This is a genomic window from Aurantimonas manganoxydans SI85-9A1 (assembly GCF_000153465.1).
GTDB lineage: Bacteria > Pseudomonadota > Alphaproteobacteria > Rhizobiales > Rhizobiaceae > Aurantimonas > Aurantimonas manganoxydans.
Genome location: NZ_CH672387.1, coordinates 1 through 53,655 on the forward strand (window position 1 = coordinate 1; position 53,655 = coordinate 53,655).

59 protein-coding genes and 1 tRNA gene (1 of these 60 only partly in view) are annotated in these 53,655 nt (G+C 67.7%); 28 read left to right on the forward strand and 32 right to left on the reverse strand.

The window, feature by feature from the left end; genetic code table 11:
* Positions 1-112: 112 nt before the first annotated feature.
* Together SI859A1_RS00285 and SI859A1_RS20630 are read left to right on the forward strand one after the other, a co-directional pair.
* Complete coding sequence (locus SI859A1_RS00285) at positions 113-1,312, forward strand: IS256 family transposase (RefSeq protein WP_009207891.1); 1,200 nt, start codon at positions 113-115, stop codon at positions 1,310-1,312.
* A gap of 50 nt (positions 1,313-1,362) precedes the next feature.
* Positions 1,363-1,497, forward strand: a complete 135-nt coding sequence (locus SI859A1_RS20630) for a YjiS-like domain-containing protein (protein WP_081451295.1) — start codon at positions 1,363-1,365, stop codon at positions 1,495-1,497.
* Positions 1,498-1,611: 114 nt separating this feature from the next.
* On the opposite strand, the gene SI859A1_RS00290 is transcribed toward SI859A1_RS20630, so the two are convergent.
* A complete protein-coding gene (locus SI859A1_RS00290; RefSeq protein WP_040324882.1) occupies positions 1,612-1,929 on the reverse strand; it encodes a DUF167 family protein in 318 nt (105 codons plus the stop codon).
* Positions 1,930-1,950: 21 nt separating this feature from the next.
* Positions 1,951-2,253, reverse strand: coding sequence for a YggT family protein (locus SI859A1_RS00295; protein ID WP_009207892.1), 303 nt, complete (start codon positions 2,251-2,253; stop codon positions 1,951-1,953).
* Between the two features lie 176 nt (positions 2,254-2,429).
* On the opposite strand from SI859A1_RS00295, the gene SI859A1_RS00300 reads away from it, so the two are divergent.
* Together SI859A1_RS00300 and SI859A1_RS00305 are read left to right on the forward strand one after the other, a co-directional pair.
* Positions 2,430-2,505, forward strand: a tRNA-Ala gene (locus tag SI859A1_RS00300).
* Between the two features lie 139 nt (positions 2,506-2,644).
* Positions 2,645-3,868 (forward strand): MFS transporter, encoded by a 1,224-nt coding sequence (locus SI859A1_RS00305; protein WP_040326087.1) that lies wholly within the window; start codon positions 2,645-2,647, stop codon positions 3,866-3,868.
* Between the two features lie 19 nt (positions 3,869-3,887).
* Here the strand turns inward: SI859A1_RS00305 and SI859A1_RS00310 are convergent, their stop codons facing one another.
* Positions 3,888-4,586, reverse strand: coding sequence for an HAD family hydrolase (locus SI859A1_RS00310; protein ID WP_009207894.1), 699 nt, complete (start codon positions 4,584-4,586; stop codon positions 3,888-3,890).
* Positions 4,587-4,685: 99 nt separating this feature from the next.
* Positions 4,686-5,696, reverse strand: a complete 1,011-nt coding sequence (locus SI859A1_RS00315) for an LLM class flavin-dependent oxidoreductase (protein ID WP_009207895.1) — start codon at positions 5,694-5,696, stop codon at positions 4,686-4,688.
* Positions 5,697-5,863: 167 nt separating this feature from the next.
* On the opposite strand from SI859A1_RS00315, the gene SI859A1_RS00320 reads away from it, so the two are divergent.
* Positions 5,864-7,657, forward strand: coding sequence for an L-lactate permease (locus tag SI859A1_RS00320; RefSeq protein ID WP_009207896.1), 1,794 nt, complete (start codon positions 5,864-5,866; stop codon positions 7,655-7,657).
* Between the two features lie 93 nt (positions 7,658-7,750).
* On the opposite strand, the gene SI859A1_RS00325 is transcribed toward SI859A1_RS00320, so the two are convergent.
* Positions 7,751-8,971: an argininosuccinate synthase gene (locus SI859A1_RS00325; RefSeq protein ID WP_009207897.1), complete on the reverse strand. Its 1,221-nt coding sequence runs from the start codon at positions 8,969-8,971 to the stop codon at positions 7,751-7,753.
* 194 nt (positions 8,972-9,165) lie between these two features.
* Here SI859A1_RS00325 and SI859A1_RS00330 point away from each other — a divergent pair, with 194 nt between their 5' ends.
* Together SI859A1_RS00330 and SI859A1_RS00335 are read left to right on the forward strand one after the other, a co-directional pair.
* Entirely contained in the window at positions 9,166-9,810 is a 645-nt protein-coding gene (locus SI859A1_RS00330; RefSeq protein WP_040324885.1) for a LysE family translocator, read from the forward strand.
* Position 9,811: 1 nt separating this feature from the next.
* On the forward strand, positions 9,812-10,258 hold the full coding sequence (locus SI859A1_RS00335) for an EamA family transporter (protein WP_009207899.1): 447 nt from the start codon (positions 9,812-9,814) through the stop codon (positions 10,256-10,258).
* Positions 10,259-10,268: 10 nt separating this feature from the next.
* On the opposite strand, the gene SI859A1_RS00340 is transcribed toward SI859A1_RS00335, so the two are convergent.
* The 7 genes from SI859A1_RS00340 to thpR all read right to left on the reverse strand — a co-directional run bounded on the left by SI859A1_RS00340 (position 10,269) and on the right by thpR (position 15,148).
* Positions 10,269-10,928: a glutathione S-transferase family protein gene (locus SI859A1_RS00340; protein ID WP_009207900.1), complete on the reverse strand. Its 660-nt coding sequence runs from the start codon at positions 10,926-10,928 to the stop codon at positions 10,269-10,271.
* Between the two features lie 81 nt (positions 10,929-11,009).
* The gene (locus SI859A1_RS00345) at positions 11,010-11,231 is read right to left on the reverse strand and encodes a BrnA antitoxin family protein (protein WP_040324887.1); all 222 of its coding nucleotides are present in this window, start codon (positions 11,229-11,231) and stop codon (positions 11,010-11,012) included.
* Between the two features lie 5 nt (positions 11,232-11,236).
* Positions 11,237-11,692, reverse strand: coding sequence for a hypothetical protein (locus tag SI859A1_RS00350; RefSeq protein ID WP_009207901.1), 456 nt, complete (start codon positions 11,690-11,692; stop codon positions 11,237-11,239).
* Positions 11,693-11,797: 105 nt separating this feature from the next.
* Complete coding sequence (gene rlmN / locus SI859A1_RS00355; protein ID WP_009207902.1) at positions 11,798-13,039, reverse strand: dual-specificity RNA methyltransferase RlmN; 1,242 nt, start codon at positions 13,037-13,039, stop codon at positions 11,798-11,800.
* 189 nt (positions 13,040-13,228) lie between these two features.
* Complete coding sequence (locus SI859A1_RS00360) at positions 13,229-13,735, reverse strand: invasion associated locus B family protein (protein WP_009207903.1); 507 nt, start codon at positions 13,733-13,735, stop codon at positions 13,229-13,231.
* A 355-nt stretch (positions 13,736-14,090) separates the two neighbouring features.
* Positions 14,091-14,471: a YkvA family protein gene (locus SI859A1_RS00365; protein WP_009207904.1), complete on the reverse strand. Its 381-nt coding sequence runs from the start codon at positions 14,469-14,471 to the stop codon at positions 14,091-14,093.
* 83 nt (positions 14,472-14,554) lie between these two features.
* Entirely contained in the window at positions 14,555-15,148 is a 594-nt protein-coding gene (gene thpR / locus SI859A1_RS00370; RefSeq protein WP_009207905.1) for an RNA 2',3'-cyclic phosphodiesterase, read from the reverse strand.
* Between the two features lie 178 nt (positions 15,149-15,326).
* Here thpR and SI859A1_RS20075 point away from each other — a divergent pair, with 178 nt between their 5' ends.
* Positions 15,327-16,016 (forward strand): GNAT family N-acetyltransferase, encoded by a 690-nt coding sequence (locus SI859A1_RS20075; protein ID WP_050767377.1) that lies wholly within the window; start codon positions 15,327-15,329, stop codon positions 16,014-16,016.
* Here the strand turns inward: SI859A1_RS20075 and SI859A1_RS00380 are convergent.
* Complete coding sequence (locus tag SI859A1_RS00380; RefSeq protein ID WP_040324890.1) at positions 15,991-16,671, reverse strand: arylesterase; 681 nt, start codon at positions 16,669-16,671, stop codon at positions 15,991-15,993. The genes SI859A1_RS20075 and SI859A1_RS00380 overlap by 26 nt on opposite strands.
* 64 nt (positions 16,672-16,735) lie before the next feature.
* Between SI859A1_RS00380 and SI859A1_RS00385 the strand changes: the two genes are divergently transcribed.
* From SI859A1_RS00385 to SI859A1_RS00400, 4 genes are all read left to right on the forward strand, one after another.
* Positions 16,736-17,461, forward strand: a complete 726-nt coding sequence (locus SI859A1_RS00385; protein WP_009207908.1) for an ABC transporter ATP-binding protein — start codon at positions 16,736-16,738, stop codon at positions 17,459-17,461.
* Positions 17,458-20,055 (forward strand): ABC transporter permease, encoded by a 2,598-nt coding sequence (locus SI859A1_RS00390; RefSeq protein WP_009207909.1) that lies wholly within the window; start codon positions 17,458-17,460, stop codon positions 20,053-20,055. The genes SI859A1_RS00385 and SI859A1_RS00390 overlap by 4 nt, the downstream gene beginning before the upstream one ends.
* Before the next feature lie 240 nt (positions 20,056-20,295).
* Positions 20,296-21,054 (forward strand): Bax inhibitor-1/YccA family protein, encoded by a 759-nt coding sequence (locus tag SI859A1_RS00395; protein ID WP_040324892.1) that lies wholly within the window; start codon positions 20,296-20,298, stop codon positions 21,052-21,054.
* 202 nt (positions 21,055-21,256) lie between these two features.
* The gene (locus tag SI859A1_RS00400; RefSeq protein WP_009207911.1) at positions 21,257-21,805 is read left to right on the forward strand and encodes a GNAT family N-acetyltransferase; all 549 of its coding nucleotides are present in this window, start codon (positions 21,257-21,259) and stop codon (positions 21,803-21,805) included.
* A gap of 10 nt (positions 21,806-21,815) precedes the next feature.
* On the opposite strand, the gene SI859A1_RS00405 is transcribed toward SI859A1_RS00400, so the two are convergent.
* The 3 genes from SI859A1_RS00405 to acnA all read right to left on the reverse strand — a co-directional run bounded on the left by SI859A1_RS00405 (position 21,816) and on the right by acnA (position 26,104).
* A complete protein-coding gene (locus tag SI859A1_RS00405; protein ID WP_009207912.1) occupies positions 21,816-22,280 on the reverse strand; it encodes a DUF2794 domain-containing protein in 465 nt (154 codons plus the stop codon).
* Between the two features lie 57 nt (positions 22,281-22,337).
* On the reverse strand, positions 22,338-23,105 hold the full coding sequence (locus SI859A1_RS00410; RefSeq protein WP_050767378.1) for a DUF1223 domain-containing protein: 768 nt from the start codon (positions 23,103-23,105) through the stop codon (positions 22,338-22,340).
* Positions 23,106-23,344: 239 nt separating this feature from the next.
* The gene (gene acnA, locus SI859A1_RS00415) at positions 23,345-26,104 is read right to left on the reverse strand and encodes an aconitate hydratase AcnA (protein ID WP_009207914.1); all 2,760 of its coding nucleotides are present in this window, start codon (positions 26,102-26,104) and stop codon (positions 23,345-23,347) included.
* 375 nt (positions 26,105-26,479) lie between these two features.
* Between acnA and ccmA the strand changes: the two genes are divergently transcribed.
* From ccmA to SI859A1_RS00445, 6 genes are all read left to right on the forward strand, one after another.
* Entirely contained in the window at positions 26,480-27,193 is a 714-nt protein-coding gene (gene ccmA / locus SI859A1_RS00420) for a heme ABC exporter ATP-binding protein CcmA (protein WP_009207915.1), read from the forward strand.
* Entirely contained in the window at positions 27,190-27,849 is a 660-nt protein-coding gene (ccmB, locus tag SI859A1_RS00425; RefSeq protein ID WP_009207916.1) for a heme exporter protein CcmB, read from the forward strand. The genes ccmA and ccmB overlap by 4 nt, the downstream gene beginning before the upstream one ends.
* A 78-nt stretch (positions 27,850-27,927) precedes the next feature.
* The gene (locus tag SI859A1_RS00430; RefSeq protein ID WP_009207917.1) at positions 27,928-28,686 is read left to right on the forward strand and encodes a heme ABC transporter permease; all 759 of its coding nucleotides are present in this window, start codon (positions 27,928-27,930) and stop codon (positions 28,684-28,686) included.
* Between the two features lie 10 nt (positions 28,687-28,696).
* Positions 28,697-28,888 carry a heme exporter protein CcmD gene (gene ccmD, locus SI859A1_RS00435; RefSeq protein WP_040324899.1) on the forward strand — a complete coding sequence of 64 codons (192 nt, stop codon included), beginning with the start codon at positions 28,697-28,699 and terminating at the stop codon, positions 28,886-28,888.
* Positions 28,885-29,544, forward strand: coding sequence for a DsbE family thiol:disulfide interchange protein (locus SI859A1_RS00440; protein WP_009207918.1), 660 nt, complete (start codon positions 28,885-28,887; stop codon positions 29,542-29,544). Before ccmD ends, SI859A1_RS00440 begins: the two co-directional genes overlap by 4 nt.
* A gap of 84 nt (positions 29,545-29,628) precedes the next feature.
* On the forward strand, positions 29,629-30,192 hold the full coding sequence (locus tag SI859A1_RS00445; RefSeq protein ID WP_040326093.1) for an NUDIX hydrolase: 564 nt from the start codon (positions 29,629-29,631) through the stop codon (positions 30,190-30,192).
* Between the two features lie 38 nt (positions 30,193-30,230).
* Here the strand turns inward: SI859A1_RS00445 and SI859A1_RS00450 are convergent, their stop codons facing one another.
* From SI859A1_RS00450 to SI859A1_RS00490, 8 genes are all read right to left on the reverse strand, one after another.
* Entirely contained in the window at positions 30,231-31,034 is an 804-nt protein-coding gene (locus SI859A1_RS00450) for a tellurite resistance TerB family protein (protein WP_202797855.1), read from the reverse strand.
* Positions 31,035-31,083: 49 nt separating this feature from the next.
* A complete protein-coding gene (locus SI859A1_RS00455) occupies positions 31,084-31,746 on the reverse strand; it encodes a septation protein A (protein ID WP_009207920.1) in 663 nt (220 codons plus the stop codon).
* 84 nt (positions 31,747-31,830) lie between these two features.
* Complete coding sequence (gene ftsY, locus SI859A1_RS00460; RefSeq protein ID WP_085931379.1) at positions 31,831-33,216, reverse strand: signal recognition particle-docking protein FtsY; 1,386 nt, start codon at positions 33,214-33,216, stop codon at positions 31,831-31,833.
* 83 nt (positions 33,217-33,299) lie between these two features.
* Complete coding sequence (locus tag SI859A1_RS21130; protein WP_040324903.1) at positions 33,300-33,590, reverse strand: hypothetical protein; 291 nt, start codon at positions 33,588-33,590, stop codon at positions 33,300-33,302.
* Positions 33,591-33,593: 3 nt separating this feature from the next.
* Positions 33,594-34,916, reverse strand: a complete 1,323-nt coding sequence (gene mtaB, locus SI859A1_RS00475; RefSeq protein WP_009207922.1) for a tRNA (N(6)-L-threonylcarbamoyladenosine(37)-C(2))-methylthiotransferase MtaB — start codon at positions 34,914-34,916, stop codon at positions 33,594-33,596.
* On the reverse strand, positions 34,916-35,830 hold the full coding sequence (gene dapF, locus SI859A1_RS00480) for a diaminopimelate epimerase (RefSeq protein ID WP_009207923.1): 915 nt from the start codon (positions 35,828-35,830) through the stop codon (positions 34,916-34,918). The genes mtaB and dapF overlap by 1 nt, the downstream gene beginning before the upstream one ends.
* 46 nt (positions 35,831-35,876) lie before the next feature.
* Positions 35,877-37,031, reverse strand: a complete 1,155-nt coding sequence (locus SI859A1_RS00485) for an NADH:flavin oxidoreductase/NADH oxidase (RefSeq protein WP_009207924.1) — start codon at positions 37,029-37,031, stop codon at positions 35,877-35,879.
* 184 nt (positions 37,032-37,215) lie between these two features.
* Entirely contained in the window at positions 37,216-37,506 is a 291-nt protein-coding gene (locus tag SI859A1_RS00490; RefSeq protein WP_244400835.1) for a hypothetical protein, read from the reverse strand.
* A gap of 531 nt (positions 37,507-38,037) precedes the next feature.
* Here SI859A1_RS00490 and ffh point away from each other — a divergent pair.
* The 6 genes from ffh (at position 38,038) to trmD (ending at position 43,572) form a co-directional block, all read left to right on the forward strand.
* Positions 38,038-39,591 (forward strand): signal recognition particle protein, encoded by a 1,554-nt coding sequence (gene ffh, locus SI859A1_RS00495; protein WP_009207925.1) that lies wholly within the window; start codon positions 38,038-38,040, stop codon positions 39,589-39,591.
* Between the two features lie 86 nt (positions 39,592-39,677).
* Positions 39,678-40,100 carry a 30S ribosomal protein S16 gene (rpsP, locus tag SI859A1_RS00500; protein WP_009207926.1) on the forward strand — a complete coding sequence of 141 codons (423 nt, stop codon included), beginning with the start codon at positions 39,678-39,680 and terminating at the stop codon, positions 40,098-40,100.
* A 121-nt stretch (positions 40,101-40,221) separates the two neighbouring features.
* Complete coding sequence (locus SI859A1_RS00505) at positions 40,222-41,733, forward strand: sensor domain-containing diguanylate cyclase (protein WP_050767380.1); 1,512 nt, start codon at positions 40,222-40,224, stop codon at positions 41,731-41,733.
* A 144-nt stretch (positions 41,734-41,877) separates the two neighbouring features.
* Positions 41,878-42,462 carry a ribosome maturation factor RimM gene (gene rimM, locus SI859A1_RS00510; RefSeq protein WP_009207928.1) on the forward strand — a complete coding sequence of 195 codons (585 nt, stop codon included), beginning with the start codon at positions 41,878-41,880 and terminating at the stop codon, positions 42,460-42,462.
* Between the two features lie 107 nt (positions 42,463-42,569).
* Positions 42,570-42,872, forward strand: coding sequence for a putative quinol monooxygenase (locus SI859A1_RS00515; RefSeq protein ID WP_040324905.1), 303 nt, complete (start codon positions 42,570-42,572; stop codon positions 42,870-42,872).
* A gap of 7 nt (positions 42,873-42,879) precedes the next feature.
* On the forward strand, positions 42,880-43,572 hold the full coding sequence (trmD, locus tag SI859A1_RS00520) for a tRNA (guanosine(37)-N1)-methyltransferase TrmD (protein WP_009207929.1): 693 nt from the start codon (positions 42,880-42,882) through the stop codon (positions 43,570-43,572).
* A 39-nt stretch (positions 43,573-43,611) separates the two neighbouring features.
* Here trmD and sdhA read toward each other — a convergent pair whose 3' ends face one another.
* From sdhA to leuC, 5 genes are all read right to left on the reverse strand, one after another.
* Positions 43,612-45,465 carry a succinate dehydrogenase flavoprotein subunit gene (sdhA, locus tag SI859A1_RS00525; RefSeq protein WP_009207930.1) on the reverse strand — a complete coding sequence of 618 codons (1,854 nt, stop codon included), beginning with the start codon at positions 45,463-45,465 and terminating at the stop codon, positions 43,612-43,614.
* A gap of 2 nt (positions 45,466-45,467) precedes the next feature.
* Positions 45,468-45,848 carry a succinate dehydrogenase, hydrophobic membrane anchor protein gene (gene sdhD, locus SI859A1_RS00530; protein WP_009207931.1) on the reverse strand — a complete coding sequence of 127 codons (381 nt, stop codon included), beginning with the start codon at positions 45,846-45,848 and terminating at the stop codon, positions 45,468-45,470.
* Positions 45,849-45,862: 14 nt separating this feature from the next.
* Positions 45,863-46,255: a succinate dehydrogenase, cytochrome b556 subunit gene (sdhC, locus tag SI859A1_RS00535; RefSeq protein WP_009207932.1), complete on the reverse strand. Its 393-nt coding sequence runs from the start codon at positions 46,253-46,255 to the stop codon at positions 45,863-45,865.
* A 216-nt stretch (positions 46,256-46,471) separates the two neighbouring features.
* Entirely contained in the window at positions 46,472-46,951 is a 480-nt protein-coding gene (locus tag SI859A1_RS00540; protein WP_009207933.1) for a GNAT family N-acetyltransferase, read from the reverse strand.
* Positions 46,952-47,105: 154 nt separating this feature from the next.
* Positions 47,106-48,521 carry a 3-isopropylmalate dehydratase large subunit gene (leuC, locus tag SI859A1_RS00545; protein ID WP_040324908.1) on the reverse strand — a complete coding sequence of 472 codons (1,416 nt, stop codon included), beginning with the start codon at positions 48,519-48,521 and terminating at the stop codon, positions 47,106-47,108.
* Between the two features lie 403 nt (positions 48,522-48,924).
* Here leuC and SI859A1_RS00550 point away from each other — a divergent pair, with 403 nt between their 5' ends.
* Positions 48,925-49,461: a DUF421 domain-containing protein gene (locus SI859A1_RS00550; protein ID WP_009207935.1), complete on the forward strand. Its 537-nt coding sequence runs from the start codon at positions 48,925-48,927 to the stop codon at positions 49,459-49,461.
* A gap of 6 nt (positions 49,462-49,467) precedes the next feature.
* On the opposite strand, the gene SI859A1_RS00555 is transcribed toward SI859A1_RS00550, so the two are convergent.
* Positions 49,468-50,247, reverse strand: coding sequence for a transcriptional regulator (locus SI859A1_RS00555; RefSeq protein ID WP_202797856.1), 780 nt, complete (start codon positions 50,245-50,247; stop codon positions 49,468-49,470).
* Positions 50,248-50,539: 292 nt separating this feature from the next.
* Between SI859A1_RS00555 and SI859A1_RS00560 the strand changes: the two genes are divergently transcribed.
* A complete protein-coding gene (locus SI859A1_RS00560) occupies positions 50,540-50,773 on the forward strand; it encodes a DUF2061 domain-containing protein (RefSeq protein WP_202797857.1) in 234 nt (77 codons plus the stop codon).
* An 89-nt stretch (positions 50,774-50,862) separates the two neighbouring features.
* Here the strand turns inward: SI859A1_RS00560 and rplS are convergent, their stop codons facing one another.
* Positions 50,863-51,324 (reverse strand): 50S ribosomal protein L19, encoded by a 462-nt coding sequence (gene rplS / locus SI859A1_RS00565; protein WP_009207938.1) that lies wholly within the window; start codon positions 51,322-51,324, stop codon positions 50,863-50,865.
* Positions 51,325-51,641: 317 nt separating this feature from the next.
* On the opposite strand from rplS, the gene SI859A1_RS00570 reads away from it, so the two are divergent.
* Both SI859A1_RS00570 and SI859A1_RS00575 read left to right on the forward strand, forming a co-directional pair.
* Positions 51,642-52,397, forward strand: a complete 756-nt coding sequence (locus tag SI859A1_RS00570) for a sulfite exporter TauE/SafE family protein (protein WP_009207939.1) — start codon at positions 51,642-51,644, stop codon at positions 52,395-52,397.
* Positions 52,398-52,527: 130 nt separating this feature from the next.
* Complete coding sequence (locus SI859A1_RS00575) at positions 52,528-53,208, forward strand: hypothetical protein (RefSeq protein WP_009207940.1); 681 nt, start codon at positions 52,528-52,530, stop codon at positions 53,206-53,208.
* Positions 53,209-53,286: 78 nt separating this feature from the next.
* Here the strand turns inward: SI859A1_RS00575 and kduD are convergent, their stop codons facing one another.
* On the reverse strand, positions 53,287-53,655 hold the final stretch of the coding sequence (gene kduD, locus SI859A1_RS00580) for a 2-dehydro-3-deoxy-D-gluconate 5-dehydrogenase KduD (protein ID WP_009207941.1). The gene runs 393 nt beyond the window's last position; 369 of the gene's 762 nt are visible here — the last part of the coding sequence; its start codon lies beyond the right edge, outside the window; the stop codon is at positions 53,287-53,289.

The following is a 53,655-nucleotide window of genomic DNA, read 5'->3' on the forward strand; positions in this document are numbered from 1 at the left end:
TCTCGTCCGCGCCTTTCATCGCGCTGTAGGACGAGATTGGCGGCGCGGTGGTCACCAGCGGTTTCCGGTTAGGCTTGGGTTGCGAGACCTAACTGCAACCGGAGATCCCCTGATGACCAATGACATGATGGGCCTGCGCAGCCTTCTGGAGAAGACCCCTGATGCCGATCTGCTGCGCGAGATGATCGGCTTTGCCGCCGAGCGGCTGATGGAACTGGAGGTCGGTGCCGCGACTGGCGCCGGCTATGGCGAGAAGAGTGCCGAGCGCCTCGCCCAGCGCAATGGCTACCGCGACAGGGACTGGCAGACGAGAGCCGGCACAGTCGAGTTGCGCATCCCAAAGCTGCGCAGGGGCAGCTACTTTCCCGGCTTTCTGGAGCCGCGGCGCATGGCCGAGAAGGCCCTGACGGCCGTCATTCAAGAGGCCTATGTCCAGGGCATCTCGACGCGCTCGGTCGACGACCTGGTCAAGGCGATGGGCATGACCGGCATCTCCAAGAGCCAGGTGTCGAGGCTGTGTGAAGAGATCGACGGCAAGGTAAAAGCCTTTCTGGAGCGGCCGATCGAAGGCGACTGGCCCTATCTCTGGATCGACGCCACCTACCTCAAGGTCCGCCGCGGCGGCCGCATCGTCTCGGTTGCCGTGATCATCGCCGTCGGCGTCAACGCCGATGGCCGGCGTGAGGTTCTCGGCATGGAGATCGGCACCTCGGAAGCCGAGCCGATCTGGACCGAGTTCCTGAGAAAGCTGACCCGACGCGGCCTTCGCGGCGTGAAGCTCGTCGTGTCCGACGCTCACGAGGGCATCAAAGCCGCGGTCACCAAGGTGCTAACGGCGACATGGCAGCGCTGCCGCGTGCACTTCATGCGCAACGTCCTGGCCCATGCTGGCAAGAGCGGCCGTCGTGTCGTCTCCGCCTTCATCGCCACCGCCTTTGCCCAAGAGACGCCAGAGGCCGCCAGCCAGCAATGGCGCTCCGTCGCCGACCAGATCCGGCCAAAGGTGCCGAAGCTCGCTGCCATCCTCGACGAGGCCGAGCCCGACGTGCTGGCCTACATGACCTTCCCTAGGGAGCATCGGGCCAAATTGCACAGCACGAATCCGATCGAGCGGCTGAACGGCGAGATCAAGCGGCGCACCGACGTCGTCGGCATCTTTCCCAACGATGAGGCCATCCAGCGCCTCGTCGGCGCGCTGCTGCTCGAGCAAAATGATGAGTGGGCGGTTCAGCGGGCCAGGTACATGACACTGGAATCCGTCGCTCCCCTGAGCGATGATCCGTTCGTTAGCCTGCCAGCCGTGGCACGCTGATCAATCCGGCTTGGCCGGAACCGCACGGCCATCGCCGTCAGCTACACCACATGGTGGGACACTATCCCTACCGCAACCATCGCAACCAGATCCGCCAGCTGGAAATGATGGACGACCGCGAGCTCGCCGACATCGGCGTCGGCAGGTCGCAGATCACTCAGGCCGTCCGCTTCGGCCGTCTCTGAGACTTGAGGCCGCGGCGCAGGACGCCGCGATCGGGCATCGATCCGCTCTGCCCCACATGAATGCATGCCACGCCGCCTTCGACTAAGTTCGGGCGGCGTTTTGGTGTCTAAAGGTCAGTTCAGGGCGTTCAGCGCCGTCGCGAGGCGCTCGGCGTCGCCGGTGAGGCGCAGGGTCTTGACCCGCGACGTGTGGCCCGCGACCAGCGTGACCGACGATTTCGGAACGCCGATCGTCTTCGCCAGGAGCTTGAGAAGCGCGGCATTGGCCTTGCCGTCCTCGGGGACGGCCCGCACCCGGGCCTTCAGGAATGCCCGTCCCGCCGCATCCGTCACGCTGCCCTCGATCCGGTCTGCGGCGGATTTCGGCGTCAGGCGGATGTCGACGAGGACGGCATCCTCGCCGTCAGGCCGCCAGAAGCGCGCTTCCGTCACCGGGTCGGACGGAGCGATCGCTCAGATGCCGGCGCTGTAGATCGCCGGATTGATATAGACCGCGATCAGATACTGCAGGAACATGATGGCGAACAGGACGACCAGCGGCGACAGGTCGATGCCGCCGAGATCCGGCAGGACCCGGCGGATGCGGCGATAGACCGGCTCGGTCATCTGCCACAGGAAGCGGCCGACGGAGTCGACGAAGGGATTGCCGGGATTGACGATGTTGAAGGCATAGAGCCACGACAACACGGCCGACGCGATCACGATCCACCAGTACAGATTGAGTGCCTGATAGAGGACGTAGGTGACTGCAAGCATCAAATCGGGCCCTTTGCGATAACGGTTTCGGATGTAGCCATCGCCTTGCCGATACGCAAGCCGCGCCCGCTTCGCAGCCTGCGCGACCGGCCCGGTCCGGTCGCGCCGGGGCCGCCAAGCAAGGGGCGTTGACAGGGCCGGCGCCGCGGCACTAAATGCCGGTCGAAATGGTGGACGGGGCTGTAGCTCAGTTGGGAGAGCGCGTCGTTCGCAATGACGAGGTCAGCGGTTCGATCCCGCTCAGCTCCACCAGCCATCATTTCCTTCCAGGACATCGCGCAGTCATGGTCCGCCTTGCCCGGTTGGTGCGGGCCGGATCGTTGCAGGTGCATGGGTGACACAGGACAGTGAGACCGCTTCCGCCGCGCCGGGTGTTCCCGACACGAGCGCCATTCCGGTCGAGGATCGCTTCGCCGCCTTCCGCAATCCGCGGTTCCTGCGCTACTGGCTGTCGCGCTTCTTCTCGACCTTCGCCATCCAGATCGTCGTCGTCTCCGTCGGCTGGCAGATCTACGACCTGACCCGCAATCCGCTGGATCTGGGGATCGTCGGCCTCTGCCAGTTCCTGCCGGCGCTCGTTCTGGTGCTGGTCACCGGGGCTGCCGCCGACCGATATTCGCGGCGGATGATCATGGCGGTGGCGATCCTCGTCGAGGCGCTCGGCGCCCTCGGGCTGCTGCTCCTGACCTGGCACGGCCTCGCCACGCCCTATCCGGTCTTCGCGATCCTTGTCGGCTTCGGCATCGCCCGCGCCTTCTTCGGTCCCGCCTCGCAGTCGCTGGTCGTCAATCTCGTGACGAAGCGCGAACTTGCCAACGCGATTGCCTGGAACTCCTCCTCCTGGCAGATCGCGGCGATCGTCGGCCCGGTCGCCGGCGGGCTGCTCTACGGCGTCTCGCCCGTCGCCGCCTACGGCACCGGCCTGACGCTGTTCGTTGCGGCTGCGGTTCTCGTCCTGTCGATCGCAGCGCCGGCCCAGAAGCGGTCCAGCGAACCGGCGAGCTTCGAGACCATCGTCGCCGGCTTTCGCTTCATCTGGTCGGAGAAGGTGGTGCTCGGCGCGATCTCGCTCGATCTCTTCGCCGTGCTGCTCGGCGGCGCCGTGGCGCTGATGCCCGTCTATGCGCGGGACGTCCTGCATGTCGGCCCCTGGGGGCTCGGACTCCTTCGGGCAGCGCCCGGCATCGGCGCAGTGTCGATGGCGGTATGGCTCACGGCCCATCCGATCAAGACCCATGCCGGCGTCAAGATGTTCGTCTTCGTCGGCCTGTTCGGCGCCTTTACCGCATTGTTCGGCATGGCCACCGTACCGTGGCTCGCCATCGTCGCGCTGATCTTCATGGGCGCGTCGGACATGATCAGCGTCTATATCCGCGAGACCATCATGCAGCTCTGGACGCCGGACGAGGTTCGCGGCCGGGTCAACGCCGTCAACATGGTCTTTATCGGCGCGTCCAACGAGCTCGGCGAGTTCCGCGCCGGGGTGATGGCCTTCTGGATCGGCGCCGTGCCGGCGGTGGTGCTCGGGGGCCTCGCGACAGTCGGCGTCGCCGGCCTGTGGTCGTGGATGTTCCCCGACCTGCGCAAGGCCCAGCACCTGGCCGGCCGCGACTGAGGCGTGGGCCGGCCTGCGCTCAGCCGATCTCGGCGAGGATGTAGCGCACTTCGCCGAGCCTGTCGACCTGCCTGAAGCGCGGCGCGTTCCCTGGCAGCTCGGCATGTTCCAGCGCCCAGGTCAGCTCGTGCGGGACGTGGACGCCGAAGCTCCCGGCCGCCAGCGCCGGCAGCACATCCGACTTCAGCGAATTGCCGACCATCATGGCGCGGGCCGGCCCGTCGCCGTGGCGGGCGAACAGCCGCTCGTAGGTCGCCGCCGTCTTGTCGCTGACGATCTCCACCGCGTCGAAGTAGTCGCCCAGTCCGGAGGCCGCGAGCTTGCGCTCCTGGTCGAACAGGTCGCCCTTGGTGATCAGCACCAGCCGATAGCCGCCAGCGAGCATGGCAAGGGTCTCCTGCGCCTCGGGCAGGGCTTCGACCGGGTGCTCCAGCATCTCGCGGCCGGCATCGAGGATCTGCCGGACGATGGCCGGCGAGGCGGTGTCGCCGGTGACGTCCAGCGCGGTCTCGATCATCGACAGGACGAAGCCCTTGATGCCGAATCCGTAGTGGCCGAGATTGCGACGCTCGGCCTCCAAGAGCCGGCTGGACACGAGTTCCGCGTCGGCATGATCAGCCAGCATTTCGCGGAACCGGGCCTCGGTCAGCTGGAAGAACCGCTCATTGTGCCAGAGCGTGTCGTCGGCATCGCAGCCGATCGTGGTGAGGGCGGGCATCGGGCGCACTCCGCATCCGTGACGCGCAATCTCTAGCGCCGCGCACCGGCGCTGCAAAGCGCCCGGGCGGCGAACAGCCCGCCCGAAGCCCGTGACTGCCTACTCCGCAGCGTCGCGGCGCGCGCCGATCTCCTGCATCACCCCGGCGGCGATCTCGAAGGAGCGCTTGCGCGCCGCGTGGTCGTGGATCTGGCCGGTCAGGATCACCTCGTCCGGGCGGTAGGTGTCGATCAGCGCCGACAGGCTGGCGGCGACACTGGCCGGCGAGCCCGTGGCCGAGACCGACAGCGCCTGGTCGACCATGGATTTCGCCATCGGATCGACGCCGGCCTCGAAATCGTCGACCGGCCGCGGCAGCGGGCCGGGCATGCCGGTGCGCAGGTTCACGAAGGCCTGCTGCATGGAGGATTTCAGCACCCGGCCTTCCTCGTCGCTGTCGGCGGCGAAGACGTTGATCGCCAGCATGAAATGCGGCTCGGGCCAGCGCTCCGACGGCCGGTAGCTGTCGCGATAGACCTCGACGGCCTGGGCGAGCGCGCCCGGCGCGAAATGCGACGCGAAGGCATAGGGCAGGCCGAGATGGGCGGCGAGCTGGGCGCCATAGAGGCTGGAGCCGAGAATCCACACCGGCACCCGGGTGCCCTCGCCAGGCACCGCGCGGATGCGCTGGTTCGGCTCGGCCTCCTCGAAATAGACCATCAGCTCCATCACGTCCTGGGGGAAGTTGTCGGAGTTGTCGAGGCTGCGGCGCAGCGCCCGCGCGGTCATCTGGTCGGTGCCCGGCGCGCGGCCGAGGCCGAGATCGACCCGGTCAGGATAGAGCGTCGCCAGGGTGCCGAACTGTTCGGCGATCACCAGCGGGGCATGGTTGGGCAGCATGACGCCGCCGGCGCCGACACGGATGGTCTGCGTCTGGCCGGCCACATAGCCGAGCGCCACGGCCGTCGCGGCGCTGGCGATGCCGGTCATGTTGTGGTGCTCGGCCATCCAGTAGCGCGTGTAGCCGAGCGCCTCGGCGTGGCGTGCCAGATCACCGGAATTGTGCAGGGCGTCGGCGGCGGTCCCACCCTCGGGGATCGGCGACAGGTCGAGGACGGAATAGGGGATCATCGCTTGGCACCTTTCGGGATCAGACTTTTGTCTATCTGGGGATCGCAGGAGCCCGGGAAAAGCCGGTCTGAACAGTCAATCGTCAGGACGGCGAACAATCCCTCTTGCTTTCTGTCCAGCCGAGGGAAATTAGCAGCCAAGTCACTCACCCTTCGGAGGAAACGGGAATGGGGCAGGGAGTTCTCTTCGGCCTGGCATTGCTGCCGGTCGCGATCGTGTTCGTCTTGCTCGTCGTCATGCGACGCTCGGCCAAGCTTGCGATGCTGGTGGCCTATGCGGCCACGGCGATCATCGCGCTGACGGTCTGGGGCCAGGATCTCGGCACGGTCGCCGGGGCCACGGTCAACGGCCTCGTCACCGCGCTGACGCTGCTCTTCATCATCTTCGGCGCCATTCTCGTCCTGCAGACCGTGCATGAAAGCGGCGCCATCCGCGCCATTCGCCGCGGCTTCACAGACCTGTCGCCTGACCGCCGCATCCAGGCGATCATCATCGCCTGGCTGTTCGGCTCGATGATCGAGGGCGCGTCCGGCTTCGGCACCCCGGCCGCGGTCGCCGCGCCGCTTCTGGTGGCGATCGGCTTCCCGGCCATGGCCGCCGTGCTGGTGACGCTGATCATCCAGTCGACCCCGGTCTCCTTCGGCGCCGTCGGCACGCCGATGCTCGTCGGCATCAACACCGGCCTGTCTGGCAATGACGGCGTCTTGCAGACCATCTCGCCGCTGCCGCTGATCGATTATGTCTACGCCATCGCCGCCAATGTCGCGATGGTCCACGCCCTCGTCGGCTTCGTCATCCCGCTGATCATGGTCGGCATGCTGACCCGCTTCTTCGGCGCCAACCGCTCGTTCATGGAGGGCTTCCGGGTCTGGAAGTTCGCGCTGTTCGCCGGCATCGCCTTCACCGTCCCGTATTATCTGGTGGCATGGCTGCTAGGGCCGGAGTTTCCGTCGCTGGTCGGCGGCCTGATCGGCCTTCTGATCGTCGTGCCGGTGGCGCGCCGCGGCTTCCTGTTGCCGAAGGACCGGTTCGACTTCCCGGCGCGGCAGGGCTGGAACGACCACTGGTTCGGCACGCTGAAGGCCGCCGAGGCGGAAGAGGTGGCGGCGGGCCATGCCAGCGGCCGGCAGATCTCGCTGCTGCGCGCCTGGTCGCCCTATCTGATCATCGCCGTGCTCCTAGTGCTGACCCGGGTCGTCGCCCCGTTGAAGGCGGCGCTGACCTCGCCAAGCGCGACGCTGGCGTTCAACGATCTGTTCGGCTCGGGCATCAACGCCACGGCGCAGTTGCTCTATTCGCCGGGTGCGGTGCTGATCATCGCCTCGCTGCTGGCGGTGTTCATCTTCGGTATGAGCGGCAAGGCCTATGCGCGGGCCTGGGCCGGGTCGGCCCGCACCATGGTCGCGGCCGCTCCGGCGCTGCTGCTGGCGGTGCCGATGGTGCAGGTGTTCCTGAACACCGGTCGCGGTCCGCTGGAATCGATGCCGCTGGTGCTGGCCGAGGGCGTCTCCAGCGTGGTCGGCAGCGCCTGGCCGCTCTTTGCGCCGCTGATCGGGGCGCTCGGCGCCTTCATCGCCGGCTCGAACACCGTGTCCAACATGATGTTCTCGCTGTTCCAGTTCTCGGCGGCCGAACAGATCGGTCTCGGCGCGGCCGGGGCGATGATCGTGGTCACGTTGCAGGCCGTGGGCGGGGCCGCCGGCAACATGATCTGCGTCCACAATGTCGTCGCGGCCTCGGCGGTGGTGGGCCTGACCGACCGCGAGGGCGAGGTGATCCGCATGACGCTGATCCCCATGGCCTACTACGTCGTGCAGGCCGGCCTGATCGGCATGGGGCTGATCTATGGCGGCATCTGGCTGATCCTGGCGGTCGTCTGGCTGGCGATCGTCCTGACCGCCATGGCCTTCAACCGCAGCCGGCGCCCTGTGGCCGCGCAGGAGCCGGCGCCCGCCCGATAGGCGCACGGTTCCGGCAAACAAAAGGCCCGGCGGAGCGATCCGCCGGGCCTTTGTCGTTCGGGTCTGCTGCCGGCGAGGGGCGCCCGGCGATGCCTAGCGGCCGTCGCGCTTGGCGAGCGTGCGCAGGCGCAGGGCGTTCAGCTTGATGAAGCCGGCGGCGTCCTTCTGGTCGTAGGCGCCGTGATCGTCCTCGAAGGTGACCAGCGCGTCGGAATAGAGCGACTTCGCGCTCTCGCGGCCCTCGACGATGACATTGCCCTTGTAGAGCTTCAGCCGCACCGTGCCCTCGACATGGCGCTGGCTGTGGTCGATGGCGGCCTGCAGCATCTCGCGCTCCGGCGAGAACCAGAAGCCATTGTAGATCAGCTCGGCATAGCGCGGCATCAGCTCGTCCTTCAGGTGCATCGCACCGCGGTCGAGGGTGATGGATTCCATGGCGCGATGGGCGGCGAGCAGGATGGTGCCGCCCGGCGTCTCGTAGATGCCGCGCGACTTCATGCCGACGAAACGGTTCTCGACGAGGTCGAGACGGCCGATGCCGTTGTCGCGGCCCAGATCGTTCAGCGCCGCCAGCAATTCGTGCGGCTTCATCGCCTTGCCGTCGATGGAGACCGGATCGCCGTTCTTGAAGCCGACGGTGATGATCGTCGCCTGGTCCGGTGCGTCCTCGGGGCTGACGGTGCGCATGAAGACGTAGGGCGGTGCCGATTCCGCCGGGTCTTCCAGAACCTTGCCCTCGGAGGAGGAGTGCAGGAGGTTGGCGTCGACCGAGAACGGCGCCTCGCCGCGCTTGTCCTTGGTCACGGTGATCTGGTTCTTCTCGGCGAAATCCAGGAGATCGGTGCGCGACTTGAACTCCCAGTCGCGCCACGGGGCGATGACCTTGATATCGGGGGCCAGCGCATAGGCCGACAGCTCGAAGCGGACCTGGTCGTTGCCCTTGCCGGTGGCGCCATGGGCGATGGCGTCGGCGCCGGTCTCGCGGGCGATCTCGACCAGCCGCTTGGAGATCAGCGGTCGGGCGATCGACGTGCCCAAAAGGTAGGTGCCCTCGTAGACCGCGTTGGCGCGGAACATCGGGAAGACGAAGTCGCGGCAGAATTCCTCGCGCACGTCCTCGATGTAGATCTCCTTGATCCCCATCATCTCCGCCTTCTTGCGGGCCGGTTCCAGCTCTTCGCCCTGGCCGAGATCGGCGGTGAAGGTCACGACCTCCGCGCCGTATTCGGTCTGCAGCCATTTCAGGATGATCGAGGTGTCGAGGCCGCCCGAATAGGCGAGGACGACCTTCTTGATGTCGCGATGCTGTGCCATGGGTTCTTCCGTCTTGAAGTTTGCATGGGCTCTAGCGCAAAGAGGGCCGCGAGGGAAACCGGGCATCGGGCAGGCAGGGCCGGTGCGGGCGGAAATCCGGTGGCGTTCGGCCCGTTGCGGGCATAGGTTCGGCGCCGTTCGGCCGCTGCCGTATTCGGCACCGGCGAAGGGTCCGGCACACAGATGAGGGCGTGATGAGCTTTCTTCCCGATCTTGCGACGCTGCTCGCCTTCGTCGCCGCGGCGTTCGTCCTGACCATCACCCCCGGGCCGGACATGACGCTGTTTCTCGGCCGCACCCTGTCGGAAGGCCGGGCCGCCGGCTTCGCCGCCATGCTCGGCGCGGCGACGGGCATCCTCGTCCACACCAGCCTTGCCGCCTTCGGTGTCTCGGCGCTGATCGCCGCCTCGCCGGAAGCGTTCCTGGCGCTGAAGATCGTCGGTGCCGGCTATCTCGTCTTCCTCGCCATCCAGGCGATCCGCGGCAGTTCCACCTTCCGCCTCGACGGCACGGCGGCGCGGCGTCCACACAGCCTGTTCTCCAACTGGCTGACCGGGATCGGGATCAATCTCCTCAATCCGAAGATCATCCTGTTCTTCGTGACCTTCCTGCCGCAGTTCGTGTCGGCGCGCGACAGCGACGTCGCCGGCAAGCTGTTCTTTCTCGGCGTGTTCTTCATCGTTCTGGCGGTGCCGATGAGCGCGGCGATGATCCTGGCCGCCGACAGGTTCGCTGCAGCGCTGAAGCGCCGGCCGAAGATCATGCGCGGCATCGACTGGCTGTTCGCCAGCGTGTTCTCGGCCTTCGCGGTGAAGATCCTGCTGACGCAGGGTCGCTGACATGGCCGGCCCCGCTGCCGGCCTCGTCCAGTCCTGGCAGTTCTGGGCGCTCGGCGCGGCCATCTTCGCGGCGGCCACGGCGATTCTCGCCAAGGTCGGCGTCGAGGCGATCAACTCGGATCTGGCGACGCTGCTGCGCACGCTCGTCGTCGTGGTCATGCTGGCCGCCATCGTCGCGGCGACCGGGCAGTGGCAGGCCCCGAGCGAGATGTCCCGCCGCAGCCTCGTCTTCCTCGCCCTGTCGGGCCTGGCGACCGGAGCGTCGTGGCTGTGCTATTTCCGCGCGCTGAAGCTCGGCCCGGCCTCGATGGTGGCGCCGGTGGACAAGCTGAGCGTCGTGCTGGTCGCCGTCTTCGGCGCAGCCTTTCTCGGCGAAAAGCTGTCGCCGGCCAACTGGGCGGGCGTGGTCCTCATCATGGCCGGGGCGGTGCTGGTCGCCTGGCGCTGATGCGCATCATTCAGGCGTAGGCGTAGGGACCGCCGCGCTTCAGGCCGCGGCGATAGGCCGGGCGCTCGTGAATGCGCAGCAGGAAATCCCGCAGTTTCGGGCGGTCCTCGTAGCCGAAGCGCTGGGCCGCCGCCTCGACGGGAAAGCTCATCATGATGTCGGCGACCGTCATCTCCGGCCCGGCGAACCAGCCGGTGTCGCCGAGCGAGGCTTCCCAATGGTCGAGATGCAGTGCCATCTGCGGGCGCACCAGCATGTCGTCGACCTTCTTCATCGAGGTCTTCAGGATCGGTTTGGCGAAGAACGGTGCGCGGGCCGGGATCATCTGCAGCACCAGCATCAGGAACAGCGGCGGCATCGCCGAGCCTTCCGCATAGTGCAGGAAGTGCCGGGCGTCCCAGTAGTCCGCGGTGCCTTGCGGCGGCATCAGCCGGCCGTTGCCGTGACCGGCGAGAATGTATTCGACGATGGCGCCGGTTTCGGCGACGGTCCGCTCGCCGTCGGTCAGTACCGGCGACTTGCCGAGCGGATGGACCGCCTTTAGCTCGGCCGGCGCGCGCATGTCCCTGGCGCGCTCGTAGCGCTTCACGTCGTAGGTGACCTCGAGTTCCTCGAGGAGCCACAGGACACGCTGGGAGCGCGAATTGTTCAGGTGATGGATCGTGATCATGGCGCCAATCTGCCGCAGGGCAGCGTCAGGGCAAGGTCTGCCGGCGCGCCATGTCCCGCAACCACGTGCGGGAAGGCCTCTTCAGAGGCCGGCCGCCTTGCGCAGGGCGGCGTTGATCCGGTCCTGCCAGCCCGGGCCGTCCTCCTGAAAATGCTCCAGCACGTCGCGGTCGATCCGCAACGAGACCATCTCCCTGGCCGTGGGAACGCCGGTCGAGGTTTCCTTCAGCCGTTCGGTAGACGGCGTGGCGGGCTTGAAGACGGCTTCCGCGGCGGCGCGGGGATCGGTGGGGCGGCGGGCCATTCTGTCTATCCTTCGCTGGCGCCGTCGGCGCTCGGTTCGGTCCTGCGGCGGCGCCACCGGCCGGCGGATCGTCCGGCGACGATCCAGTAGGCCAGGGCAAAGCACAGGGAGGCGACGACGATCGCCGTCTGGACGCTCATATGCGGGGCGCTGCCGCCATAGGCGGTCACGATGATGGCGATGCCGCCCAGGATGCCGGCGGCGATGTGGAGAACGATCGACGACAGGGCGAAGAGCTCGGTGGCGACCATGAACAGGGCCCAGGGCACCAGCACGACCGAGCCGATCTGCGCCGCCTGGGCGAAGAAGGCGATGCCGGTATGGAACAGGAAGACGGGATCGGCGCCGGTGATGCCCCGCGGCGCGTCGAGAAACGGCCAGAGCATGGCGAAGGCGGCGGTCAGGACGGCGGCCACGAAGCCGATCGGGATCACGAAGAGAAAACGCAGGACGGTGCTCATGCGGCGGCTCTTATCCTTCCCGAACGGCCGAGGCGAGCGCCCCGCAGGCTGAATATGGGGCGGGTCGCAGAACAGGCCACGGCGGTAGGGCCGCGGCGACCGCGATCAGTCCGCGGCGAGTTCGCTGGCGCGCAGGGATTCGAGCCGGTCGCGGGCGCTCTTCTTCAGGCGCTCGGATTCCGACTTGAGCTGGCCGCAGGCGGCGAAGATGTCGCGGCCACGCGGCGTGCGGATCGGCGAGGCGTAGCCGGCCTGGTTCACATAGTCGGCGAAGCGCTCGATCTGGTCCCAGTCGGAGCACTCATAGGCCGAGCCCGGCCAGGGGTTGAACGGGATCAGGTTGATCTTGGCCGGGATGCCGCGAAGGATGCGCACCAGTTCCTTGGCGTCGGCCATGGAATCGTTGACGTCCTTGAGCATCACATATTCGAAGGTGATGCGGCGGGCGTTCGACAGGCCGGGATAGGCGCGGCAGGCGTCGAGCAGGTCCTTGAGCGGGTACTTCTTGTTGATCGGCACCAGCTCGTCACGCAGTTCGTCGCGCACGGCATGCAGCGAAATGGCCAGGCTGACGCCCATCTCCTCGCCCGCCTTGACGATCGACGGCACGACGCCGGAGGTCGACAGGGTGATGCGGCGCTTCGACAGGGACAGGCCCTCGCCGTCGGAGGCGACGGCCATCGCCTGGCGGACATTGTCGTAATTGTAGAGCGGCTCGCCCATGCCCATCAGCACGACATTGGTCACCAGCCGGCCACCGTTCGGCACGATCGCGCCAGCGGGGGTGGCCGCGTCCGGCAGGTCGCCCAGCCGCTCGCGCGCCGCCAGGATCTGGCCGACGATCTCGTCGGGCAGGAGGTTGCGCACGAGGCGCTGGGTGCCGGTATGGCAGAAGGTGCAGGTCAGGGTGCAGCCGACCTGGCTGGAGATGCACAGCGTGCCGCGGCCTTCCTCGGGAATGTAGACTGTCTCGATCTCGACCGGCCGCCCGGCGCCGCGCGGCGGAAAGCGGAACAGCCATTTGCGGGTGCCGTCGACCGAGATCTGCTCGTCGACCACTTCCGGCCGGGCGATCGTGTAGGCCTCGTGCAGCGCCTGGCGCAGCGTGCCGGCGACATTCGCCATCTGCGAGAAATCGGCGACGCCGCGCACATAGAGCCAGTGCCAGAGCTGCGCGACGCGCATGCGGATCTGCTTGTCCGGCACGCCGACGGCGGACAGCGCCTCGCCGAGGGCGGCGCGGTCGAGGCCGACCAGCGACGGCTTCTCGTCGCCGGCCATCGGCATGACGGGTGGCGCGGGGCGCGGGCGATTGGCGGCGTGGGCGAGATCGAGCGAGACGGCCATAGCATGTCCTTTCGCAGGCGACGTGCCGGCGAGACTGACTGAAATCTGGAAATTCACCCCGTCACATGACGGTTTCCGGGCGGTTTCGCAAGGTCAGGGCGTCTTTCTGGTGCCCGAAACGACAAACGCCGGGCTTGTCAGCCCGGCGTCATCATCCCGTTTTCGTCCCTTGGCCGAGGCCAGCGACGCCTACTTGCACTCGTTGATCGAGTTCAGCGCCGCCGTCACGCCCGAGAGCGAATAGGTGTAGCTGGTCTCGGTGCCGCGCTGGGAGGTCGCCTCGACGGTCATCACCCGGCCGGAGCGCAGATTGGCGACGAGCTGCGGTTCCTCGGCGGCGTTCTCCATCCAGGCGGACTCGCCCTTGACGAACATGGAGTAATCCTTGCCGTCCACGTCGACCGTGACCTTGGAGCCTTCCTTCAGCGCATAGCCCATGACGACCTGCGGCTCGTAGGAGACGCCCTGGCCCGGCTTCTGCGAGACAAGGAAGAAGATGTCGCCATGATCGACGGTGGCCGGCGTCATCTTGGTCGGCGTCGACAAGACGTAGCAGATCTTCCCGTCGGAGCCCGAGTAGGAATAGGTGCCCCAGGCGTTGAACTGGTTCATGCGCGTCGGGGTCTGGGCCGCCCCGGCGGCGCTCGAGAAGATCAGAATGGCCGCAGCGGCCGTCAGGACGTTCTTGAGGTTCATGGTTCCCCGCTCATTTCGATGTGCGTGCGTGGTATGGCTGTGGCGACCGGCACGACGCCGGACGAGAGATTACTGTCGCAGTCTAGCGGCCGGGCCTTTATCCTTGGTTAACGAAACCCCAAGGTGCGGCCGAAGATCGTCGATGTCCGGCCTGTGGGCCAAGACGGCGCCCGGCGTCGTCACCACGCGGGACAGCCCCCGGCACATCCGCCAACTTCACGGAATGTGAATGACGGAAAGAATCGGGCGACAGTTTGGCGCGCATGCCGCAATTCGCGGAAAAAGCATCGAAAATCGTTGCGAGACATGGGGTTGGCGCGATTTCATTCGGTCGCCCGGCTAGGGGCCCTCGATCTTAGTCGTCCAGCTCGCCCAGGGCCGTGCGCGCCTTCGCATAATGTTCGGGCCGGATATTGTCGCGCACCGTGCGGAACGCGGCCCAGAGAACCGCGATGTCGTCAGTGAAGCCGAGGCCGAGGATGAAGTCCGGAACGATGTCGAAGGGCAGCACGAAATAGGCGAGCGCGGCGAGGAGGATGCCACGGCTGGCAGCCGGCGTCCGCGGGTCGAGCGCGCAATAATAGGAGGCCACCACGTCCTCCATGAAAGGGATGTGGCGCAGGCCCCGGCGGACCGTGTCGAAGAAGGAGCGGCGGATGTCCGATTCCTGCCGCGCCTGCTCGGCCTCGCTGCCCGGGCGCAGGATTTCGCCGATCTTGCCGTTCTCGATTGCCATCGCATCCTCCGTCTCGCGGACGGTAGATGGATCGCATCGGGCGGCGTCTCAAGCCCCGGCGGCTCGCCGGGCGTCCCGTTCCTTCAGCCGACGCGGTATCGCGGCATCTGGCCGGCGGCGATTTCGTGGTGCGCGGCCCCGTCCGGCGCCAGCGGAAACGCCTCTTCCAGAATGTAGGGGCCGCCGCCGACTGAGTCCTTCGCCGAGAACAGGCCGAAGCGGGAGACCCTGAAGGGCAGGGTCGAGAAATTGCCGCGGCCGGCGAGATAGCGGGCGACCTCCTCGACCTTGGGCTGGCGGAGCCGGGCGATGGTCACGTGCGGCACGAATTTGCGCGGGTCGGCAGGCAGGCCCACCCGGCGGCAGATCCGGTCGATTTCGGCCTGCAACTCGGCCAGTTCTTGGGGTGCTTCGACCCCGGCGTAGAGCGAATGCGGCTTCTTCGATCCGAAGGCGGCGACGCCCTTCAGCGACAGGGTGAAGCCCGAACAGTCGATCCGGTCGAGCTGGGCGACGATCTCGTCGGCCAGGCGCGATTCCACGTCGCCGATGAAGCGCAGGGTCAGATGGTAGTTTTCGGCATCGATCCACCGGGCCGACGGCAAGCCACCGCGGAGGAAGGACAGCGACAGGGCGATGTCGTGGGGAATCTCGAGGGCGGTGAACAGTCGCGGCATCGGAAAGACCTCCGTGCGGTGTTGCCATCGCGAAAAGCGTCTCACCTCGCGAGCCATGTGGCAAGCACAGGGCAGCCCTGCAGAGGTCTTCGCCGCGTTGTTCGTTTCGCAATGCACAATTATATTCGCTTTGCGGCGCGGGAGGTCGCCGCGGGAGGGCGAAACAAGGCTGAAGAGCATGTCCAACGTCCCGTCCCCTGCACGCCCGGCAACCTCCCACGATCCCGTCCCGGCCGCCGCCAAGCCCGGCCCCGCCTCCGGACCGGTGCATGTCCGGCGCCTGCATCCGGGCGAGGAACCGCTGCTCCTGGCTCATCTCAAGCGCCTCGACCCCGAGATCCGGCGCCTGCGCTTCGGCAATGCGGTCAATGATTTCTTCCTGGAACGCTACGTGTCGCTGGCGCTCGGCGACGAGGCGCTGGTCAAGGGCCTGTTCATCGACGGCGAATTGCGCGGCGCGGCGGAACTGCGCTTCCTGACCGGGTCGCATGACGAGGCCGAGGGCGCGCTTTCCATCGAGAAGCCCTATCAGGGCCACGGCCATGGCGACCGCCTGTTCGGCCGCCTCGTCGCCAGCGCACGCAATCGCGGCGTGCGGCGGCTGTTCCTGACCTGCCTGCGCGAAAACCGCCGCATGCAGGCGATCGCCGCCAAGCACGGTGCCGACCTCAGCTTCGAGGCCGGCGACGTCACCGCCGAGATTCTGCGGCCCTATGCCGACGTGCAGAGCCTGGCGCGGGAATGGACCGACGAGACCGAGGCCTTCGCCTTCGCCATGATCGAGTGGCGGCGCAAGCGCCTGCGCAGTTTCGCCGCGCCGCTGCGCCGGCTGGCGGCGAGCTTCAACCCGTTCCCCGCTCCGCATTGATTGCAGCGAGCGCCTTGGTCACCGCCGGCAGGATACGCTCGACGATGACGGCGACGCCCTCCGGATTGGGGTGCATGCCGTCGTCCTGGTTGAGCGCCGGCACGGCGGCGACGCCATTGAGGAAGAACGGATAGAAGGCGACGTCGTATTTGTCGGCGAGGCGCTGGTAGATGCCGTCGAACTCGGCCGCGTAGTCGGCGCCCATGTTGGGCGGCGCCATCATGCCGGCGAGAAGCGCGGCCTGGTCGCGGGCCTGGAGCTTGGCGAGGATCTGGTCGAGATTGCGCTCGGTGATCCCGGGCGAGATGCCGCGCAGCGCATCGTTGGCGCCAAGCTCGACGATGACGAGATCGGCCTCCTGCGGCACCGACCATTCCAGCCGCGCGAGGCCGCCGCTGGTCGTATCGCCGGAGACGCCCGCATTGGCGACGCTGACGTCGTGGCCGGCATCGCGCAGGGCGGCCTGCAACTGCTCGGGGAAGGATTCCCCCGGGCCGACGCCGTAGCCGGCGCTCAGACTGTCGCCGAATGCGACGATCTGCAGCGTTTCGCCCGTCGCGGTGGGCGCCGCCGCCTGCTGCGCCAGTGCCGCGGCCGGCAGCATCAGCCATGACAAGATCGTCATGACCATCAGGATCGGTTGGAAGCGTTGCATCGCACACCCATATAGCGCAGGCCCCGGCCGGGGCGTTCGTCCCCGCATATAGGAGCTGGCAGGCTTGGCAGAACCAGCGATCCGGTTACGAAACGTTCATCTGACGCTCGGGTCCGGCCGAAGCGCGGTCCATGTCCTCAAGGGCGTCGATCTGTCCGTCGATCGCGGCGAGTCCGTGGGCATTGTCGGGCCGTCCGGCTCGGGCAAGTCGACGCTGCTGATGGTGCTGGCCGGTCTGGAACGAGCCGACAGCGGCAAGGTCGAGATCGCCGGACGCTCCCTGGAGGGTCTCAGCGAAGACCGTCTCGCCGCCTTTCGCGGCCAGAATGTCGGCATCGTCTTCCAGTCCTTCCATCTGATCCCCAACATGACGGCGCTCGAGAATGTTGCGGTGCCGCTGGAGCTGGCCGGGCATCCGCAGGCCTTCGAGCGCGCCGCCCACGAGCTGGGGCAGGTCGGCCTCGCCGACCGCGTGTCGCATTATCCGGGCGAATTGTCGGGCGGCGAGCAGCAGCGCGTCGCGATGGCGCGGGCGCTGGCACCGGAGCCGGCGATCCTCATCGCCGACGAGCCGACCGGCAATCTCGACCAGGAGACCGGCCGGCAGATCGCCGACCTGCTCTTTGCCGAACAGCGGCGTCGCCAGATGACGCTGGTGCTGGTCACCCACGATCCGGCGCTCGCCCATCGCTGCGGCCGCGAGATCGCGGTGCGCTCCGGCGTCATCTACGCCGATCGCGATGCTCCCGGCGCGCGGACCAAGGCACAGCTGGCGAGCGCCGCCGGATGAGCGTCGCCGAAACCACCGAAGCCGTCGCCGCGCCGGCGCGGCCCGACATCGTCGGCGGGCGCAGTCATTTCCGGCTGGCGCTGCGCTTTGCCCTGCGTGAGATGCGCGGCGGCCTCTCGGGCTTCTACATCTTCCTCGCCTGCATCACGCTCGGCGTGGCGGCCATCGGCGCGGTCAATTCCGTCGCGACGATGATGACCAGCGGCATCGCCCAGGAAGGGCGCGCGATTCTCGGCGGCGATTTGCGCTTCGCTCTCGTCCAGCGCGAAGCTACCGCCGAGGAAATGGCCTATTTCAACGAGCTCGGCGATGTGGCCGAAGCCGCGTCGCTGCGCTCCATGGTGCGGCTTCCCGACGGCACCGACCAGTCGCTGGCCGAGGTGAAGGCCATCGATGGCGCCTATCCGCTCTTCGGCACGCTGGAGACCACGCCGGCGGCGCCGCTCGGCGACCTCCTGGCCGAGCGCGACGGTCGCTTCGGCGCTCTGGCGGCCTCGGAACTCTACGACCGGCTCGGGCTGGAGCCCGGCCAGACCATCCGTCTTGGCGATTCCGACATCGAGCTGCGCGGCGTGATCGACCGCGAGCCGGACGTCCTGTCTGACGGCTTCAATTTCGCGCCGCGCCTGATGATTGCCGGCGCCGCGCTCGACGCGACAGGACTGATCCAGCCGGGCAGCCTCGTCGAATACGACTACAAGGTGCGCCTGACCGGCAACAACCGCGATGCCGAGGCGTTGTCGAAGGCCGCCAACGAACGGTTTCCGCAGTCGGGCTTCCAGATCCGCACGGCCGCCGAGGCTGCCCCGTCGCTTCAGCGCAATATCGAGCGGTTCTCGCAGTTCCTGACGCTCGTCGGGCTGACGGCCCTGATCGTCGGCGGCGTCGGCGTCGCCAACGCGGTCAACGCCTATCTGGATTCCAAGCGAGCGGTGATCGCCACCTTCAAGAGCCTGGGCGCCGGCGGCAGCTTCGTCGTCATGGTCTATCTGATCCAGATCATGCTCCTTGCGACAGTCGGCATCGCGCTCGGCCTCGTCCTGGCGGCGATCGCGCCCTTCGTGACGGCGCGGTTCCTGGAAAGCGTGATCCCGGTCGCGGCCAGCGCGTCGATCTATCCGGTCGCGCTCCTGACCGCGGCGGTCTTCGGCGCGCTCACGGCGCTGGCCTTCGCGCTCCTGCCGCTCGGCCGCACCCGCGACGTCGCGGCGACCGCCCTGTTCAGGGAGGCGGGCGCCACCGGCGGCTATCGCATGCGCTGGGCCTATCTCGGCTCGGCGCTGGGCCTGGCGCTGGTCATCGCGCTGCTGGCGCTGGCCATGGCTGGAGACCGGCGCGTCGCGCTGATCTTCCTGGGCGGTACGGCGGCGGCCTTCGTCATCCTGCGCGCCGTCGCCATCGGCATTGAATGGCTGGCCTCCCGCGCACCGCGGGTGCGCTCGACGCCGCTGCGGCTGGCGATCGGCAACATTCACCGCCCCGGCGCGCTGACCGGTTCGGTCGTCCTGTCGCTTGGTCTCGGCCTGACGCTGCTCGTGACGCTGGCGACCATCGATTACGATCTGCGCCGCGAGATCGGTACCGGGCTCGCCTCGCGGGCGCCGAACTTCTTTTTCGTCGACATCCAGAGCAGCGAGATCGACGGCTTCCGCCAGACCGTCGGCGAGCTGGCGCCCGGGGCGGAGCTGAACGCCGTGCCGATGCTGCGCGGCCGGATCACCGCCCTCGACGGGCAGGACGTCGCCACGATGGAACCGCCGGAAGAGGGCGGCTGGGTGCTGCGCGGCGACCGCGGCCTGACCTATTCGCCGACCGTGCCGGAGAACTCCTCGCTCACCGAGGGCGAATGGTGGCCCGAGGATTACGAGGGCGAGCCGCTGGTCTCCTTCGCCGCGGAGGAGGGGCGCGAGCTCGGCCTGTCGATCGGCGACACGCTGACCGTGAACGTGCTCGGCCGCGACATCACCGCGCGCATCGCCAGCTTCCGGGCCGTGGAGTGGGAGACGCTGGCGATCAACTTCATCATGGTCTACTCGCCCAACACCTTCGCAGGCGCGCCGCATGCCTGGCTCGCCACCCTGTCGGTGCCGCAGGACGCCGGCGTGTCGGAAGAGGCGATCCTCAACCGCGTCACCAACGCCTATCCGGCCGTGACCAGCGTCCGCGTCAAGGATGCGCTCGACGCCATCAACGGCCTGATCGCCCAGCTCGCCCTGGCGATCCGCGTCGCCGCGGCTGTGGCGCTCGTCGCCTCGGTGCTGGTGCTGGCCGGGGCGCTGGCCGCCGGCAATCGCGGCCGGGTCCACGATGCGGTGGTGCTGAAGACGCTGGGCGCGACGCGCAAGGTGCTGATTCGGGCCTTCACTACGGAATATCTGCTTCTGGGTCTGGCCACCGGCATCTTCGCCATCGGCGCGGGCGCGGCGGCGGCATGGTTCGTGGTCGACCAGATCATGCAGCTGCCCTTTGTCTTCGATTGGACGGTGGCGCTGACGACGCTTGGCGTCTCGCTGGTGCTGACGGTGGGGATCGGTCTCGCCGGCACCTGGCGTGTTCTCGGACAGAAGGCCGCGCCGGTTCTGCGCAATCTGTGACGGGGCGCGGGATCGCGGTCTTCGCATGCGAGCTGATCGGCCTGAGGCGCGGATAACGCAGAATTAATCCTGAATCCGCGCGATTTCGTCACCGCGCGGCAGGGTACTCTTGTGTGCCGCGCGGCCCATCCGCATATTATCGTCAGGATCGCTGGGCGTCCCGCCAGCGGCGCCTCCATGTTCGGGCCATTTGGTGCCGGATATGGACACCGGACGGGACACGCAGAAAGGAATTCTTCCATGGCGGAATATCGGAACGCCGGCGCTCGCACTGTGCCAGCCGCCGGTAGCAGAGCGGACATCGACCAGGGCCTCCGCTCCTACATGCTCAAGGTCTACAACCTGATGGCAGGCGGTGTGGCGCTGACCGGCGTCGCGGCCTACGCCCTGTACATGCTGTCCTTCGTGACGAACGACGCCGGTAACGTCGTCGGTCTCACGCAACTCGGCAACACGCTCTTCAACACTCCGCTCAAATGGGTGGTGATGCTGGCCCCGCTCGGCATGGTCTTCTTCCTGTCGTTCCGGGTCCACAAGATGAGCGTCGCGGCCGCCCAGACGACATTCTGGATCTATTCGGCGATGGTCGGCGTCTCGTTGGCCTCGATCTTCGCGGTCTATACCGGCGAGTCCATCACCCAGGTGTTCTTCATCACCGCGGCCTCCTTCGGCGCGCTGTCGCTCTGGGGCTACACCACCAAGCGGGACATCTCGGGCTGGGGCTCGTTCCTTTTCATGGGCGTGATCGGCATCGTGATCGCGATGGTCGTGAATATCTTCCTCGCCTCGCCGGCGCTGCAGTTCGCCATCTCGGTGATCGGCGTGCTCGTCTTCGCGGGCCTGACTGCCTACGACACGCAGCAGATCAAGGAAATGTACTACGAGGGTGACGGCTCGACCGTCATGGGCCGCAAGGCCGTGATGGGCGCCCTGCGCCTGTACCTCGACTTCCTGAACATGTTCCTGTTCCTGCTGCAGCTGTTCGGCAACCGCGAATAGCCTGCCCAATCATGGGTGTGAGTTGACGAGGGCGGCCTGCTGGCCGCCCTTTTTCGTGGGCACGCCGGATCCAGGCGCAACCGTTGTGTCCGGTTGATCAAGCCGGTGAATTTCAGCGGACGGCCCTGCCGGGCGGCATTGATCCGCTGCGCAGGGCAGTGCATCAGAAGCGGGACCAAACAAGCGAAGAGCCGCAGCGTCGATGAGTGCCCACACGATCCGTCTCGCCGTCCTCGCGGACGTGCCCGCCTTGACCGCGATCTACGAGGATGCGGTCCTCCACGGCACGGCATCCTTCGAGCTGGTGCCGCCGGACCAGGCCGAGATGGAAGCGCGCTTCAACGCGATCACCGGGCAGTGCTTTCCTTATATCGTCGCCGAGGACTCGGACGGAACGGTGCTGGGCTACGCCTATGCCAACGCCTTCCGCACCCGGCCGGCCTACCGCTTCGCGGTGGAGGATTCGGTGTATCTGGCGCCCGAAGCGAAAGGCCGCCGGATCGGCACCGATCTCCTGTCGCGCCTGGTGGAACTGTCGGCCGAGCGCGGTTTCCGCCAGATGATCGCCGTCATCGGCGGTTCCGACCACACGCCGTCGATCCGCCTGCACGAGCGGGCGGGCTTCCGGATGATCGGCGTGTTCGAGAATTCCGGCTTCAAGTTCGGCCGCTGGATCGACACGGTGCTGATGCAGCTGCCGCTCGGCGACGGCGGCGACAGCCTGCCCGACGAGACGCGCCACCCGGGCTGAGCTTAGCGGATCAGCCGATCTCGGTGCGCTTCAGAGTCTTGTCGAAGACGCCCAGCACGGTCGCCAGATCGTGGCCGCGCTTGAGGATCAGCCCACCGGCGGCGACCACCTGATAGGAGCCCTGCTTGCGGGCCAGCTTCGGGTTCTTCTCGACCCGGTACATCGGCATCTCGCTGGTCCGGCGGAACACGGAGAAGACAGCCCGGTCCTTCAGCATATCGATGGCGTAGTCGCGCCATTCGCCGGCGGCGACCATGCGGCCGTAGATGCGCAGGATCTGGGAGAGTTCGTGCCGGTTGAAGGACACGATCGGCATGTCCGACGGGCGGGAGCCGGGAAACGGCAGGAGATTGGACGCGCTGTCGCCGTTCGATCCGGAAAAATCCAAGTCAGCCCCTCGTGCGATCATGCGCCGCTCGGCGGGGCGCGCTCTGGCTCGTGACCATATGGTGACACGGAAATGGGGTCGCACCAAAGCGATTCAACCGATCGCCGCGAGACCCTTTCGATCGGTCGATGCGGGCCTTGCCGCTCAGCGCTGGTGGAACTCGACCTGCGCCGCCGCCAGGATCGGGCCGGGCTTGCCCTCGTCTGTCACCGACTGCAGCAGCGCCGCCCAGCCCCGGCTCTCGCCTTCGGGGTGGGTCAGCATTTCCAGTGGCAGATCGACCTCGAGCGGTTCGCCGGCCCACATGCCGAGGATGCGCCAGTCCTGCACGGCATGGCTGTTGACGATGGTGGTGCCGCGGTTCTCGCCGCGATCGATCGCGGTGTGCGTCTCGTCGTCATACGTCACGAGCATCAGCACCGGCTGACGGCCGCGGGCCTTGGCGCCGGCGACGTCGGCGGTGATGTGCAGCCGGTCGTCCTCGACCCGCATGGTGACGCTCGCGCCCTTGCCGGTCGCCTTCAGCGGATGGCTGTCCATCAGCGCGCGGACCTTGCCCTCATGCGAGCCGATGGCGTCGGCAACGCCGTTCACCACGACCTGCGGGGTGTAGATGGTGGTGGTGCCGAAGGCCGCGGCATAGGCGCGCTGGCGCTCGGTGTTCTCGCTGGAGCCATGGGTGTCGCGCCAGCCGATATAGTCCCAGTAGTCGACGTGATAGGCGAGGGCGAGGATGCCGGGTTCGACGGCGAGCCGGCTGAGGATCCGGTCGGCCGGCGGGCAGGACGAGCAGCCCTGGCTGGTGAAGAGCTCGACGACCTGTTCGACGGGCCGGATCTCGATCTGCCCGGCGCCGGCGGCCTGCGCGACCGGCAGCGACGCGGCGAGGAGCGCGCACAGACCCGCGAGCATCGGCCTCATGGCAAAACGCTGCGCAGGAGCGGCAGGTCCATGCTCGGCGTGACGGCGCAGGGCCGCAGGGATCTGTCGGGGGCTGTGTTCATGATGCGAACCTAAAGGTCGGGACGAACACCCGCTAGTCACTTGCCGGTGACGGAGAGTGCCGGGTCGCCGACATGGCGAAGCCGCCGGTTCTGGAACCGGCGGCTTCGATTGTCAGGCGGGCCGCAGGGACCTGCCGGGATCGCCCATCAGGCGGCGAGGCGGCGCAGGACGTAGTGCAGGATGCCGCCGTTGCGGTAGTATTCCAGCTCGTCCAGCGTATCGATGCGGGCCTGGATCTTCACCGTCTGCACCGATCCGTCGGACGCCTCGATCCGGGCTTCCAGGATCTGCCGCGGCTTCAGTTCGGTCAGGCCGTCGATGGTCACCTTCTCGTCGCCCTTGATGCCGAGCGACTGCCAGGAGGTGCCTTCCTCCGCGAAGACGAAGGGCACGACGCCCATGCCGACGAGGTTGGAGCGGTGGATGCGCTCGAAGCTCTCGGCGATGACCGCACGCACGCCGAGGAGCACGGTGCCCTTGGCCGCCCAGTCACGCGACGAGCCGGTGCCGTATTCCTTGCCGGCGAAGATGACGAGCGGCACGCCCTCGTCCTTGTACTTCATCGCCGCGTCGTAGATCGGCATCTGCGCGCCGGACGGCTGGTGGCAGGTCACGCCGCCCTCGACGCCGGGCACCATCTCGTTCTTGATTCGGATATTGGCGAAGGTGCCGCGCATCATGACTTCGTGGTTGCCACGGCGCGCGCCGTAGGAGTTGAAGTCCACCGGGCGGACCTGGTGGCTGACGAGATAGTCGCCGGCCGGGCCGTCCTTCTTGATCGAACCGGCCGGGGAGATGTGGTCGGTCGTGATGGAATCCTTGAACAGGCCGAGGATGCGCGCATCCTTGACGTCCTGAACGGCTTCCGGCTCCTGCTTCATGCCCTCGAAATAGGGCGGGTTCTGCACGTAGGTGGAGCGGTCGTCCCAGTCGTAGGTCAGGCCGCCGGACACCTCGATCTTCTGCCAGTGCTCGTCGCCCTTGAAAACGTCGGCATAGCGGTTCTCGAACATGTCGCGGGTGACCGTCTTGCGGACGATCTCGGCGATCTCCTGCGTCGTCGGCCAGATGTCCTTCAGATAGACGTCGTTGCCGTCCTGGTCCTGGCCGAGCGGCTCCTTGGTGATGTCGACGAACATCGAACCGGCCAGCGCATAGGCGACGACCAGCGGCGGCGAGGCCAGATAGTTCGCCCGCACGTCCGGATTGACCCGGCCCTCGAAGTTGCGGTTGCCCGACAGCACCGAGCAGGCGACGAGGTCGTTCTGGGTGATTGCCTCGGAGATCGGCTCGGGCAGCGGCCCGGAATTGCCGATGCAGGTCGTGCAGCCATAGCCGACGAGGTTGAAGCCCAACGCGTCCAGATCCTTCTGCAGATCGGCCTTGTCGAGATATTCGGTGACCACCTGCGAGCCTGGGGCCAGCGAGGTCTTCACCCAGGGCTTCACCTTCAGGCCCTTCTCATGCGCCTTGCGGGCGACGAGACCGGCGGCGACCAGCACGTTCGGGTTGGAGGTGTTGGTGCACGAGGTGATCGCGGCGATCACCACGTCGCCATCGGCGAGGCCGTGATCGGCGCCCTCGACCGCGTGGCGCACGTCGCCAGGCGTCGTGTTCGGCGGCACCGCGCCCTCGTCCATGTAGCGCGAATCGGCGGTCGACTGCGGGGTCTCGCTCTTCTTGCGACCGCCCTTGATCTCGGCCAGGGCGTCAACGAATTTCGTCGCTGCCTCGGTCAGCGCGACGCGGTCCTGCGGGCGCTTGGGGCCGGCCAGCGACGGGACGACTGTCGACAGGTCGAGCTCCAGCGTGTCGGTGAAGACCGGGTCCGGCGTGCCGTCCTCGCGGTACATGCCCTGCGCCTTGGCATAGGCCTCGACCAGCGCGATCCGGTCCTTGTCGCGACCGGTCGCCTCCAGATAGGCGATCGTGTCCTTGTCGATCGGGAAGAAGCCGCAGGTGGCGCCGTATTCGGGGGCCATGTTGGCGATGGTCGCCTGGTCCTCGAGGGTCAGGTTCGACAGGCCGGGGCCGAAGAACTCGACGAACTTGCCGACGACGCCGCGGCGACGCAGCATCTCGGTGACGGTCAGGACGAGGTCGGTAGCGGTGGTGCCTTCCGGCAGCTTGCCCTCCATGCGGAAGCCGATGACTTCCGGGATCAGCATGGAGATCGGCTGGCCGAGCATGGCCGCTTCCGCCTCGATGCCGCCGACGCCCCAGCCGAGGACCGACAAGCCGTTGACCATGGTGGTGTGGGAATCGGTGCCGACCAGCGTGTCGGGATAGGCGACGGTCTCGCCGTTCTCGTCACGGGTCCAGACGGTCTGGGCGAGATATTCGAGATTGACCTGGTGGCAGATGCCGGTGCCGGGAGGCACGACGCGGAAGTTCTCGAAAGCCTCGGAGCCCCAGCGCAGGAAGGTGTAGCGCTCGCCATTACGGCCGTATTCGGCGTCGACGTTCTTGGTGAAGGAATCCTTCTGGCCGAAATAGTCGACCATCACCGAATGGTCGATGACCAGATCGACCGGAACCAGCGGGTTGACCTTCTTGGGGTCGGCGCCGAGCGCACGGGTCGCGTCGCGCATGGCGGCGAGGTCGACCACGGCCGGAACGCCGGTGAAGTCCTGCATCAGCACGCGGGCCGGGCGATAGGCGATCTCGTGACCGGCCGAACCCTTGTCCTCGATCCAGCGGGCGAGGGCGCGGATGTCGTCCGCCTTGACCGTGCGGTCGTCCTCGTTGCGCAGCAGGTTCTCGAGCAGGACCTTCAGGGAGAAGGGCAGGCGGGCAACGCCCTGAAGGCCGTTCTTCTCGGCTTCCTTCAGGTCGTAATAGACATAATCCTTGCCGCCCACGGAGAGCGTCCTGCGGCTATTGAAACTGTCGGGTGCGTGGGACAATTGGCTTCGTTCCTTCTCGACCAGTATAAGTCCGAAGGGCGAACGGCCTTGAGCGCTGCGGAAAAGCGCTCGAAGATGCGGGTGCGACCATTTCCGCTTGTCCGCCCCGGTGCCCGCCGGTGCCGGACGGGACCCTGAGATCGGCGCTGAATTGATGCCACGCCGGTCGCTGGTGTGGTTGCGGTCGTTATAGGCAAGTTTGTAACGGCTATAAAGGGCCAGATGGCCTTGGGGCGGAAAATCCATTGCAGTGCAGAAAAAGGCCGACATGACAAGGACTTGGCCGCGCCGGACCGGCGCCCACCAGCCGCCGTGCGTCGCGCGCCGCCCCCGCAGGCTGGTGCAATGTCATGCAATTTCCACCGCGGGCCGGGCATGAGCGGGCCGATCGCGACCGCCGCGGGGCTGGTCGTCGGGCGCGGCGGAGCGGCCGCCGCGGGGCCGCTGGATTTCCGCATTGCGGCAGGCGAGGCGCTGGTCGTGACCGGCGCGAACGGCGCCGGCAAGTCGACGCTGCTGCGCACGCTGGCCGGCCTGCTGCCGTCGGTCGCCGGGCGTATCGACGTGACGGGCGCGACGGCACCGGACGGCGAGCCGGCCCGCACGCTGGCCGAGATCGCCCATTATGTCGGTCACCGCAACGCGATGAAGCCGACTATCAGCGTCGGCGAGAACCTTGCCTTCTGGCGACGCTATCTCGGCGGCAACCGGGATGGCGGGCGGGCGGTCGCCGACTGCCTCGACGCGCTGGGGCTGCCCGATCTGTCGCATCTGCCGCAGGGCTATCTGTCGGCCGGCCAGCAGCGGCGGGCGAGCCTCGCCCGGTTGCTGCTCGTGCCCCGGCCGGTCTGGATCCTCGACGAGCCGACCTCGGCGCTGGATGCCGCCTCGCAACTGAAATTCGCCGGGATCGTCGAGGCGCATGTGGCGGCGGGGGGGCTGGTGATCGCCGCCACCCACCAGCCGCTCGGCCTGTCCCGCACGCTGACGCTGGATCTGACGCCGTCCGCCCATGCCACGCGCGAAGCCGACCGCGCCGCGCCTTCCATCGATGCGGCGGAACTGGCTGCTGCGGAGGGCTGGCTGTGATCGCACTGTTCCGCCGCGACCTGCGGCTGGCCCTGTCGGGCGGCGGCGGCGCCATGACGGCGGTGATCTTCTTCCTCGCCGTGGTCGCGACGATCCCCTTCGGCGTCGGCCCCGACCTCAATCTCCTGTCGCGGATCGGGCCGGCCATCCTGTGGATCGGCGCGCTCCTGTCGGCGCTGCTCACACTCGACCGGCTGTTCCAGGCCGACCGGGAAGACGGCACGCTGGATCTGCTGCTGACCGGCCCAACGCCGATGGCGCTGGTGGTGCTGGCCAAATGCGCCGCCCTCTGGGTCGCCTCGGGCCTGCCGCTGGTGCTCGCGGCGCCGGTGCTTGGCCTGTTCCTGGCGCTGGAGCCGCCGGCGATCGGGGCGGTCATGCTGACGCTGCTGGTCGGCACGCCGGCGATCATCTGCATCGGCGCGGTCGGCGCCTCGGTCGCCGTGGCGCTGCCGCGCGGCGGGCTCCTGGTCTCGGTGCTGGTCCTGCCGCTGGCGATCCCGGTGCTGATCTTCGGCGTCTCGGCCACCTACGGGGCGGTCAACGAGCCCGAACCGTTCCTGCCGCCCTTCCTGATCCTGAGCGCGCTCACACTGCTCTTCGGCGCCCTCGGCCCGATCGCCGCCGGCGCGGCGCTGCGGGCGGGGGCGGATTGAGACGAGCAGCTGCCGCCGGCGCAATCCTGACGAAATCGTATGTTTGCCGGCTGGCTGGAGACCTTCTAGACTGGACCCATGACCGACATGTCCGCCGCCAAGCCGTCGCGCTTCACGATCCTGGCCAATCCGACCCGCTTTCTCGAGTTGTCGGGCAGGCTGCAGCCATGGCTCTACGCCCTGGCGCTCATCGCGCTGGCGTTCGGCCTGACCCTCGGCTTTCGCGCCCCGCCGGACTATCAGCAGGGTGCGACGGTGCAGATCATGTTCATCCACGTGCCCTTCGCCTGGCTGTCGATGATGATCTGGACGGTGATGAGCGTGTCGGCGCTGGGCACGCTGGTCTGGCGCCATCCGCTGGCCGACGTCGCGGTCAAGGCGGCGGCCCCCATCGGCGCGGTGTTCACGGCGCTGGCGCTGATCACCGGTTCGATCTGGGGCCGCCCGATGTGGGGCACCTGGTGGGTCTGGGATGCCCGGCTGACCTCGGTGTTCATCCTGTTCCTGATGTATCTCGGGCTGATCGCGCTGACCCGGGCGCTGGACGAGCCGGGCCGCAGCGCGAAGGCTGCGGCGATCCTCGTCCTTGTCGGCTTCGTCAACATCCCGATCATCAAGTTCTCCGTCGACTGGTGGAACACGCTGCACCAGAGCGCCAGTGTCATCCGGGTCGACGGGCCGGCCATGCCGCCGGTCTTCCTGATCCCGCTGCTGGTCTCGGCGGCCGGCTTCACGCTCCTGTTCTTCGCCCTGCATCTGACGGCGATGCGCACGGAAGTGCTGCGCCGGCGCGTGGCGGCGCTGTCGCGGCTGGCGGCCCGCCGCGCCGAGGCCTGAGGATACCATCATGCAGAACGACTATATCGGCTTCATCGGCTCAGCCTATGCCATCTCCGTGCTGGCGCTGGTCGGGATCGCGTCCTGGGTGTTTCTCGATGCCCGGGCCCAGAAGCGGGCGCTGAAGGAGCTCGAGGCGCGCGGCATTCGTCGCCGCTCGGCCTCGGCCGCGCCCGCCAGCGGCGCGGAGGCCACGCGATGACGGACGATCAGACGACGCTGCCGTCGGCGCCGGCCGCCGAGACCGTGACGAAGGCCGCGAAACCCCGCCGCAACTGGCTGGTGGCGCTGCCGCTGGTGCTGTTCGGCGGTCTTGCGGCGATCTTCCTCTATCAGCTCGTCTCCGGCCACGATCCGCAGCAGATTCCCTCGGTGCTGATCGGCAAGACGGCGCCGCAGACGGTGCTGCCGGCGCTGGACGGCGTTTCCGGTCCCGATGGCGGACCGATGCCGGCGCTCGACCTCACCGGCTTCGGCGATGGCCGGCCGGTACTGGTCAATGTCTTCGCGTCCTGGTGCGGGCCGTGCCGGGACGAGCATCCGCTGCTGATGGATCTCGCCCGGGACGAGCGCTTCAAGTTGGTCGCCATCAACTACAAGGACAAGCCGGAGAACGCCCGCAAGTTTCTGGAGTCGCTGGGCAATCCCTACGCCGCCATCGGCGTCGACCAGAAGGGCTCGGCGACGATCGACTGGGGCGTCTACGGCGTGCCGGAGAGCTTCCTCGTCGCACCGGATGGCGAAATCGTCTTCAAGCAGACGGGACCGTTCACGCCCGAGGCGGTGAGGACCGGCCTCTTGCCCGCGGTGGAGCGCGTCCTCAACGGTTCTTCGAAGGGCGCTGCGCCGACGAGCTGACCGGGACGGCGCCCGGACGTTCGGTCGCGGCCTAACGAGCCGTATGGTTGTTCCCGGATCGATGTGCCGAGCCATATGGGGCGCATGACCGAGACATCCTTTTCCCTGCGCACGCTCGAGGGCGACGACGTCGCCCGCAAGATCTGCGACAATTGCGGCTTCGTCGCCTACGAGAACCCGAAGATCGTGGTCGGCTCGGTGGTCCGCCACGACGGCCGGATCCTTTTGTGCCGGCGGGCGATTGCACCGCGACAGGGCTACTGGACCATTCCGGCCGGTTATCTGGAGCTGAACGAGACGCCCGAGGACGGGGCGCGGCGCGAGGCGCGGGAAGAGGCGACGGCGCAGCTGGCCATCGAGCGGCTGCTGGCGGTCTATTCGGTGCCGCGGATCAGCCAGGTGCAGCTGATCTACCGGGCCAGCCTTGCCGAGCCGACGATCGCGCCGGGCATCGAAAGCCAGGCGGTGGACCTCTTCGCCTGGGACGACATTCCTTGGGACGAGCTGGCGTTTCCGTCGGTCCACTGGGCGCTGAACCACGACCGGGCGGCGCAGGAGGGCGCGCCGCCGGTGCCCTTCACCAATCCCGACGGGGCGACCGGCAACACGATGCCCGATGGACGGGCGCTGCCGGTCGGCGAGTTCTGATCAGGCCAAGTATCGGCCGAGGACAGCCGCCGCAGGGCTCAGCCCTGCTCTTCGCCGGCGGTGCGGCGGATTTCGGCGGTCAGCTCGGCCGGCAGGTTGAGCCGTGCGCCCAGAAGGTCGAGATAGGCCCGCTCGGCGGGATGGTCGGGATCGATGGCCAGCACCGAGGCGGTGTAGATTTCCATCGCCAGTTCCGGCGTGGTGGCGCTGGCGGCCAGCGCATCGATGCTCATCGGCTGGCGCATTTCGTCCATGACGAAGCCCTTTTCCTCGGCGTCGAGCTCGATCTCGTCGATCCGCCCGAAGATCGCCTGCTGCTCCTCGCCGTCGATATAGCCGTCGGCCTTGGCCGCGGCGATCATCGCCGACAGCATCAGGCGGGCATGGGCCTCCTCGTCGCCGGCCGGAAGGAAGGCCGTGCCCTCGGGCGCGGGAATCTCGGCCGGTGCGCGGGCCGCATCGGGCAGGCGCGGCGTCGGCTGGGCATCGGGCAGCGCGGTGCCCTGGCTGGCCTGGTAGTTCTGGTAGGCCTTGTAGGCGAGGCCGGCGACGACGGCGGCGCCACCGAGCTTCAGCGCCGTACCGCCGAGCTTGCGCACGCCCTTGCCGCGAAACAGGCTGGAGGCGAGCCCGCCGAGCAGCGCACCCCCGATGGCCGAGCCGGCGCCGCCCTGGAGCATGCCGCCAAGCCCCGAGCCGGAGCCGCCGCGCCCCTGCAGCATGCCGCCGAGCTGGTCGACGATCGAGCCGCCCTGGCCCTGGCCTTGGCCGGACCGCTGGTCGCCGGGATGGCGGTCGCCCTGGTTTCCGGCGCCGAGGAATTCTCCGAGAAGCTTCTGCATGTCCATGTCGGTCGGCCTCTTGGTTGGGACGGTGTCGGTGCGGGACGGCCTAGCGGCCGGTGTCTTCCGCGCCGGCCAGTCGCTCGGTCGAATGCTGCTTGATGAGCGGAATCTGGGTCAGCATGAAGATGATGGTGATCGGCATCGTCGCCCAGACCTTGAAGGCGACCCAGAAATCCGTCGAGAAATTGCGCCAGACGACTTCGTTGACGACCGCGAGGAAGATGAAGAACAGGCCCCAGCGCAGGGTCATCTTGCGCCAGCCCTCGGCGTCCAGCTTGAAGGCCTGGTCGAAGACGTAGCCGAGCAGCGACTTGCCGAAGAGCAGCCCGCCGAGCAGCACCGCGGCGAAGAGGCCGTTGACGATGGTCGGCTTCATCTTGATGAAGGTCTCGTCCTGCAGCCACAGGGTCAGCGAGCCGAACACCAGCACCACCGCGCCGGTGACCAGTGGCATGATCGGCAGCGATCTGGTGATCGCCCATGACACGGCCAGTGAGATCGCCATGGCCGCCATGAACAGGCCGGTGGCGATGAACAGCGGCTCGCCGAACTCCTTCAGGATGGGGAACGTCGCCGCCAACTGCTCGCCGCGCGAATTGGCGAAGAAGAAGACCATCAGCGGGCCCAGCTCCAGCGCGAATTTCAGGAGCGGGTTCATCTCCTTGCGCGCCGGGCTGTTCGGCTCTTCCTCAAGAATGTGGTGCGACATGCGGACTCCCTGTTCCCGGTCCATATCGGAACTGATCGCGACGAATGCGAGGCATGGCCGCCCATCGCGGCGATTTTTCGCCGGTCAGGCCGACGTCGTGGTGCCGGCGATCGCGGCGGCGAAATCCTTCGCCTTGAAGGGCTCGAGATCGTCGATGCCTTCGCCGACGCCGACGAAATAGACCGGCAGGCGGAACTTGGCGGCGATGGCGACGAGGATGCCGCCGCGCGCCGAGCCGTCGAGCTTGGTCATGACGAGGCCGTTGACCCCGGCCACGTTGCGGAAGATCTCGACCTGGTTCATGGCGTTCTGGCCGGTGGTGGCGTCGAGGGTGAGAAGCACCGTATGCGGCGCGTCCGGCTCGCGCTTCTGCAGCACGCGGACGATCTTCTCCAGCTCGGCCATCAGCTCGGTCTTGTTCTGCAGGCGACCGGCCGTGTCGATGATCAGCACGTCGGAACCGTTCTCCACCGCCCGGTCGTAGCCTTCATAGGCAAGGCTTGCCGCGTCGGCGCCGATCGCCTTGGCGACGACCTCGGACTGGGTGCGTTCGCCCCAGATCTTCAGCTGTTCGACCGCGGCGGCGCGGAAGGTGTCGCCGGCGCAGAGCGTGACCTTGAGCCCGCCGCGGGTCAGCTTGGCGGCGAGCTTGCCGATGGTCGTGGTCTTGCCGGTGCCGTTGACGCCGACCACCAGGATGACATGCGGCTTCTTGGCCAGATCGAGCTCCAGCGGCAGGGCGACGGGGTCCAGCGCCTTCTCGATTTCCTCGGCGAGGATGGTGCGCACGTCCTGGCCGCTGATTTCGCGGCCGAAGCGGCCTTCCGACAGGCGGTCGGTGATCTTCAGGGCGGTCTCGACGCCGAGATCGGCCTGAATCAGCACATCCTCGAAATCCTGCAGCGTGTCCTCGTCCAGTCGCCGCTTGGTGAAGATCGCGCCGATCGATCCGGTGAGCTGGGTGGAGGAACGCGCCAGCCCTTCGCGCAGGCGCTGCAGCCATGGCACGCGGGGCGCGGGCGCCGGTTCGGGAGCGGCCGGGGCTTGTTCGCGCAGGCGGAAGCCGGCGGCGGCATCGGGTGCGGGGCGCGGCGTGCCTGCCGGGACGGGCAGGGGCGCCTGGTCGCCTTCGGGCGCGGAGGCCGGCGGCGCCGCGATGTCGGGCTCGGGCATGTCGGTGGTGTCGAAGGACGGATCGACCCGCTCGGCGACCGGCGCTTCGCCATCTTCCTCGTCCTCCGGCGGCAGATCCGCGTCCAGCCAGGAGAAGTCGGCATCCTCCTCGCCGGACGACAGCGCGTCGTCATTGTGCCCGTCGAGATGATCGGCGTCGGAGGCCGGCGGGATGCCGGGCGCGGCCGCATCTGCGATCTCGGAGGTCTCGCGGGTTTCGCCCGCGAGCGGCTCGACAGGCGCCGCAATCTCCGGCTCGGCATGTTCGCCCAGCCGCTCGGCGGGGTCGGCGCCCAGGAAGGCGAATTCGCTCTCGTCGGCGGGCTCGGCCGGGGTCGGTTCCTCGAGCCAGGAAAAGTCCGCCGTCTCAGTGTCCGGCTCTAGTTCTGGCCCGAGTTCAACGTTTTTTTTTTTGCCTGGTCCGCGTCGGAATGCTCGGCCATTTCGGCCAGCGGGGTGATGCCGCCGCCGTCGTTGACGTCGGCTCCGGCTTCCGAATCGGCGACCGAACTGGCCGCCGCCTTCGGGCGAACGTCCGGATCGGGCGAGCCGGGGGCGCCGAATTCGGTATCGGACGGCCGCGGGGTATCACCATGCTCGGGCGTGCGATCGGTTTCGCTGTCCGATCCGAAGGAGAAGATGCGGCGGAAGAAGCCTTTTTGCTCAGCCATGGCTTACGTCAGTTCTCTCAGATGGTCGGAGGATGTTCCGGCCGGGCCGGAACGAAGGACATCGGGGCGGGCGACCAGTCTGCCACCACGTTCGCCCACAATGATAGCGTCGAGGATGGAGCCGGGGAGGCCCTCCTCGATCTCGCAGAGGGTAAAGTCGGCGCAGCGGCCGCGCTGGTTGCGCTCCACCAGCACCGATTGCCGCGTGCCGACGAGGCTCGCCAGATGGGCGCGATGGGCGGTTTCGCCGCGAGCGCGAAGGGCCGTCGCCCGGTCCTTGACGACCTCGCGCGGCAATTGCGGCATGCGGGCGGCCGGCGTGCCCTCGCGCGGCGAGAACGGGAACACGTGCAGATGCGTGAGGCCGCAATCCTCGACGAGCTTCATGGAGTTCTCGAACATCGCGTCGGTTTCTGTGGGGAAGCCGGCGATGATGTCGGCGCCATAGACGATGTCGGGCCGCGCGGCGCGGATGTCGGTGCAGAAGCCGATGGCGTCGTCGCGCGAATGGCGCCGCTTCATGCGCTTCAGGATCATGTCGTCGCCGGCTTGCAGCGACAGGTGCAGATGCGGCATCAGCCGGGTCTCGGAGCCGATCGCCTCGATCAGCGCCGGGTCGGCCTCGACGGAATCGATCGAGGACAGTCGCAGGCGGGCGAGGTCCGGCACGTGTCTGAGGATTGCCTGGACCAGCTGGCCGAGCTTCGGCGCGCCGGGCAGGTCCGCTCCCCATGAGGTCATGTCGACGCCCGACAGCACGACTTCGTTGTAGCCGGCGGCGACGAGGCGCTTCACCTGGTCGACCGCCGCGCCCATCGGCACCGAGCGGGAATTGCCGCGCCCGAAGGGAATGACGCAGAAGGTGCAGCGATGGTCGCAGCCATTCTGCACCTGGACGATGGCGCGGGCACGGCCCTCGATCGCGTCGACCATGTGGCCGGCGGTCTCGGTGACGCTCATGATGTCGTTGACGCGGACCTTCTCCTCGGCGGCGACGCCGAAATCGGGCAGGGCGCGATAGGCACTGGCCGTCAGCTTCTCGTCATTGCCGAGGACGGCGTCGACCTCTCCCATCTCGGCGAAGCGACCGGGCTCGGTCTGGGCGGCGCAGCCCGTGACGACGATCCGCGCCTCCGGGTTTTCGCGCCTAGCTCGACGGATCTGCTTGCGGGCCTGGCGCACGGCTTCCGAAGTCACGGCGCAGGTGTTGAAGACGATGGCGCCGCGCGGATCGGCGTCGAGGCCTGCCGCGACGGCCTCGCGCTTCATGATCTCGGCCTCGTAGGTGTTGAGCCGGCAGCCGAAGGAGACGATCTCGACACCCATCAGGCCGGCTCGTGCGTCGCCGTCTCGTCGCGCACATAGGCGCCGGTCGCCGGATCGAGGCGGCCCGACCAGTTCCATTCGGCCGGCCCGGTCATGATGACATGGTCGTCGTCGCGCCAGTCGATCAGGAGATCGCCGCCGGGCACGGTCACCGTGACGATGCGGCCGGTGCGCCGGGTGCGGGTCGCCGAGACGGCGGCAGCGCAAGCCGCCGAGCCGCAGGCGCGGGTCAGGCCGACGCCGCGCTCCCAGGTCCGCAGGGTAAGCGCGTCCGGCGCAGTCACCTGCGCGATCGAGATGTTGGCGCGCTCGGGAAACAGCGGATGGTTCTCCAGCACCGGCCCGAACCGGTCGAGTTCATAGCTCCAGACATCCCGGTCGACCCAGAAGATGGCGTGCGGATTGCCCATGGAAGCGACCGAGGGCGAATGCAGGATCGGCGCGTCGATGGGACCGATCTGCAGTTCGATCGCACGGGTGTCGCTGAACTCTTCCGACAGGGGAATCTCGGACCAGCCGAAGCGCGGCCGGCCCATGTCGACGGCGATCAGCCCGTCGTCCCGCTCAAAGGCAGTCAGGATGCCGGCACGGGTCTCGAAGGTGAAGTCGCGGCGGCCGGTCTCGGCGGCGAGCGCCTGCACCACGCAGCGCGTGCCGTTGCCGCAGGCCTCGGCCTCCGAACCATCGCGATTGATGATCCGCACATAGGCGTCGGTACCGTCGAGCCGCGGGTCGTGGATCGCCATGATCTGGTCGAAGCGGGTGGCGGGATCCTCGGCGAGGGCGCGCGCGGCCGCTGCTGAAATCCGCGCCGCCGATCCGCGAAGATCGACGACGACGATCTCGTTGCCCAGCCCGTTCATCCGGGCGAAGGCCACGCTCAAGTCCGTATCTCGTGCGGCGCTGTCTGTCATGCCGGTTATATGGCCGATGCGCGGCGCGATTGAAAGGATCGCGCGATCAGCGCTGGCCGAAGGCGGCGTCCTTGAACAGCGCCTTGAACTCGCGCGGCTGGGAGCGCCAGTACTGCTTCGGCGCGCGCACCGAGGCGCCGAGCTCGGCCGCCGCATGCCACGGCCAGTGCGGCTCGTAGAGAATGGCGCGCGCGATGGCGATGGCATCGGCCTTGTTTTCGGCGATGATCGTCTCGGCCTGGCGCGCCTCGGTGATCAGGCCGACGCCGATCACCGGGATCGACACCGCGGCCTTCACGGCCTCGGCGAAATGCACCTGGTAGCCGGGTCCGAGCGGGATCTTCTGGTCGGGCGAGACGCCGCCGGAGGAGACGTGGATCGCCGCCGCGCCGCGCGCCTCCAGTGCCTTCGAATAGGCGATCGAGCCCTCGATGTCCCAGCCGCCCTCGACCCAGTCGCTGGCCGACAGGCGCACCCAGACCGGGATGTCGGCGGGCACGGCCGCCTTGACCGCGTCAAAGACCTCGAGAGGGAAGCGCATGCGGTTCTCGACGCTGCCGCCATATTCGTCGTCGCGCCGGTTGGAGATCGGCGAGAGGAACTGGTGCAGGAGATAGCCATGCGCCGAATGCAGCTCGATGCCGACGATACCGAGGCGCACGGCCCGCAGGGCGGTGGCGACGAAATCGTCCTTGATCTTCTGCAGGCCCGCGGCGTCGAGGGCAGTCGGCGCCACTTCGCCGGGCGAATGGGGAATGGCGGAGGGCGCGACGCACTGCCAGCCGGTCGGATCGGTGGGTGCGATCTGCTGGCCACCGGCCCAGGGTTCGGCGCTCGATGCCTTGCGGCCGGCATGGCCGAGCTGGATGGCGACGGGCATCGGCGAATGGACAGCGATCGCATCGAGGACGCGGGCGAGCGCCGCCTCGTTGTAATCGGAATAGAGCCCGAGATCCTTGTGGGTGATGCGGGCTTCGGGCGAGACGGCCGTGGCTTCGAGGATCAGCAGGCCGGCGCCGGACATGGCGAGCTGGCCGAGATGCATCATGTGCCAGTCGGTGGCCGATCCGTCATCGGCGGAATACTGGCACATGGGCGCGATGATGATGCGGTTTTCCAGTCGCAATGCGCCCAGATCGAGCGGGGTGAACAGCGGGCTGAGCGTCTGCGAGATGTCCGAATCCGGGGTCTGCGTGTCCATTCAGGCGGCCTTCCGTGAAGCGTGAGGCTCTCCGAATGCGACGGTACGCCGCGATGTTCAAGCCCTGCGGCGAGGACGCTGCGTCTTCGGCATGCGGGGATCGCGGGAACAGGCGGTAGCGCGCCGGTCGACCGGCCCTGAACGAAAACCGGCGGCCGATCGCCCGGCCGCCGGTGGAACTGGATCAGTTGGCCGGAGCCGGTGCGTCGCCGCCGCCGCCGCCGCCGACATCCGGCGCCTCGACATTCACGTCCGGCGTGTCGATCGAGACATTGGTGTCGGCACCACCGCCGGCGCCGCCGCCGAGCAGGCCATCGCCGAAGATGAAGAAGGCGCCGATCACGACCACGACGATCAGGATGCCGGCGATCAGCCAGCTACCGCCGCCGCCGCCGCCGCCGCCGCCGCCGTTTCCGCCGCGGTCGTTGTTGACGATGACGGTGCGCTCGCGTTCTGGTTCACGAAGGTCGCTCACAGGGGGACTCCACTTCCAACAAAGGGCAGCCAAGGGCTGCCGGGCTACGCGTCGGTCCCGGCCGAAGCCTCGCACGAGGATCGGCAACGGCGAGGATCGCCATGCGTCGTTCCGCCACAGAATGCCGCAGGGGGGTATTCGTTCCGTGCCCGGCTATCGACAGGGGGGCGGGCGAAGGTGGCGTCGTCGCTTCCGGCCGCCGATGATCGGAGGACCGGCACCGCCTGAGGGTCCGCCGCAGGCCGGGCTTCGAGCGCCGCAACGTTCCGCAGGGGCCGCGAAACTTGACATTGGCGGCCGGTCGGTGTTTCTGCAGACGCAAATCCGCGACATCTGTCCGCGACCCGCCGACCGTGCCCCTCTCGCAAGAGCCGCACGGAGGTCAACATCCGCCAGCGAGTTTCGCCCGCGGATGCGATCCTGCTTTGAGCATTGCCCGTCCGGCAGTGCCTTGAGCGCAGGCGGGTTTGCAGATCGGATCGAAGCGAACCACCTTTCGGCTCTGTTCGGAAGGCCGGGAAGGAAGCACGCATGTTCGATTCACTCCAGGACCGCCTCGGGTCCATCCTGAACGGCCTCACCGGCCGCGGCGCCCTGTCCGACAAGGATGTGGCGGCCGCGCTGCGCGAGGTCCGTCGGGCGCTGCTGGAGGCCGACGTCGCGCTGGAAGTGGTCCGGGACTTCACCGACCGCGTGCGCGCCAAGGCCGTCGGCGCGGAAATCCTGAAGTCGATCAGACCCGGCCAGATGGTCGTCAAGATCGTCCATGACGAGCTGATCGCCACGCTCGGCAGCGAGCAGGTCGCCATCGACCTCAACGCGCCGGCACCGGTCGTCCTGATGATGGTCGGCCTGCAGGGCTCGGGCAAGACGACGACCACCGGCAAGCTGGCCAAGCGCCTCACCGAGCGTCAGCGCAAGAAGGTGCTGATGGCCTCGCTCGATACGCGGCGCCCGGCGGCCCAGGAGCAGCTGCGCGTCCTTGGCGAGCAGACCGGCGTCGCGACCCTGCCGATCATCGCCGGCCAGGGACCGGTGGAGATCGCCGCCCGCGCCAAGCAGGCGGCCAAGCTCGGCGGCTACGACCTCGTCATTCTCGATACCGCCGGCCGGACCCATATCGACGAGCCGCTGATGGTCGAGATGGCCGACATCAAGCGGACCACCGAGCCCCACGAGATCCTGCTCGTCGCCGACTCCCTGACCGGCCAGGACGCGGTGAACCTCGCCCGCTCATTCGACGAGCGCGTCGGCATCACCGGCATTGTCCTGACCCGCGTCGACGGCGACGGCCGCGGCGGTGCGGCGCTGTCCATGCGCGCCGTCACCGGCAAGCCGATCAAGCTGATCGGTACCGGCGAGAAGATGGATGCGCTGGAGGATTTCCATCCCTCGCGCATCGCCGACCGCATTCTCGGCATGGGCGACATCGTCAGCCTCGTCGAGAAGGCCGCCGAGAACATCGACGCGGAAAAGGCCGCGGCGATGGCCAAGAAGATGCAGTCGGGGAAGTTCGACCTGAACGACCTCGCCGATCAGATCGGCCAGATGCAGAAGATGGGCGGCATGGGCGGCATGATGGGCCTGATGCCCGGCATGGGGAAGATGAAGGACCAGATGTCCGCCGCCGGCCTCGACGACAAGATGCTGAAGCGGCAGCTCGCCATCATCTCCTCGATGACCGCCAAGGAGCGGGGCAACCCCGACATCCTCAAGCACAGCCGCAAGAAGCGCATTGCCGCCGGTTCGGGCACCTCGTCCGCCGAGATCAACAAGCTGCTCAAGATGCACCGCCAGATGGCCGACATGATGAAGTCCATGGGCAAGGGCAAGGGCGGCATGATGGGCAAGATGATGGGCGGCCTGGCCGGCAAGATGGGCCTCGGCGGCATGGGCGGCATGCCCGGCGGTATGCCCGACCTGTCGAAGATGGACCCCAAGGAACTGGAAGCCATGGCCAAGGCCGCGCAGAGCGGCGGCATGCCCGGCCTTCCCAAGGGACTTCCCCCCGGCATCGGCGGACCGGGCGGCATGCCCGGCGGCGGTTTCCCGGGGCTGCCGGGACTGCCGGCAAAGAAGAAGTGACGGCCATCCGGCCCGACCGAACGACCTGAACACGCACTATCGAACCGATCGGCGCGCCGCCGATCTCGAACCAAAGGACAAGACCCATGCCCCTGAAGATGCGCCTCGCCCGTGCCGGCTCCAAGAAGCGGCCCTACTACCACGTCGTCGTTGCCGACGCCCGTTCGCCGCGCGACGGCCGCTTCGTCGAGCAGCTCGGCTCGTGGAACCCGATGCTGCCGAAGGACGCCCAGCGCGTCACGCTGAACGAGGAGCGGATCAAGCATTGGCTCGCCGAGGGCGCACAGCCGACCGACCGCGTCCTGCGCTTCCTCGACCAGGCCGGCATCATGAGCCGTCCGTCCCGCGCCAACCCGACCAAGGGCCTGCCGGGCAAGAAGGCCCAGGAGCGCGAGGCCGAGCGCAAGCAGCGTGAGGAAGACGCCGCAGCGGCCGCAGCGGAGGCCGAAGCGGCCAAGAACGCGCCGGCCGAAGAGGCTCCGGCCGAGGAAGCCGCTTCCGCCGAGTAAAGCGTCAAGTAAGCTTGGCGTAGCATCATCCTTGTGCAAACGGCGCCTCTGGGCGCCGTTTGAGCAGGGGCGGCATCGGAATGTTCCGGAGTGGTCGTCCTCAGGAGGGATACTGCTTCACATGCCCGATGCAAGACTGGACCCGGCCGACGGCCTCGGAAACGGCCCCGACGGCTGGGCCGAGACCGCGATCTTCGACCTGGCCCCCGTGCCGCTGTGGATCGAGGACTACAGCGGGGTGAAGGCGCTGTTCGAGGAATGGCGCGCCGCAGGAATCATCTCGGTCCGCGAGCATCTCGACGCCGATCCGTCGCGCGTCGCCGCCGCGGCACAGAGGATCCGGCTGATCGCCGTGAACCAGTGCACCCTCGACCTGTTCGAGGCGGACAATTTCCAGAGCATCTGCGACAATCTCGACAAGGTCTTTTCGGGCGACATGCTCGACAGCCACAAGGAAGAGCTGATCCAGCTCTGGGAGGGGCAGACCGAGTTCGAGAGCTATGCGGTCAATTACACGCTGACCGGCAAGCGCCTCGACGTGCAGCTCAAGGCCCGGCTCCTGCCCGGCCACGAGAGCGACTGGGAACGGCTGCTGATTTCCACCGAGGACGTGACCGAGCGCGAGGACCAGCGCCGGGAACTGGCGGTCAGCGAGAGCTTTGCACGCGGCCTGTTCGAATATTCGCCGGTCTCGCTCTGGGTGGAGGATTTCTCCGAGGTCAAGGCGCTGATCGACGATGTCCGGGAGCGCGGCATCACCGATTTCCGGACCTTCGTCGACGTCCATCCCGACTTCGTCAGCCGGTGCCTGTCCGAGATCCGCGTCATCGATGTGAACGAGCACACCCTGCAGCTGTTCGGCGCGGAGAGCCGCGACGATCTGTTCAGCCGGCTGGGCGAGGTGTTCCGCGACGCCATGGAGCAGCATTTCCGCGAGCAGCTCGTCGATCTGTGGGAGGGCAAGCTGTTCCAGCAGCGCGAGGTGGTCAATTACAGCCTCAGCGGCGACCAGCTCCATGTCCACATGCAGTTCTCGGTGTTTCCAGGGCGCGAGAGCGACTGGTCGCTGGTGCAGGTCGCCCTGACCGACATCACCGCCCGCAAGAAGGCCGAGGCCTATCTGGAATATCTCGGCAAGCACGACATCCTGACCAAGCTCTACAACCGCTCGTTCTTCGTCGACGAGCTGAACCGGCTGGAGCGCAAGGGCCCGACGCCGGTGACGATCATCGTTGCCGACCTCAATGGCCTGAAGACGGTCAACGACGTGATGGGCCATGCGGCCGGCGACGCGCTGCTGCGCCGGGCCGGCGAGGTGCTGAACGAAGCGGTGCGCGAGCCCTGCCATGTGGCGCGGATCGGGGGCGACGAATTCGTGGTGATGATGCCGGCCAGCAGCGAGGAGGACGGCCTGCAGATGGCCCAGAACATCGTCGAGCTGGTCGAGGTCAACAACCAGTTCTACACCGGCGCGGAGCTGTCCTTCTCGCTGGGCGTGGCAACGGCCGAGCCCGGCGAGCGCCTGGAGGCGACGGTCAAGCGCGCCGACGCCCGGATGTACGAGGCCAAGCGCAAGCACTATGCCGACGAGAAGCGCGATCGCCGCCGCGAGGCGCAGTCGCTGCTGAACTGAGACCGGCGTCACGCGCATGCCCGCTGTCGCCAAGGCGGGCGGGGCGGGCTATGTCGTGACCTTGTCCCATCCCGCGCATGAATGAGTCGTTCCCGATGCAGCAAGCGAGCGCACAGCGCGATCCGTCCCATGGCGAGATCGCCCATGTCTGAGACCGGCAAGCTCGAGAACCCCGTCCTTCTCGGCGTCGTCGGCGGGGCCCAGGGCATCAAGGGCGAGTGCCGCGTGCGCTCGTTCACGGCCGACCCGACCGATCTCGGCGCCTACGGGCCGCTCGTCGACGCCTCGGGCAATCGCTACACGGTGCTGTCGGCGCGGGTCGCCAAGAACGTCGTCGTGGTCCGCTTCAAGGAGGTCGCCGACCGCAACCACGCCGAACGGCTGAACGGGCGCAAGCTCTTCGTCGATCGTTCGGTGTTGCCCGAGCCGGCGGACGACGACGAGTTCTATCTGGAGGATCTCGTCGGCTACGCGGTCGAGACCGTCGCTGGAGACGCCGTCGGCACGGTCATCGCTTTCCACGACTTCAACGCCGGCGACATCGTCGAGATCCGCCCGACCAAGGGGCAGACCCTGATGATCCCCTTCTCCGAGGCGGCGATCCCGGTGATCGACGCGGAGCGGCGGCTGATGGTGGTCGAGCCGGGCCCCGCCGGACTGGCGACGCCCGACGACGCGCCGGAAGACGGCGGCGAGGCCGAAGGTGGCGCCGATCGCGACGCCCGCTAGGACGCCCGCCCGGCGCGCAGTTTACTCGCACCGCCCGATTGCGTAACCACCTGCCGGTAGGCACGCCGGCGAGGGGGCCGGCTGCCGTTTTCTGAGGGAGGACACACATGATCATCGTTTCCGGCATCCAGCGTCTCGACCCGGCTGATCTCGACCGGGTGCGCGAGGCCGCCCGCACCGTCATCGCCGCGACCCGCGAAGAGCAGGGCTGCATCGTCTATTCCTTCGCCGAGGACATGGTCGAGCCGGGCCTTCTGCGCGTCTACGAGGAATGGGAGACCCGCGAGGACCTGGAGCGGCATGCCAAGTCCGACCACGTCGCCGCCTGGCGCGTCGCGCTGGCTTCGGTCGAGGTGCTGCACCGCGACCTGAAGATCATCGAAGCCGGCGCCGTCCAGCCGCTCGGCTGATCCGCCCATGAGCTTCCGCGCCTCCATCCTGACGCTCTATCCGGAGATGTTTCCCGGCCCGCTCGGCGTATCGCTGGCGGGCCGCGCGCTGGAGCGCGGGGACTTCGCGCTGGAGACGGTGCAGATCCGCGACTTCGGCGTCGGCCGCCATCGCATGGTGGACGACACGCCGTCGGGCGGGGGCGCGGGCATGGTCATGCGCAGCGACGTGGTGGCGGCAGCGCTCGACCACGCCGCGCCCGAGGCCGACACCCGGCCGCGTATCCTGATGAGCCCGCGCGGCCGGCCACTGACCCAGGAACGGGTCCGCGAGTTGGCGGCGGGCGAGGGGGCGGTGATCGTCTGCGGTCGCTTCGAGGGCGTCGACGAGCGGGTGATCGCGGGACGCGGCCTCGAGGAGATCTCGATCGGCGACTACATCCTGTCGGGCGGCGAGGTCGGCGCGCTGGTGCTGCTCGACGCAGTCGTGCGGCTTCTGCCCGGCGTCATGGGCAATGCGGTGTCGGGCGATGCGGAGAGCTTCGAAGGCGGGCTCCTGGAGCATCCGCACTATACCCGGCCGGCCGAATGGGAAGGCCGGACGATCCCGCCGGTGCTGACCTCGGGCGATCATGGGGCGGTGGCGCGCTGGCGCCATGACGAGGCCGAGCGGCTGACCCGCGAACGGCGGCCCGACCTCCTGCCGGGCAAGTCCCGCTAGTCAGCGAAAAGCCGGCGGGCCGAAGCCCGCCGACGGGTCCTAGTAGACCCGCTTCTTCGGCTCGATGTAGTCGATCTGGTTCGACAGCGTGTAGGTGTGCACCGGTCGATCCTCAAGCGTGACGGTCTTGGCGACCGTGTCGCAGAAGGACAGGGTGTGCTTCATCCAGTTGGCGTCGTCGCGATCGGGGAAATCCTCGCGGGCATGGGCGCCGCGGGACTCAGTGCGGTTGCGCGCCGAATCCATGGTCACCACCGCCTGGGCGATGAGATTGTCGTATTCCAGCGTCTCGATCAGGTCGGTGTTCCAGATCAGCGAGCGGTCGGTGACGCGGATGTCGTCCGACGCCTTCCAGACCTCGTGGATCTTGGCGTGGCCTTCCTCGAGGATTTCGCCGGTGCGGAACACGGCGCAGTTGGATTGCATGGTGTTCTGCATGTCGGCGCGCAGTTCCGCCGTCGGCGTCGCGCCGTTGGCATAGCGGAAGCGGTCGAGGCGGGCGATCGCGTTGTCGCCGGCACCGACCGGCAGGTCGGGCTGCTCTTCCGCCGCGCTGACCGTCTCGGCGCAGCGAAGGCCGGCAGCCCGGCCGAAGACGACCAGATCGATCAGCGAGTTGGAGCCGAGCCGGTTGGCGCCGTGCACCGACACGCAGCCGGCCTCGCCGACGGCCATCAGGCCCGGCACGACCGTATCGGCATTGCCGTCCTTCTTGGTCAGGACCTCGCCGTGGAAGTTCGTCGGGATGCCGCCCATGTTGTAATGGACGGTCGGCAGCACCGGGATCGGCTCCTTGGTGACGTCGACACCGGCAAAGATCCGGGCCGATTCCGAAATGCCCGGAAGCCGCTCGGCCAGCACCGCCGGATCGAGATGATCGAGGTGCAGGTGGATGTGGTCCTTGTTCTTGCCGACGCCGCGACCCTCGCGGATCTCCATGGTCATCGAGCGCGAGACGACGTCGCGCGAGGCCAGATCCTTGGCCGAGGGGGCATAGCGCTCCATGAAGCGCTCGCCCTCGGAATTGGTCAGATAGCCGCCTTCGCCGCGCGAGCCCTCGGTGATCAGGCAGCCGGCGCCGTAGATGCCGGTCGGGTGGAACTGCACGAATTCCATGTCCTGCAGGGGCAGGCCGGCGCGCAGGACCATGCCGCCGCCGTCGCCGGTGCAGGTATGGGCCGAGGTGGCGGAGAAATAGGCGCGGCCGTAGCCGCCGGTGGCCAGGATCGTCTTCTTGGCGCGGAAACGGTGGATGGTGCCGTCATCGAGGCAGAGCGCCACGACGCCGCGGCAGACACCCTCTTCGTCCATGATCAGATCGATGGCGAAATACTCGATGAAGAACTCCGAGGAGTGCCGCAGCGACTGGCCGTAGAGCGTGTGCAGGATGGCGTGGCCGGTGCGGTCGGCGGCGGCGCAGGTGCGCTGCGCGGCCGGGCCCTGGCCGAACTCGGTGGTCATGCCGCCGAAGGGGCGCTGGTAGATCTTGCCGTCCTCGGTGCGCGAGAAGGGCACGCCGAAATGCTCCAACTCGTAGACGGCGGCCGGCGCGTTGCGCACCAGATATTCGATGGCGTCCTGGTCGCCCAGCCAGTCCGACCCCTTGACGGTGTCGTACATGTGCCAGCGCCAGTCGTCCTTGCCCATGTTGCCGAGCGAGGCGGCGACGCCGCCCTGGGCCGCGACCGTATGCGAGCGGGTCGGGAAGACCTTGGTGATGCAGGCGGTCTTCAGGCCGGCCTGGGCAGCGCCGAGGGTGGCGCGCAGGCCGGCGCCGCCGGCGCCCACGACGACCACGTCGAAGGTGTGGTCGGTGAATTCGTAGGCCTTGCCGTTCTGGGACGGCGCCGTGCGGTGCGGCTGGCCGTTTGCGTTGGTGCCGTTCGTGGCCATGGTCAGACTCCGAAGCTCATCCGGGCGATCGCGAACAGGCTCGCGACGGCGATGGCGATGGCGAAGAAATTGTTGAGGATCAGCAGCGGCAGCTTGGTCGTGCCGTGCACATAGTCCTCGATGATCACCTGCATGCCGAGACGCATATGGTAGGTGAAGGAGATCACGGTCAGTGCGACCAGCAGTCCCACCAGCGGATGCGCGAGGGCCGCGCGGACCTCGGCATAGGGCTGGTCGTGCAGGACGATCAGCAGGATCACGAAGCCGGTGATCAGCACCAGATTGGAGATCGCCGACAGGCGCTGCTGCCAGAAATGGCCGGTGCCCTCATGGGCGGAGCCGAGGCCGCGGACGCGGCGAAGCGAGGTTCTCATCTCAGTCATGGAATTATCCTCCCTCAGCCGAAGACCACGATGCCGACCCACAGGATCAGCGTCAGCGCAAGCGAGGCGACGAGGGTGGCCTGGGCCAGTTTCGTCGACGTCTCCTTGCTGAGCCCGATGCCGGTGTCCCAGATCAGATGGCGGATGCCGCCGAACATGTGGTGGAGAAGCGCCCAGGTGTAGCCGAACAGGATGATCCGGCCGATGATCGAGCCGAAGAAGGCCGAGGCATAGGAGAAGGCCTCCGGGCCGCTCGCGGCGGCAATCAGCCACCAGACGAAGAGCAGCGTGCCGACATAGAGCGCCGAACCGGTGATGCGGTGCAGGATCGACATCGCCATGGTCGGGCGGAATCGGTAGATCGAAAGATGCGGCGAGAGTGGCCGCGCAGTCTTGAGGTCGGACATGGGTGCCTTCTTGTCCTCGCATTGGCCAGGCGCTGTGCGCGGGGGCCGGGTTGCCCTTCCCCTACAGCGATCGGAACGCTTCTAAAAGGCTTATCGCAATTGCGAAAGCAACCCTTTGGGCGCGGGATCGCTGGGGGCGGTTCGGCTTAATCGATTAGGCGCGGCAAGAAGGCGCGCGACGGGCGGGTCGCCGCCGGAGCCGATGCGCGCGGCGAATCAGCGCTGGGACGGATCGCGGTCGCGGAAGCGGATGACGTAGCTCGCCCAGTCGGCGGGATCGGCGACCTTTTCGTAGAGACCGCGTCCGGTGCCGGGCGTGCGCGGGGCGTGCAGCACCAGCTTCGACCAGCCACGACCGTCGGCCTCCTCGGCGAGAAGATCGATCATCGCCTTGGCGATGCCCTTCCGGCGATGCTGGTGGTCGACATAGATATGATCGGCAAGGCCCGAGCGCATGCCGGTCCACACATCCGGCAGGTCGTAGAAGATCACGAAGGCGACGAGCCGGCCGTTCAGCCGCGCGCCCAGCACCTCGGCGGTGCGGTCCTGCAGCAATTGCTCGGCATAGTACGTGTCAGGTGCGCCCGGCGGGCCGCGAAACAGCGACTGGTTATAGGCCGAGATCAGCGGCGCCAGATCGCGCGCATCGCCCAGCCGCAGGCGCTCAATGTCGATATCGGGGGCCGGAATTTCCATCCGGTCTGTGTCGACCGGAACGCGGCGGGCGTCAAGCCTGTGACGCAGGGTCGGATACACGCGAAAAGGGCGGCCCCGTTGCCGGTGCCGCCCCTTGCAGGCCCTATGATCAAGGGCGATGCGCCGCCGCTCGGCGGCGACGCGGCTCGTGCCCCTAGCGCCAGTCGCGGATGTCGACGAAGTGACCGGCGATGCCGGCGGCGGCCGCCATGGACGGCGAGACCAGATGGGTGCGGCCCTTGTAGCCCTGCCGGCCCTCGAAATTGCGGTTCGAGGTCGAAGCGCAGCGCTCGCCGGCTTCGAGCCGGTCCTCGTTCATGCCGAGGCACATGGAACAACCCGCCTCGCGCCATTCGAAGCCGGCATCCTTGAAGATGACGTCGAGGCCCTCTTCCTCGGCCTGCGCCTTCACGAGGCCCGAGCCCGGCACGATCATGCCCGACACGCCTTCGGCGATACGGCGGCCCTCGACGACCTTGGCGGCTTCCCGCAGATCCTCGATGCGACCATTGGTGCAGGAGCCGATGAAGATCTTGTCGACCTTGATGTCGGTCATCTTCGTGCCCGGCGTCAGGCCCATATATTCAAGCGCGCGCTCCTTGGACTTGCGCTTGTTCTCGTTCTCGATGGCGGCCGGATCCGGCACGACGCCGTCGATCGAGACGACGTCCTCGGGCGAGGAGCCCCAGGAGACGATCGGCGGCAGGTTCGCCGCGTCCAGATGCACGATCTTGTCGTAATGGGCGCCCTCGTCGGAGGCGAGGCTGCGCCAGTAATCGACGGCCATCTGGAAGGCTTCGCCCTTGGGCGCGCGCGGACGGCCCTCGATGTAGCGATAGGTGGTCTCGTCGGGCGCGATCAGGCCGGCCCGGGCCCCGGCCTCGACCGACATGTTGCAGATGGTCATGCGACCTTCCATCGACAGGCCGCGGATCGCCTCGCCGGCATATTCGATGACGTGGCCGGTGCCGCCGGCGGTGCCGATCTGGCCGATGATGGCGAGGATGATGTCCTTCGACGTCACGCCCTCCGGCAGCGCGCCGTCGACCTGGACGAGCATGTTCTTCGCCTTGGACTGGATCAGCGTCTGGGTGGCGAGCACGTGCTCGACCTCGGAGGTGCCGATGCCGTGGGCGAGTGCCCCGAAGGCGCCATGGGTCGAGGTATGGCTGTCACCGCACACGATGGTCATGCCGGGCAGGGTGAAGCCCTGCTCGGGGCCGATGATGTGGACGATGCCTTGGCGGCGATCGGCGGCGTCGTAATATTCGATGCCGAAATCGGCGGCGTTCTTCGCCAGCGCCTCGACCTGGATACGGCTTTCCTCGTTCTTGATGCCATTCACCCGGTCGGCGGTCGTCGGCACGTTGTGGTCGACGACGGCGAGGGTGCGCTCGGGCTGGCGGACCTTGCGGTTGGTCAGGCGCAGGCCCTCGAAGGCCTGCGGGCTGGTGACCTCGTGAACGAGATGGCGGTCGATATAGAGGAGGCAGGAGCCGTCCTCCTGCTGGGCGACGAGATGCTCGTCCCAGATCTTGTCGTAGAGGGTGCGCGGTTTGGCCTGGCTCATGGGTCGGTCCTTCTCCGGCGGGCGTCGTGCTCCGGCCGGTCTGTGCATGGATGAAACGATGGGCGGGGGGCTCGTGGCCCTCGCATCCTGGCGCCTAGAGGCCGTCGGCGGCGAACAGGCGATAGAAGAAACGTCCCGGCAGCCGCGCGTGGTCGGAGAGCTTGGCGAAGCCCTCGCTGGTCGGCAGGCGTCGACGCGCCTTCATGTCCCGGATCCGATGCATGGGCACAAAATAGCGATTGCTGCGGCAGGTGACAATCGGGGCGCGGTGTCGGCGCGTGCGCTTTCCTGCGATGGCGGCGGGAACCGTCGCGCGCTTCGGCGATTGGCTCTTCCAAGCGGCATGTCGGGGCGCTCCGCGATCCCCGGTGCCAGAAGCGAACCCGGACAAAGCCGAGCGATCATGTTCTTCGACAGCTGGTACGACCTTTTCCGCATCGTGACCGTCGGGGCGCTGGCCTATGCCGGCCTCGTCTTCCTGCTGCGGATCACCGGCAAGCGCACCCTGTCGAAGATGAACGCCTTCGACCTGGTGGTGACGGTGGCGCTCGGTTCGACGCTGGCCACGGTGCTCCTCAGCAAGGATGTGACCCTGACAGAAGGGCTGGTGGCGTTCCTGCTCCTGTGCGCGCTGCAATATGGCGTGGCCAGCGCGTCGCTCTATTCGGCGCGGTTCCGCGACATGATCAAGGCCGAGCCGACGCTGCTGTTCTTCCGCGGCCGGTTTCTGGGGCCGGCGCTGCGCCACGAGCGGGTGACCGAGGACGAGGTGATCGCCGCGATGCGCTCGAGCGGCCATGCCGCGATGGCCAATGTGGATGCGGTGGTGCTGGAGACCGACGGGTCGTTCAGCGTGCTGGGCAAAGGTTCGGCGCCGGCCGACACGTTGCGCACGGTCAACGATCGCACCAACGCCTCGGAACTGACCGCCAACGGCTGATCCGCGTCAGTCCGGGACGGCGAGCTTGCGGATGAAGGCCGGGGTGTGCCGGGCCTCGAACTCCGATTCGCGGATCAGGCCGTCGATATGGCGGGTCAGTTCCAGAACCTGCCGCCGCTCGCGGAAGGCGAGGTAGAACTGCCCGACATAGATGATCGCCTGCAGCGGGCCGAACACGGTGACGGGCGCCGAGAACACCTTCTTCCTGTCGAAGAGATAGAGCCGGAGCGAGGGGTAGAGCTCCTCGGTCAGCTGCCGCAGACGCTCGAGCTGGGCGCGGCGCTCGGCCGCCGGCAGGCCGCGCCAATAGCCCTCGCCGGCGGCAAACCCCTCCAGCGCATCGATCGGCATTGCGATCTCGTAGTCAGTGTCGGGGGCCCGCAGGTAGTCCAGCCGGTCGCGCATGTCGGCGATCGCCTGGTCGGAGGTGCGGCCGAGGAAGTCGCCATATTCGAACCGCAGCACCTCCTCCGACTTCAGCATGTCGGGCAGGGTTGCCGGCACATGGCGGATCTTGTAGCCGCGGGCTTCCTCGTGCCAGCGGAAGATCAGTTCGTCGGAGGGCGCTCGCGCGGCCTCCTCGATCCGCATGGACGCCTGCAGCATCTCGGCCGTCCGCTCCGGTCGATCGGTCAGGCCGAGCAGCCAGTCGGACGAAACGCCGAGGGCGGAGGCCGATTCGGCCGCGAACTGGGTGTTGGGCAAGCGTCCGTCGTCGGACGAGAGAATCAGCGACACTGTCGAGCGATCGGCGCCGGTGGCCCGGGCGAGGGCGCTCTTGGTCATGCCGGTCGCCGTCATTGCGCTGGCGAGGCGTTCTCGGAACAGCCGGGAGCGTTGGCGCTTGTCCATCATCCGTGAAGTTTATCACGTTTTGGGGATAAAATCTGCGAACGTGACTTCAACCATGAGAATTCACGGAATACCCCGGACCGGGTGGCCGAGCTATGGAGAGGGCGTCCGCACGAATGGTGGAGCCTCGCTCGAAGCCGTTTGTGTCCCGCCAACGACAACCGGCGACGCTGCCCGTCGCGCAGCCCCCGCCCGCACAGGAGAGATCCCAGCTATGGAAACCCGCATGCGCAGCCTGACCAAAGCCGCCTCCTGGCAGGGGCTCGGTCTGGTGACCATGTCGGCCCTCGGCTATCTCTTCACCGGATCGCTGACCTCTGGCGGCATCCTTGCCCTCACCTCCGGCGGCGTCGGCTTCTGCGTCTATCTTCTGCATGAACGCCTGTGGGCGCGGGTTCAATGGGGCTGGGACCCGGCCGGCGACGACGGCGACGATGGGCTCGGCCGCGGACGCGCCTGACCCGTCGCGGCACAATCCCTTTCCATCCGGGCGTAAAAAAAGCGGCCCGGAGGCCGCTTTGAAAATCTGACGAAGATGCCTGCTGCCGATTACTCGGCGGCGGCGTCCTTGGCAGCCTGCTTCTCGGCCTTGGCGCGGTCGCGCTCGGCGACGGCGACCTGACGGGCCTCGTCGTTCAGCTTGCGCGCACGGACGTTGGTGGCCTCAACGATACGGGCCGACTTGCCGCGACGATCGCGCAGGTAATAAAGCTTGGCGCGACGCACCTTGCCGCGGCGCACGACCTCGACCGAATCGAGCATCGGCGAATACATCGGGAAGACGCGCTCGACGCCTTCGCCGTAGGAGATCTTGCGAACGGTGAAGTTCTCCTGGATGCCGGCGCCCGAACGCGCGATGCAGACGCCTTCATAGGCCTGCACGCGGGTACGCGTGCCTTCGGTCACCTTGACGTTCACCCGCAGCGTGTCGCCGGCGGAAAATTCGGGAATGGTGCGGATCGCGTTGATCCGTTCGGCCTCGGCGGCCTCGAGTTCAGAGATGATGTTCATGGCATAGCCTCAATTCGTTTCATGCCGGATGAGTTTAGTCTCAGCCGACATGGCCGCCGGGACGGTCAAGTTATTCTGAGGAAATCGGTGGTGCCCATACAACGCTTTGGCCGGCTTGTCACTAGCTGCGAGCGAAGAACGGACCGGAATCCGTCCCGATCCATGCGCGCAGCTGCGCAAGACGCCTCCGTCTTGTCGCTCCGCGGGGATCGTGCGAAGCCCTTGTGACGATGCCGCGCGGCCGCGCGCGCGTCGTTCCCGCTTCAGGCCACCGCTCGCCACGCCGGCGTGCGGCCGGCGCTCCAAGGTCTTCTCGCATGTCCGTCCTCGTCATTGCCCTCCTGTTTCTCGCAGGTTTCGTGTCCGGTGCCATCAATGCGGTCGCCGGCGGCGGCACCTTCATCTCCTTCGGGGCGCTGACCCTGATCGGCGTGCCGTCGATCGTGGCCAACGCGACGTCGTCGATCGCCCAGCTGCCAGGCTACATCACCTCGACGCTGGCCTATCGCAAGGACTTCGCCAAGATGTGGCGCGGCGTCCTCGTCCTGGCGGTGGTCTCGGCCATCGGTTCGCTCGGCGGCGCGCTGTTCCTGCTCTACCTCAACAACGCGCAGTTCTCGGCGGTGGTGCCCTGGCTGCTGCTCGGCGCGACGGCGCTGTTTGCGGCCGGTCCCTGGCTGAAGCCGAAGCCGAAGCACCAGGACGCGGCGGCCGAGGGGCGCAATTTCGCCAGCCCGATCGTCCAGTTCTTCACCTCGATCTATGGCGGCTTCTTCGGCGCCGGCATGGGCATCATGATGCTGGCGACGCTGGGCCTGACCGAGGGCGGCGACTATCACCGGCTGAACGCCATCAAGAACCTTCTCGCCAATGTCATCGCCATCACCGCGATCATCGTCTTCGTCTCGGGCGGCGTCGTCGACTGGCCCGGCGCGCTGGCGATGATACCGGGCGTGGCGCTGGGCGGTTATGCGGGCGTGTGGGCAGCCAAGCGGGTGCCGCAGATCGCGGTGCGGCTGTTCGTCATCGCCATCGGCCTGATTCTCGCCGGTTATTATTTCTGGATAGGCTGAGACGGATCGCTCCGGGGAGGGGGCGATTCGCCATCCTGACAGGCTCGGTCACGGGCCCTAGATTGACCGACGGGACACCGCTGAACGGCCCGACAGAACGGCCGGACGACCACAGAATTCGGAGGACACCATGATCAGAACGACCCGCGTCGCCCTTGCCGGCATCGCCTTCCTTGCACTGACGGCGGCGCCGGCCCTTGCCCAGTCCCAGGACGGGACGACGGCCGAGGGCAGCGACGCGAAGCCGGCGGTGGAATCGACGGCCGGCGCGCCGACGCCGACCGAGCCGGCGGCGACCGAAACGCCCGAAGCCCCGGCCGCCTCCGGCGGCGAGGCCAGCGACGCAACCGCGTCGGGTGCGCCGGGCGGTTCTGCGGTCACCGACGAGGAGGCGAAACGCGCCCCTGTCGCACCGAGCAACGAGGTCGGCGAGAAATTCGAGCTGCCCCGGGTGTCCGACGACAACCAGATCGAGATGATCGCCGGTCTCTGCGCTGTCCAGATGAAGGAGATGAGCCCGGCCGCCTGCACCTGTCTCGGCGAGGCCGCGATGGAGGATCTGTCGGCGCCGCAGCGCGACTATCTGATCGCCAGCGTCGTGGCGCCGCCAGTGGCCGAGCGCATGCTGGGCGACGGCCGTGTCGGCGAGCCCGACCAGAAGGAGATTTTCGCCTTCCTGCAGTCGACCTCGGAGAGCTGCGCGGCCGAGACCGGTGCGGCCGGCCAGGACAACAATGCTGCAACGCCCAAGGCGGCTCCGGCCGAGGCGATGCCCGGCGCCGGGGACGATGCGGCCAAGCCGGCGAAGTAAGTCACGTCGTCAGACGGATCAGGGAAGGGCGGCGCCATGTCGGCGCCGCCCTTTGTCGTTTCAGGCAGGCGCGGCCCGTCAGCGCGCCAGCCAGCCGCCATCCACCGGCAGTATGGCGCCGTGCACGTAGCGTGCGGCATCGGAGGCAAGGAACACCGCCGCACCGCCGATGTCGGAGGCTTCGCCCCAGCGCCCGGCCGGAATCCGCCCTAGGATCGCGGCGGAGCGGTCCGGGTCGTCGCGCAGCGCCTCGGTGTTGTTGCTGACGATGTAGCCCGGGGCGATGGCGTTGACGTTGACGTTGCGCGCGGCCCATTCACAGGCGAGCAGCCGGGTCAGGCCGCAGATGCCGTGCTTGGAGGCGGTATAGCTCGCCACCCGGATGCCGCCCTGGACGGACAGGACGGAGGCGATGTTGACGATCGCCGCGTGGCGGTCGTCGGCCAT

Excerpts from the sequence above, each read along its gene's own strand:
- SI859A1_RS00450 (WP_202797855.1), bottom strand. The coding sequence starts at position 31,034 with ATGCAGAAGCTTCTCGGAGAATTCCTCGGCGCCGGAAACCAGGGCGAC.
- SI859A1_RS00485 (WP_009207924.1), bottom strand. The coding sequence starts at position 37,031 with ATGGACACGCAGACCCCGGATTCGGACATCTCGCAGACGCTCAGCCCG.
- sdhA (WP_009207930.1), bottom strand. The coding sequence starts at position 45,465 with ATGGCCACGAACGGCACCAACGCAAACGGCCAGCCGCACCGCACGGCG.
- SI859A1_RS00340 (WP_009207900.1), bottom strand. The coding sequence starts at position 10,928 with ATGATCACGATCCATCACCTGAACAATTCGCGCTCCCAGCGTGTCCTG.
- SI859A1_RS00570 (WP_009207939.1), top strand. The coding sequence starts at position 51,642 with ATGTCCGTCCTCGTCATTGCCCTCCTGTTTCTCGCAGGTTTCGTGTCC.
- SI859A1_RS00555 (WP_202797856.1), bottom strand. The coding sequence starts at position 50,247 with ATGACCAAGAGCGCCCTCGCCCGGGCCACCGGCGCCGATCGCTCGACA.
- rpsP (WP_009207926.1), top strand. The coding sequence starts at position 39,678 with ATGCCCCTGAAGATGCGCCTCGCCCGTGCCGGCTCCAAGAAGCGGCCC.
- SI859A1_RS00330 (WP_040324885.1), top strand. The coding sequence starts at position 9,166 with ATGAGCTTTCTTCCCGATCTTGCGACGCTGCTCGCCTTCGTCGCCGCG.
- SI859A1_RS00410 (WP_050767378.1), bottom strand. The coding sequence starts at position 23,105 with ATGCTCGCGGGTCTGTGCGCGCTCCTCGCCGCGTCGCTGCCGGTCGCG.
- leuC (WP_040324908.1), bottom strand. The coding sequence starts at position 48,521 with ATGAGCCAGGCCAAACCGCGCACCCTCTACGACAAGATCTGGGACGAG.
- SI859A1_RS00505 (WP_050767380.1), top strand. The coding sequence starts at position 40,222 with ATGCCCGATGCAAGACTGGACCCGGCCGACGGCCTCGGAAACGGCCCC.
- SI859A1_RS00455 (WP_009207920.1), bottom strand. The coding sequence starts at position 31,746 with ATGTCGCACCACATTCTTGAGGAAGAGCCGAACAGCCCGGCGCGCAAG.
- rimM (WP_009207928.1), top strand. The coding sequence starts at position 41,878 with ATGTCTGAGACCGGCAAGCTCGAGAACCCCGTCCTTCTCGGCGTCGTC.
- SI859A1_RS00295 (WP_009207892.1), bottom strand. The coding sequence starts at position 2,253 with ATGCTTGCAGTCACCTACGTCCTCTATCAGGCACTCAATCTGTACTGG.
- dapF (WP_009207923.1), bottom strand. The coding sequence starts at position 35,830 with ATGACAGACAGCGCCGCACGAGATACGGACTTGAGCGTGGCCTTCGCC.
- SI859A1_RS00395 (WP_040324892.1), top strand. The coding sequence starts at position 20,296 with ATGGCGGAATATCGGAACGCCGGCGCTCGCACTGTGCCAGCCGCCGGT.
- SI859A1_RS00345 (WP_040324887.1), bottom strand. The coding sequence starts at position 11,231 with ATGGCCCGCCGCCCCACCGATCCCCGCGCCGCCGCGGAAGCCGTCTTC.
- SI859A1_RS00515 (WP_040324905.1), top strand. The coding sequence starts at position 42,570 with ATGATCATCGTTTCCGGCATCCAGCGTCTCGACCCGGCTGATCTCGAC.
- SI859A1_RS00310 (WP_009207894.1), bottom strand. The coding sequence starts at position 4,586 with ATGCCCGCCCTCACCACGATCGGCTGCGATGCCGACGACACGCTCTGG.
- rlmN (WP_009207902.1), bottom strand. The coding sequence starts at position 13,039 with ATGGCCGTCTCGCTCGATCTCGCCCACGCCGCCAATCGCCCGCGCCCC.
- SI859A1_RS00550 (WP_009207935.1), top strand. The coding sequence starts at position 48,925 with ATGTTCTTCGACAGCTGGTACGACCTTTTCCGCATCGTGACCGTCGGG.
- SI859A1_RS00360 (WP_009207903.1), bottom strand. The coding sequence starts at position 13,735 with ATGAACCTCAAGAACGTCCTGACGGCCGCTGCGGCCATTCTGATCTTC.
- rplS (WP_009207938.1), bottom strand. The coding sequence starts at position 51,324 with ATGAACATCATCTCTGAACTCGAGGCCGCCGAGGCCGAACGGATCAAC.
- sdhC (WP_009207932.1), bottom strand. The coding sequence starts at position 46,255 with ATGTCCGACCTCAAGACTGCGCGGCCACTCTCGCCGCATCTTTCGATC.
- SI859A1_RS00560 (WP_202797857.1), top strand. The coding sequence starts at position 50,540 with ATGCGCAGCCTGACCAAAGCCGCCTCCTGGCAGGGGCTCGGTCTGGTG.
- SI859A1_RS00285 (WP_009207891.1), top strand. The coding sequence starts at position 113 with ATGACCAATGACATGATGGGCCTGCGCAGCCTTCTGGAGAAGACCCCT.
- SI859A1_RS00365 (WP_009207904.1), bottom strand. The coding sequence starts at position 14,471 with ATGGCAATCGAGAACGGCAAGATCGGCGAAATCCTGCGCCCGGGCAGC.
- thpR (WP_009207905.1), bottom strand. The coding sequence starts at position 15,148 with ATGCCGCGACTGTTCACCGCCCTCGAGATTCCCCACGACATCGCCCTG.
- SI859A1_RS00445 (WP_040326093.1), top strand. The coding sequence starts at position 29,629 with ATGACCGAGACATCCTTTTCCCTGCGCACGCTCGAGGGCGACGACGTC.
- SI859A1_RS00325 (WP_009207897.1), bottom strand. The coding sequence starts at position 8,971 with ATGGCACAGCATCGCGACATCAAGAAGGTCGTCCTCGCCTATTCGGGC.
- ffh (WP_009207925.1), top strand. The coding sequence starts at position 38,038 with ATGTTCGATTCACTCCAGGACCGCCTCGGGTCCATCCTGAACGGCCTC.
- ccmA (WP_009207915.1), top strand. The coding sequence starts at position 26,480 with ATGAGCGGGCCGATCGCGACCGCCGCGGGGCTGGTCGTCGGGCGCGGC.
- sdhD (WP_009207931.1), bottom strand. The coding sequence starts at position 45,848 with ATGACTGAGATGAGAACCTCGCTTCGCCGCGTCCGCGGCCTCGGCTCC.
- SI859A1_RS00430 (WP_009207917.1), top strand. The coding sequence starts at position 27,928 with ATGACCGACATGTCCGCCGCCAAGCCGTCGCGCTTCACGATCCTGGCC.
- trmD (WP_009207929.1), top strand. The coding sequence starts at position 42,880 with ATGAGCTTCCGCGCCTCCATCCTGACGCTCTATCCGGAGATGTTTCCC.
- SI859A1_RS00440 (WP_009207918.1), top strand. The coding sequence starts at position 28,885 with ATGACGGACGATCAGACGACGCTGCCGTCGGCGCCGGCCGCCGAGACC.
- mtaB (WP_009207922.1), bottom strand. The coding sequence starts at position 34,916 with ATGGGTGTCGAGATCGTCTCCTTCGGCTGCCGGCTCAACACCTACGAG.
- SI859A1_RS00400 (WP_009207911.1), top strand. The coding sequence starts at position 21,257 with ATGAGTGCCCACACGATCCGTCTCGCCGTCCTCGCGGACGTGCCCGCC.
- SI859A1_RS00315 (WP_009207895.1), bottom strand. The coding sequence starts at position 5,696 with ATGATCCCCTATTCCGTCCTCGACCTGTCGCCGATCCCCGAGGGTGGG.
- SI859A1_RS00380 (WP_040324890.1), bottom strand. The coding sequence starts at position 16,671 with ATGCAACGCTTCCAACCGATCCTGATGGTCATGACGATCTTGTCATGG.
- SI859A1_RS21130 (WP_040324903.1), bottom strand. The coding sequence starts at position 33,590 with ATGGCTGAGCAAAAAGGCTTCTTCCGCCGCATCTTCTCCTTCGGATCG.
- ccmD (WP_040324899.1), top strand. The coding sequence starts at position 28,697 with ATGCAGAACGACTATATCGGCTTCATCGGCTCAGCCTATGCCATCTCC.
- SI859A1_RS00390 (WP_009207909.1), top strand. The coding sequence starts at position 17,458 with ATGAGCGTCGCCGAAACCACCGAAGCCGTCGCCGCGCCGGCGCGGCCC.
- SI859A1_RS00320 (WP_009207896.1), top strand. The coding sequence starts at position 5,864 with ATGGGGCAGGGAGTTCTCTTCGGCCTGGCATTGCTGCCGGTCGCGATC.
- SI859A1_RS00335 (WP_009207899.1), top strand. The coding sequence starts at position 9,812 with ATGGCCGGCCCCGCTGCCGGCCTCGTCCAGTCCTGGCAGTTCTGGGCG.
- SI859A1_RS00540 (WP_009207933.1), bottom strand. The coding sequence starts at position 46,951 with ATGGAAATTCCGGCCCCCGATATCGACATTGAGCGCCTGCGGCTGGGC.
- SI859A1_RS00575 (WP_009207940.1), top strand. The coding sequence starts at position 52,528 with ATGATCAGAACGACCCGCGTCGCCCTTGCCGGCATCGCCTTCCTTGCA.
- SI859A1_RS00350 (WP_009207901.1), bottom strand. The coding sequence starts at position 11,692 with ATGAGCACCGTCCTGCGTTTTCTCTTCGTGATCCCGATCGGCTTCGTG.
- SI859A1_RS20630 (WP_081451295.1), top strand. The coding sequence starts at position 1,363 with ATGGTGGGACACTATCCCTACCGCAACCATCGCAACCAGATCCGCCAG.
- SI859A1_RS20075 (WP_050767377.1), top strand. The coding sequence starts at position 15,327 with ATGTCCAACGTCCCGTCCCCTGCACGCCCGGCAACCTCCCACGATCCC.